The sequence below is a fragment of the Salinivibrio proteolyticus genome (assembly GCF_001996165.1).
Lineage (GTDB): Bacteria > Pseudomonadota > Gammaproteobacteria > Enterobacterales > Vibrionaceae > Salinivibrio > Salinivibrio proteolyticus.
Genome location: NZ_MUFP01000021.1, coordinates 1 through 56,967, shown reverse-complemented (window position 1 = coordinate 56,967; position 56,967 = coordinate 1). Strand labels below are relative to the sequence as shown.

General features: G+C 48.9%; 52 protein-coding genes. 33 read left to right on the top strand and 19 right to left on the bottom strand.

All coding sequences use genetic code 11. The features are described 5' to 3' along the window. Nucleotides 1-120 precede the first annotated feature (120 nt). Nucleotides 121-663 (top strand): LysR family transcriptional regulator substrate-binding protein, encoded by a 543-nt coding sequence (locus tag BZJ19_RS14525; RefSeq protein ID WP_157891206.1) that lies wholly within the window; start codon nt 121-123, stop codon nt 661-663. Nucleotides 664-734: 71 nt separating this feature from the next. Here BZJ19_RS14525 and BZJ19_RS14520 read toward each other — a convergent pair whose 3' ends face one another. Next, entirely contained in the window at nt 735-1,256 is a 522-nt protein-coding gene (locus BZJ19_RS14520; RefSeq protein ID WP_077676165.1) for an HPP family protein, read from the bottom strand. 102 nt (nt 1,257-1,358) lie between these two features. On the opposite strand from BZJ19_RS14520, the gene BZJ19_RS14515 reads away from it, so the two are divergent. Both BZJ19_RS14515 and BZJ19_RS14510 read left to right on the top strand, forming a co-directional pair. After that, complete coding sequence (locus tag BZJ19_RS14515; protein ID WP_077676164.1) at nt 1,359-1,886, top strand: TetR/AcrR family transcriptional regulator; 528 nt, start codon at nt 1,359-1,361, stop codon at nt 1,884-1,886. Nucleotides 1,887-2,031: 145 nt separating this feature from the next. Then, nucleotides 2,032-2,664: a substrate-binding periplasmic protein gene (locus BZJ19_RS14510; RefSeq protein WP_077676163.1), complete on the top strand. Its 633-nt coding sequence runs from the start codon at nt 2,032-2,034 to the stop codon at nt 2,662-2,664. Here the strand turns inward: BZJ19_RS14510 and clcA are convergent, their stop codons facing one another. Next, on the bottom strand, nt 2,665-4,110 hold the full coding sequence (gene clcA, locus BZJ19_RS14505) for a H(+)/Cl(-) exchange transporter ClcA (RefSeq protein WP_371440463.1): 1,446 nt from the start codon (nt 4,108-4,110) through the stop codon (nt 2,665-2,667). Between the two features lie 77 nt (nt 4,111-4,187). Between clcA and BZJ19_RS14500 the strand changes: the two genes are divergently transcribed. Beyond that, nucleotides 4,188-4,370, top strand: a complete 183-nt coding sequence (locus BZJ19_RS14500; protein ID WP_077676162.1) for a hypothetical protein — start codon at nt 4,188-4,190, stop codon at nt 4,368-4,370. A gap of 71 nt (nt 4,371-4,441) precedes the next feature. On the opposite strand, the gene BZJ19_RS14495 is transcribed toward BZJ19_RS14500, so the two are convergent. Beyond that, nucleotides 4,442-5,731 (bottom strand): alpha/beta fold hydrolase, encoded by a 1,290-nt coding sequence (locus tag BZJ19_RS14495; RefSeq protein ID WP_077676161.1) that lies wholly within the window; start codon nt 5,729-5,731, stop codon nt 4,442-4,444. Nucleotides 5,732-5,935: 204 nt separating this feature from the next. Here BZJ19_RS14495 and BZJ19_RS14490 point away from each other — a divergent pair, with 204 nt between their 5' ends. The 4 genes from BZJ19_RS14490 to BZJ19_RS14470 all read left to right on the top strand — a co-directional run bounded on the left by BZJ19_RS14490 (nt 5,936) and on the right by BZJ19_RS14470 (nt 10,405). After that, a complete protein-coding gene (locus BZJ19_RS14490; protein ID WP_077481274.1) occupies nt 5,936-6,397 on the top strand; it encodes a MarR family winged helix-turn-helix transcriptional regulator in 462 nt (153 codons plus the stop codon). A 33-nt stretch (nt 6,398-6,430) separates the two neighbouring features. Further along, a complete protein-coding gene (locus BZJ19_RS14485; RefSeq protein WP_077676160.1) occupies nt 6,431-7,489 on the top strand; it encodes an HlyD family secretion protein in 1,059 nt (352 codons plus the stop codon). Nucleotides 7,490-7,500: 11 nt separating this feature from the next. Then, nucleotides 7,501-8,538 carry a DUF2955 domain-containing protein gene (locus tag BZJ19_RS14480; protein ID WP_077676159.1) on the top strand — a complete coding sequence of 346 codons (1,038 nt, stop codon included), beginning with the start codon at nt 7,501-7,503 and terminating at the stop codon, nt 8,536-8,538. Between the two features lie 262 nt (nt 8,539-8,800). Then, the gene (locus tag BZJ19_RS14470) at nt 8,801-10,405 is read left to right on the top strand and encodes a methyl-accepting chemotaxis protein (RefSeq protein WP_077676157.1); all 1,605 of its coding nucleotides are present in this window, start codon (nt 8,801-8,803) and stop codon (nt 10,403-10,405) included. 76 nt (nt 10,406-10,481) lie between these two features. Here the strand turns inward: BZJ19_RS14470 and BZJ19_RS14465 are convergent, their stop codons facing one another. Further along, nucleotides 10,482-11,375, bottom strand: coding sequence for a LysR family transcriptional regulator (locus tag BZJ19_RS14465; RefSeq protein ID WP_077676156.1), 894 nt, complete (start codon nt 11,373-11,375; stop codon nt 10,482-10,484). Nucleotides 11,376-11,521: 146 nt separating this feature from the next. On the opposite strand from BZJ19_RS14465, the gene BZJ19_RS14460 reads away from it, so the two are divergent. The 11 genes from BZJ19_RS14460 (at nt 11,522) to BZJ19_RS14405 (ending at nt 23,970) form a co-directional block, all read left to right on the top strand. Beyond that, a complete protein-coding gene (locus tag BZJ19_RS14460) occupies nt 11,522-12,670 on the top strand; it encodes an S-(hydroxymethyl)glutathione dehydrogenase/class III alcohol dehydrogenase (RefSeq protein ID WP_077676155.1) in 1,149 nt (382 codons plus the stop codon). Nucleotides 12,671-12,708: 38 nt separating this feature from the next. Beyond that, on the top strand, nt 12,709-13,545 hold the full coding sequence (gene fghA, locus BZJ19_RS14455; protein ID WP_077676154.1) for an S-formylglutathione hydrolase: 837 nt from the start codon (nt 12,709-12,711) through the stop codon (nt 13,543-13,545). A 108-nt stretch (nt 13,546-13,653) separates the two neighbouring features. Next, on the top strand, nt 13,654-14,271 hold the full coding sequence (locus BZJ19_RS14450; RefSeq protein ID WP_077676153.1) for a DJ-1/PfpI family protein: 618 nt from the start codon (nt 13,654-13,656) through the stop codon (nt 14,269-14,271). A 556-nt stretch (nt 14,272-14,827) separates the two neighbouring features. Next, a complete protein-coding gene (locus BZJ19_RS14445) occupies nt 14,828-15,241 on the top strand; it encodes a hypothetical protein (protein WP_065546171.1) in 414 nt (137 codons plus the stop codon). Between the two features lie 139 nt (nt 15,242-15,380). Beyond that, entirely contained in the window at nt 15,381-16,229 is an 849-nt protein-coding gene (locus BZJ19_RS14440; RefSeq protein ID WP_077676152.1) for a DUF6602 domain-containing protein, read from the top strand. 139 nt (nt 16,230-16,368) lie between these two features. After that, on the top strand, nt 16,369-16,770 hold the full coding sequence (locus tag BZJ19_RS14430; RefSeq protein ID WP_017636213.1) for an HIT family protein: 402 nt from the start codon (nt 16,369-16,371) through the stop codon (nt 16,768-16,770). 144 nt (nt 16,771-16,914) lie between these two features. Beyond that, on the top strand, nt 16,915-21,444 hold the full coding sequence (locus BZJ19_RS14425) for an NACHT domain-containing protein (protein ID WP_077676150.1): 4,530 nt from the start codon (nt 16,915-16,917) through the stop codon (nt 21,442-21,444). Between the two features lie 122 nt (nt 21,445-21,566). Further along, nucleotides 21,567-22,154 carry a hypothetical protein gene (locus BZJ19_RS14420; protein WP_077676149.1) on the top strand — a complete coding sequence of 196 codons (588 nt, stop codon included), beginning with the start codon at nt 21,567-21,569 and terminating at the stop codon, nt 22,152-22,154. 324 nt (nt 22,155-22,478) lie between these two features. Next, entirely contained in the window at nt 22,479-23,012 is a 534-nt protein-coding gene (locus BZJ19_RS14415; RefSeq protein ID WP_077676169.1) for a DUF6817 domain-containing protein, read from the top strand. 144 nt (nt 23,013-23,156) lie between these two features. Beyond that, nucleotides 23,157-23,600 carry a nuclear transport factor 2 family protein gene (locus tag BZJ19_RS14410; RefSeq protein WP_235608248.1) on the top strand — a complete coding sequence of 148 codons (444 nt, stop codon included), beginning with the start codon at nt 23,157-23,159 and terminating at the stop codon, nt 23,598-23,600. Between the two features lie 154 nt (nt 23,601-23,754). Beyond that, nucleotides 23,755-23,970 carry a TIGR02450 family Trp-rich protein gene (locus BZJ19_RS14405; RefSeq protein ID WP_069587895.1) on the top strand — a complete coding sequence of 72 codons (216 nt, stop codon included), beginning with the start codon at nt 23,755-23,757 and terminating at the stop codon, nt 23,968-23,970. A 66-nt stretch (nt 23,971-24,036) separates the two neighbouring features. On the opposite strand, the gene BZJ19_RS14400 is transcribed toward BZJ19_RS14405, so the two are convergent. Continuing rightward, entirely contained in the window at nt 24,037-24,732 is a 696-nt protein-coding gene (locus BZJ19_RS14400) for a VC0807 family protein (RefSeq protein WP_077676148.1), read from the bottom strand. 344 nt (nt 24,733-25,076) lie between these two features. On the opposite strand from BZJ19_RS14400, the gene pnuC reads away from it, so the two are divergent. From pnuC to BZJ19_RS14380, 3 genes are all read left to right on the top strand, one after another. Further along, complete coding sequence (gene pnuC, locus BZJ19_RS14390; RefSeq protein ID WP_077676146.1) at nt 25,077-25,811, top strand: nicotinamide riboside transporter PnuC; 735 nt, start codon at nt 25,077-25,079, stop codon at nt 25,809-25,811. Nucleotides 25,812-25,822: 11 nt separating this feature from the next. Further along, nucleotides 25,823-26,554, top strand: coding sequence for a nucleoside phosphorylase (locus BZJ19_RS14385; RefSeq protein WP_077676145.1), 732 nt, complete (start codon nt 25,823-25,825; stop codon nt 26,552-26,554). A gap of 139 nt (nt 26,555-26,693) precedes the next feature. Then, on the top strand, nt 26,694-27,374 hold the full coding sequence (locus BZJ19_RS14380; protein WP_077676144.1) for a Crp/Fnr family transcriptional regulator: 681 nt from the start codon (nt 26,694-26,696) through the stop codon (nt 27,372-27,374). A gap of 70 nt (nt 27,375-27,444) precedes the next feature. Here BZJ19_RS14380 and BZJ19_RS14375 read toward each other — a convergent pair whose 3' ends face one another. The 5 genes from BZJ19_RS14375 to BZJ19_RS14355 form a co-directional block, all read right to left on the bottom strand. Further along, complete coding sequence (locus BZJ19_RS14375; protein WP_077676143.1) at nt 27,445-28,413, bottom strand: calcium/sodium antiporter; 969 nt, start codon at nt 28,411-28,413, stop codon at nt 27,445-27,447. A gap of 229 nt (nt 28,414-28,642) precedes the next feature. Then, nucleotides 28,643-30,607 (bottom strand): ATP-binding protein, encoded by a 1,965-nt coding sequence (locus BZJ19_RS14370; RefSeq protein ID WP_162274226.1) that lies wholly within the window; start codon nt 30,605-30,607, stop codon nt 28,643-28,645. A gap of 255 nt (nt 30,608-30,862) precedes the next feature. Then, on the bottom strand, nt 30,863-31,885 hold the full coding sequence (locus BZJ19_RS14365; protein WP_077676141.1) for an NADP-dependent oxidoreductase: 1,023 nt from the start codon (nt 31,883-31,885) through the stop codon (nt 30,863-30,865). A gap of 70 nt (nt 31,886-31,955) precedes the next feature. After that, nucleotides 31,956-33,113, bottom strand: coding sequence for an iron-containing alcohol dehydrogenase (locus BZJ19_RS14360; protein WP_077676140.1), 1,158 nt, complete (start codon nt 33,111-33,113; stop codon nt 31,956-31,958). 191 nt (nt 33,114-33,304) lie between these two features. Then, nucleotides 33,305-33,910, bottom strand: a complete 606-nt coding sequence (locus tag BZJ19_RS14355; RefSeq protein WP_077676139.1) for a TetR/AcrR family transcriptional regulator — start codon at nt 33,908-33,910, stop codon at nt 33,305-33,307. Nucleotides 33,911-35,019: 1,109 nt separating this feature from the next. On the opposite strand from BZJ19_RS14355, the gene BZJ19_RS14350 reads away from it, so the two are divergent. The 3 genes from BZJ19_RS14350 (at nt 35,020) to BZJ19_RS14340 (ending at nt 37,658) form a co-directional block, all read left to right on the top strand. After that, complete coding sequence (locus tag BZJ19_RS14350) at nt 35,020-35,319, top strand: DUF6916 family protein (RefSeq protein ID WP_069587868.1); 300 nt, start codon at nt 35,020-35,022, stop codon at nt 35,317-35,319. Between the two features lie 188 nt (nt 35,320-35,507). Beyond that, a complete protein-coding gene (locus BZJ19_RS14345; RefSeq protein ID WP_077480495.1) occupies nt 35,508-35,939 on the top strand; it encodes a hypothetical protein in 432 nt (143 codons plus the stop codon). Nucleotides 35,940-36,113: 174 nt separating this feature from the next. After that, the gene (locus BZJ19_RS14340) at nt 36,114-37,658 is read left to right on the top strand and encodes a BCCT family transporter (protein WP_077676138.1); all 1,545 of its coding nucleotides are present in this window, start codon (nt 36,114-36,116) and stop codon (nt 37,656-37,658) included. A gap of 74 nt (nt 37,659-37,732) precedes the next feature. Here BZJ19_RS14340 and BZJ19_RS14335 read toward each other — a convergent pair whose 3' ends face one another. The 7 genes from BZJ19_RS14335 to BZJ19_RS14305 form a co-directional block, all read right to left on the bottom strand. Beyond that, the gene (locus BZJ19_RS14335; protein WP_077676137.1) at nt 37,733-39,136 is read right to left on the bottom strand and encodes an aspartate aminotransferase family protein; all 1,404 of its coding nucleotides are present in this window, start codon (nt 39,134-39,136) and stop codon (nt 37,733-37,735) included. Nucleotides 39,137-39,168: 32 nt separating this feature from the next. Then, the gene (locus BZJ19_RS14330) at nt 39,169-40,728 is read right to left on the bottom strand and encodes an NAD-dependent succinate-semialdehyde dehydrogenase (RefSeq protein WP_077676136.1); all 1,560 of its coding nucleotides are present in this window, start codon (nt 40,726-40,728) and stop codon (nt 39,169-39,171) included. A gap of 255 nt (nt 40,729-40,983) precedes the next feature. After that, nucleotides 40,984-42,753 (bottom strand): PKD domain-containing protein, encoded by a 1,770-nt coding sequence (locus tag BZJ19_RS14325; protein ID WP_108744086.1) that lies wholly within the window; start codon nt 42,751-42,753, stop codon nt 40,984-40,986. Between the two features lie 191 nt (nt 42,754-42,944). Then, the gene (locus BZJ19_RS14320) at nt 42,945-43,436 is read right to left on the bottom strand and encodes an Lrp/AsnC family transcriptional regulator (RefSeq protein WP_069587859.1); all 492 of its coding nucleotides are present in this window, start codon (nt 43,434-43,436) and stop codon (nt 42,945-42,947) included. A 10-nt stretch (nt 43,437-43,446) separates the two neighbouring features. Continuing rightward, entirely contained in the window at nt 43,447-44,442 is a 996-nt protein-coding gene (doeB, locus tag BZJ19_RS14315; RefSeq protein ID WP_077676135.1) for a N(2)-acetyl-L-2,4-diaminobutanoate deacetylase DoeB, read from the bottom strand. A 158-nt stretch (nt 44,443-44,600) separates the two neighbouring features. Continuing rightward, entirely contained in the window at nt 44,601-45,788 is a 1,188-nt protein-coding gene (gene doeA, locus BZJ19_RS14310) for an ectoine hydrolase DoeA (protein WP_069587855.1), read from the bottom strand. 475 nt (nt 45,789-46,263) lie between these two features. Beyond that, nucleotides 46,264-46,794: a copper resistance protein NlpE gene (locus BZJ19_RS14305; protein ID WP_069587843.1), complete on the bottom strand. Its 531-nt coding sequence runs from the start codon at nt 46,792-46,794 to the stop codon at nt 46,264-46,266. A gap of 246 nt (nt 46,795-47,040) precedes the next feature. On the opposite strand from BZJ19_RS14305, the gene BZJ19_RS14300 reads away from it, so the two are divergent. The 6 genes from BZJ19_RS14300 (at nt 47,041) to BZJ19_RS14275 (ending at nt 52,347) form a co-directional block, all read left to right on the top strand. Then, nucleotides 47,041-47,727: a type 1 glutamine amidotransferase domain-containing protein gene (locus tag BZJ19_RS14300; RefSeq protein WP_077676134.1), complete on the top strand. Its 687-nt coding sequence runs from the start codon at nt 47,041-47,043 to the stop codon at nt 47,725-47,727. A 133-nt stretch (nt 47,728-47,860) separates the two neighbouring features. Further along, on the top strand, nt 47,861-48,535 hold the full coding sequence (locus BZJ19_RS14295) for a response regulator transcription factor (RefSeq protein ID WP_077676133.1): 675 nt from the start codon (nt 47,861-47,863) through the stop codon (nt 48,533-48,535). After that, nucleotides 48,532-49,821 (top strand): sensor histidine kinase, encoded by a 1,290-nt coding sequence (locus tag BZJ19_RS14290; protein WP_077676132.1) that lies wholly within the window; start codon nt 48,532-48,534, stop codon nt 49,819-49,821. The genes BZJ19_RS14295 and BZJ19_RS14290 overlap by 4 nt, the downstream gene beginning before the upstream one ends. A gap of 75 nt (nt 49,822-49,896) precedes the next feature. After that, nucleotides 49,897-50,655, top strand: coding sequence for a MipA/OmpV family protein (locus BZJ19_RS14285; RefSeq protein WP_077676131.1), 759 nt, complete (start codon nt 49,897-49,899; stop codon nt 50,653-50,655). A gap of 26 nt (nt 50,656-50,681) precedes the next feature. Continuing rightward, nucleotides 50,682-51,803, top strand: a complete 1,122-nt coding sequence (locus BZJ19_RS14280; protein WP_201249200.1) for an alpha/beta hydrolase family protein — start codon at nt 50,682-50,684, stop codon at nt 51,801-51,803. A gap of 64 nt (nt 51,804-51,867) precedes the next feature. After that, nucleotides 51,868-52,347 (top strand): YaiI/YqxD family protein, encoded by a 480-nt coding sequence (locus BZJ19_RS14275; protein ID WP_069587832.1) that lies wholly within the window; start codon nt 51,868-51,870, stop codon nt 52,345-52,347. A 42-nt stretch (nt 52,348-52,389) separates the two neighbouring features. Here BZJ19_RS14275 and BZJ19_RS14270 read toward each other — a convergent pair whose 3' ends face one another. Continuing rightward, nucleotides 52,390-53,292 (bottom strand): LysR family transcriptional regulator, encoded by a 903-nt coding sequence (locus tag BZJ19_RS14270; protein ID WP_077676129.1) that lies wholly within the window; start codon nt 53,290-53,292, stop codon nt 52,390-52,392. A 167-nt stretch (nt 53,293-53,459) separates the two neighbouring features. Between BZJ19_RS14270 and BZJ19_RS14265 the strand changes: the two genes are divergently transcribed. Both BZJ19_RS14265 and BZJ19_RS14260 read left to right on the top strand, forming a co-directional pair. Further along, nucleotides 53,460-54,329, top strand: a complete 870-nt coding sequence (locus BZJ19_RS14265) for an MBL fold metallo-hydrolase (protein ID WP_077676128.1) — start codon at nt 53,460-53,462, stop codon at nt 54,327-54,329. After that, a complete protein-coding gene (locus BZJ19_RS14260) occupies nt 54,323-54,949 on the top strand; it encodes a DsbA family protein (RefSeq protein ID WP_077676127.1) in 627 nt (208 codons plus the stop codon). Before BZJ19_RS14265 ends, BZJ19_RS14260 begins: the two co-directional genes overlap by 7 nt. Nucleotides 54,950-55,010: 61 nt before the next feature. On the opposite strand, the gene BZJ19_RS14255 is transcribed toward BZJ19_RS14260, so the two are convergent. Beyond that, the gene (locus tag BZJ19_RS14255) at nt 55,011-56,855 is read right to left on the bottom strand and encodes a ricin-type beta-trefoil lectin domain protein (RefSeq protein WP_077676126.1); all 1,845 of its coding nucleotides are present in this window, start codon (nt 56,853-56,855) and stop codon (nt 55,011-55,013) included. Nucleotides 56,856-56,967: the final 112 nt, after the last annotated feature.

Genomic DNA, 56,967 nt, shown 5'->3' with positions numbered 1-56,967 from the left:
ACACAAACAATCCTATAAAGTTCGAGTAACAGAGTGACTTAAGTCACGTTTGTGTTTTTATTACGACTGAGGAGGTTTGGACGGTGTCGTATCGAGGCGGTAAACAGGCTCGATCTCCAGGTGACGTATCCGACACTTACGATTAACTATCGCTTTGCGCCAAATGGCGATATTCACAATACCATCTTGAACAACACCATTGATATTTGCCTGACAACCGCATGTCCCGTTAATCCAAATATTCAGTCTGAACCCATCGGGGAAGAGCCGTTGTTGCTGGTGACACCGCGCCATGTTAAATCCCCGACTTGGGAAACACTTTGCCAGCTAGGATTCATTGATCATCCAGATGCGAGACATCACGCCGAGTTATTACTTGGAGCGAACTTCGAGCAATACCAAACGGCGCAGTTGCGCCCCATCAAGCAATCTGGCTTTTCTAATCAAATTGGTCTTATCTTACTACCCGTTGCACGCGGACTCGGCTTTACCGTGTTACCCGCCAATGCCGTCGCCGCTTTTGCTCAACAAGCGGCGACCAAAGCTCACCATTTACCGATACCGGTCAGTGAAACTTTATATCTCTGCGCTTTTGCCGGACGCCAGCTGCCCCAGCGCGCGATCAATATCTCAAACGTTATTAAAGAGCTGATCGGTCAGTAGTGATCATCGCTAATCGTCCGGCTGGTTCCTAAGTCTGTTTATCCCCAAACTTAGAAACCAGGCTCAGTTGATTAGCTACGCTTGATCCCATGCCAATACACAGGCCAATGATTCGGTTCACCGAGGTTATTGATCACCGCCGCAATGGTTACCAGTGCGACACTTCCTGCGAGCACGGGCGTAAACAAATAATCGATGCCTACCACTTGAGTCCCCGCTAGCATGATTACCAGTGGATTTGCTCCAGCTGGTGGATGGACGGCACGGCAGGCTTGCATCAGCATAATTGCAAGACCCACTGCTAGTGCGATCACCCAGCTTTCATTTCCCACGCCATACAGCATCGCCAACCCCACACTGGCGGTCAGTAAGTGACCCACAATCACATTTCTCGGTTGCGCGAGCGGCGACTGAGGCGCTGCAAATAAAATCACACAGGTTGCGCCAAAGGGAGCCATCAGCCATGGCACGCCAGTGGTTTGGTTCAGCACGGTTAAGGTAAGAATGCCAAAAAATCCACCCAGCAAGCCTTTTGTCAGTTGAATCCAAGTCGGTTTAGGCGGTAACGCACCGCCACCTTTTAGTCGTTTCATGGTCGTTCCTTCAATGGTTGAGTGAAGTGTACCGATCTGTACACGTTGTTTTAAAGAGTACAGATCGGTACACTTAATGGCAAGTCTTTTTTGGAGAGCATCATGAGTAAGCGCGATCACATCTTGGCGGTAGCCGAGTCGTTATTTAATCAGTTTGGTTACACCGCGGTGGGCGTCGACAAAATCCGTGATGAAGCCGCGGTCTCAAAGACATCGATGTACCGTCACTTTGGCGCTAAATCGGCCTTGATTGAGGCTGTGCTGCAAGCGCGTCATACAAGATTTGAGCAGGGACTGCAGCAGGCTATTGATGCGCATCAGGATAAAGATGCCCAATTGGCGGCATTCCTCGATTGGCATCTGGCGTGGTTTGAACAAGACGACTTTAAAGGTTGTATGTTTATGCACGCAATTGGCGAATTTAAGAGCAATACAGACAGCCAAATTGTAGAGATTGCTAAAGCGCACAAAGACAAAATTTACGGCTTAATTGAACAGATTGTTGGTTCAAAGGCGGTTGCTGATGCGGTGATGACGCTGTTGGAAGGGCTAATCGTAAGGGCTGAATTTGATGTACTCCCCGACCGTGAGTTATGTCTTGCCATGTTACGAAGCTTAATAAGACCCTAGGAGAGCATTAATAGTGACAACGTCACCAATAAGAGCATAGACGATATGCCGGAGCTCTTCTAATCTTTAACCGTGGCGGTTAGTCAGAGGTGACAATGTGAAACGAGGATGGATATTTGTCGTTTGTTGGTTACCGTTGTGTGTCATGGCAAATACACTAACGATTGCTTATCGTGATGCCAGTGACTCTGTTTCTTTGGCGACTAAAGCGATTGTAGAGCATGCATTCACTGCCATTGATGAGCGTATTGTACTGACATGGATGGAAATGCCACTAGCACGGTCCGAAAACGCCCTAGCCAAAGGGATTATCGATGCTGACTTTGGCCGGACACGACTTGTCTATCAAGATATTCCCGAAGCGCTGTATCCAGAAGAGCCACTCATGTCGATTAATTATTATCTATTTGGACACACACATGTTTTAAAGCCAGAAGATTACCAATATGTCGTGGGAATTATTGGTGATCAGGTTAATGTCGAAATCGCAAAACGCTATCAATGGCAGCTTATTCGCGCTAGAACAGAACGCGATGCACTGAATATGGTTAATAGTCAGCGAGTTCAAGCGATGATAGGCTACGGCGGCATTCGAAGTATTATCAAGAAAGAGCAATTTACTGATGTACGAATAGGAGAAAAACCGGTTGAGACTTTCGAGGTTTTTCTCGTCTTGCATCAACGTCATCAGCGACTAATCACACCACTTAATACGGTATTAAGAGACATGAGAGATAACGGCACGATCGCCGCTATCCTTGCCAAACATGGATTATGATTATGGCTGCTGCTCAACCTGCAACTTTTGCTGCCGTACTTTTCGGCGTAACAGCTCGGTATAAATCGGTTGGCCACCCAGCAGTTGCGCAAACAGTGTGGCACCCAGCGTGGTGATAATCAGCGGTAAGATTAGGTAGTAATTGTTGGTCATCTCAATCACCAACAAAATACCGGTAATCGGTGCGCGCACGGTCGCGGCGAACAGAGCGCCCATTCCCGCAATCGCAAACATGCCCGGTTCAATGCCCATGTCAGGGTAGAGATTTGCAATCATCAAACCGAAGACGGTTCCCAGCAAGGTGCCAAGGGCAAGCATGGGAGCGAAAATGCCGCCCGGTGCGCCGGAACCAAAGCAGATGACTGTCAGCAGCGTGCGTGCCATAAAAATAAACAGCAGTGCACTAATTGAATAGTTAAGCGTAACAAAATCAGGGACAAGGTTAATGCCGCCGTGCGTGAGTTCAGGCGCGTACACCAATAGTAAACCGAACACGCCCCCCAAGGTCGACCCCACAATCAACACGCGCTTTTGGCTGTTTTGATACAAGCGTTGAAAGTAATCTTGAAAGCGCATGATTAGGAAATTAAAAATCACCCCAAACACCCCAAAACAGCACCCCAACGCCAAGAAGAACCACAATGAAATCAGTGGCGGTGTCTCGTATTGAGGTAACACGATGACGGCATCTTGACCATTGATATAGCGAAACACAATGTCAGCAATGATTGCCGCAATGATCACCGCTTTAATGGAGATGAGGGTATAGCGAAACTGTGGCCGCATTTCTTCAACCACAAACATGATCGCTGCAAGCGGGGCATTAAACGCTGCGGCTAAGCCCGCTGCGGCACCTGATGCGAGTAGAGTTTGATTGGTGTTACGGTCGTGAATGCGGAAGGTGTCGGTCACCATTCGGCCGATATTGGCACCGATTTGGACACTCGGCCCTTCTCGGCCCAAAATCATCCCTGAGCCTAGCGCCCCCAAACCACCAAAAAATTTCACTGGGATTACCCGCCACCATCGTGTGGGACGAATACCTTCCATGGCACCTTCTACTTCAGGGATACCCGATCCCGCCGCTTCAGGCGCAAATCTGTGCACCAGCCAATAGCCAATTAAGGCAAGGCCCGCACTGATCAGAAAGGCGAGTAATCCCAATGGAATCATTGAGGTGATATTGCTATCGAGCCACTCGGTACGTGTTTGAGAAAGAGAGTGAATCGCGAGTTCAAAGAAGGTGACCACAATACCCGCGAGCAGGCCAATAACAACCGCTAACAATAAGACGGAAACGGGCGTTTTATCGCGTGACCACAGCTTATCGAAGAAAACGCTAGATTTATAAAATACTGCCCTTTTCTTGCTTGATTTACTTACAATTTTCATCAATGTGAACGCAAAGGTTAAGAAGAAAAAACGACGATGAAGTGAGGGTCTCATGCTCCTGAGCCTACACCGTGCTGGGATACGTCCTGTAACCCGAGGAAACGCAATAATACTACGCCAATTAACATAACATGCAAGCATCGTTAGCCAGTGTGCCTACTTGGCTAGTCTGGGCTGGTGGGGGCGTGGTCTACGCTGATCAGTCAGGCTGCCTTGAAGGCGAGCGGGCGATTTTTATCGCATTTTCCCGAGTTCAATCGGTACTGACAAAGAGCGTAACACGTGTTGAGCGTGGTTTTTTTGATTTGAATTAGATCACAGTTTGTAGTGGTGAAAAATTCCGCTGCGACAACACACTGTTGGGACGATGCGCAGCGGAGAGTCACTAGCCTTGGCGAGCGGCAAGGCTATCGCTGATGTCGATTAAGCGATCCAAAATACGTTCACCGTCAACGCCAATGCCATTGTGCTCGTACTCATTGGTCATCCACGCTTGGCTGTTGGCAATCTGCGCCAAAGTTTGACGGGAATAATCGAACTCAACAAACATGTCATCCACATAGGTGGCGCAGGCGAGCGGCACCGTATTGCGCTTGAGTACGTCGAGATCATAAAGCGCCGGCCAATCGCTCTTTTCCGCCAGTAACATGGCGGCGTCTTTAAGCGGTTTAAGGGTAGCCAGTTGATCAAACATCCACGGGTAAACCATTTCGCCGGTAAACCGGAACGGCTGATCGGGCTGATAGTGGAATTGCGGGAATTGATCGCGCACTCGATGGGCTGACCACTGTGACGCCTGCTGCTGGCAGTAAATCGACTCATGCAAAATAGCGTAAAACGGGTTGGTCAAATATCCTTGGTCAGCCTGCATCGCATTTAAGAACGGATAGCTTAAAGTACGCTCACCATTCACCTCGATAAAGGCTCGCTCCAGTAGGTAATACAGCGGTAGCCCGGCATGGCCGCGACCGAGATTCAGTCCCAGTGTTTGAAATTGCTCAACGGTAAACGGCTGACCGTTAGGCAGCGTCACCGTATTGTTTTGCAAATACTGGGCAATCTCGTGACAGCGGGCTTGTGCATCGGGGAATTGGGCAAAAAACTGCTGGTTCTTGTCTTCCACACGCTGATAGGTTTTTTGATACACCGCATCGGCGTGCCCCTCGAGCGGCGGGATACCGCCGGTGACAAACGCGCGTGATAGCGATTGTGGAAAGAACGACAAATAGGTGAGGGCACAGAACCCACCAAAGCTTTGTCCGAGGATCGCCCATTGCTTGATGTCTAACGCCTCGCGTAAACACTCGGCGTCTTTCACGATGCTGTCAGCCCGAAAATGACTCAGATACGCTGCTTGCTCGGCAGGCGTGAGGTGGGCAAGCGTTTGGTGATTTACCGGCGAGCTTAAGCCCGTGCCGCGTTGGTCAAGCAACAGTACGCGGTAATCGTTTAAGGCACGTTTTAGCCAGCCGCTTGCCCCATTCGGACGAGGAGACTCAAACCCAGGCCCACCTTGAAAATACACTAACCACGGTAAATCTTGTTCATTTTTGCGCGTATCAACCACTTCACGGGCGAAAACCGAAATCGATGGGCTGGTGGCGTCATGATGATCCAGCGGCACATCAATGCGATGGCTGCGATAACGAATATGGCGATCCCAGAGTTCTTGCATGGTAATTCCTTTACAAACAAAACGATGACGCGCGCTAGATTACCAGAGTTGACCAACGGCGGCGAGCGGCTATCGCGCCAGCAATCCGCCATCGTTATGTGACACAAATCACTTTTATATTTACTTAGCCTGCTAACTATTTTATAGTGGCTGCCACTTATTACTTAGCAGGCTAAGTAATTTCACGGTTGAGGGAAAAAGCGCATGACATCGTCACATCCTGAACATATGTCGATTGCTGAACATTTAGGACGCACGGCGCGATTGTGGCGCCGTGTTGCCGATTCTGAACTGGCGCCATTGGGGCTGAGTTATCCGCGCTGGAGTGCGCTGTGGATGCTGCGTCGGTTGGGAGACGGCATCAGTCAAAGTGAACTGGCGCAGGCGCTTGAAATTGAGCTGGGCTCGTTGATGCGGACCTTAAAGCACCTTGAAACGCAGGGGCTGATCACACGGCGCTGCTCGCCAGAAGACAAGCGCACCCGAACGGTACACGTCACTGACAGCGGGTGTGAATTGATGACCCGTATTGAAGCGCGGGTGTTGCGGGTACGTAAGCATCTGCTCGCAGGCATTGACGCCGAAGACTTTGACGCCTTAGAGCGGGTGTTGGTCACCATCAATCAAAATGCGATGGACTATACCGCCACCACAAAAGATGACTAAGGCATAGAACAATAACAGAGGTAAGAAGTACGAATGACACCAGATGAAAAATTTGCGCGTTGGGTAAAAGTAGCTGCTCTCAGTTTTGTGTTGCTCTTTGGCTATTTTTTGCTGGCAGATAACGTGATGCCACTAACGCCTCATGCCATGGTGACACGCACCGTGACCAAAGTCGCTCCACAGGTGAGCGGGCCGGTCAGTGCCTTGGCAGTAGAAAATAACCAAGGCGTGCATCAAGGGGATGTGTTGTTCCAAATTGATGATACCCCGTATCGGATTGCGGTCGACCAAGCCAAACTCGCCTTAGCTCAAGCCAGACAAACCAATACTCAGTTAGATGCGTCATTGATGGCGGCGCGGCAAGATGTTTCGGCCTTGGCGTCGGTAATGGCGCAAAAAGTGCGCGAAGCGAAACGCTTAACAGCTTTGTTTGCCAAAAATGGTGTATCACAGCAGCAGCGTGATGATGCAATCAGTGCGGCTAATACCGCCCGCGCGAAATGGGAAGCGGCCAAGGCACGCGTCAGTGCGCTTCAAATTCAACGGGGTGGTGACGGTGCCAGCAACATTGCCGAACAGGTGGCATTGAGCAAATTAAAGAAAGCACAATTGAATCAATCCTACACCACAGTAAAAGCCAGCCATGACGGCGTCGTTACCAACCTGCAATTGGACGTGGGAGCCTATGCCAGCGCTGGTCAGCCATTGATGGCCTTGGTGTCTGACCGCACCGATGTGATTGCCGATTTTCGTGAAAAAAGTGTCCGCGATGTGCACACCGGCACGCCGGTGAAGGTGGCGTTTGATAGTGAGCCGGGCAAGCTTTACGCGGGACACGTGAGTAGCGTGGATGCGGGCGTCAGTGCTGGACAGATCGATGCCAACGGACAACTGGCGTCACCGTCTAATTCCAACCGTTGGGTGCGTGATGCGCAGCGGATGCGTTTGCACATTCAACTCGATGAATGGCCCTCTCATGCGCTACCGACCGGTGCCCGTGCCACGGTGCAACTTATGCCAGACAGCTGGGTTGGAGAAGTATTCGCCAGTGCCCAAGTTGGCTTTTTAAGCCTGCTGCACTACATCTACTAAGGAGGTGAGCGATGGCTTTATGGCATCACCCCTTAAGTGATAACGATGTGCGCCAGTGTTTGCGGATTGCCACCGGCGCCACAGTAGGCTTTACGGTATGCAAGTTTTTTGATTGTAACTTTGGGGTGTTTTTTACCGTTACCCCCATGCTGCTGCTGGGCTTAGTCCCGGTGATGAACGGTCGCGCGGCGCGCCAATTGCTTGCCTCCGCGGTGATCAGTGGTTTAGAAGTGGGTGTGCTCGGAGGCTTATTGGGAGCACACCCGGGGCTGATGACGCCACTTGTCTTTGTGCTGTTCACCTACAAATTTGCGTGCATGTCTAAAGGGCGCTTTTTTTTGTTTGGTGCCAACAGTGTGTTGAGCCTGAGCATTATGTTGCACTTTGCCAGCTATCCAGACTTGCCGCTTAACACGCTCGTTTTTGGTAACTTAGGGGCCAATATCCTCTCGGTATTGATCGCCTACTTGGTGACGTGGCTGATCCCGGATGTGACTGAACGTCAGCCGCCTGCCATGCCCGCGGGAGGCAAGCAGACTCACCGTATGCGCCACGAGGCACTAATGGGAGCATCGTTAGCGACCATTTCCTTTGTGGTCTTTCAGCTGTTTGATTTGCGCGACTCCATTTCAGCGCAGGCCACCACTGTGTTATTGCTGTTTCCCATGCACTGGAACGGCACGTTAAGTTATGCGCGAAAACGCGCGGTAGGCACGGTGCTTGGCGTCGCGTATGGGGTAGCATGCCAAGTAATACTGTATGACTGGTTTGGGGTGTTGATTTTGGTCGCGCCGCTTTTGTGGATAGGGACGCTTTTATTCGCCAAAGCCCATGTGAAAGAAGCCAGTGGTTCAGGGGTCGGATTTGGCGCGATGGCCACCTTGGGGATCCTGTTTGGGCAATACTTAAGCCCTAGCCAAGACTTTATGTATGACGCGCTTTATCGCGTGAGCAGCAATATTGTGGCGATAGTGATCACCTTAATGCTGTGTTTTGCGCTCCACAAACTGCTTAATTACTTTCCTGCCACGCGATTTGGGACCGCCTAAAATGTCAGGAAAATTGGCAAATGGTATGGTCTTTCATCGTCAATATGAGCGATATGATTTTGTGCGTAACCGCGCATGATTATTTGACTTTTGCGAGGCGTAACTTGTTTATCAGTTACGCTGTCGCTATTATTTGCGCTGACATCMATGTACAGAGAGGAAGTCAGCCGTCTCTCGCCCCTTTTGGCCGAATTAGGCTACCGGCTTATTGCACGCCGACGTTGACGGTTTCCGCCCCTCCCATTGCCAGTAAGGTAGCGTAGTGAAAAAACTCATCTTAATCGTGGTGTGTGCCATGTTTGCGGTGGCGGCAATTGCCAGCATCACCGCCACAACTTTTATCTCACACGATGAAATCGACCACATCATTCTCAAGCGCTCGAAAGCGCAGGCAGAGCTGCTTGCGGATCGCGCCGAATACATTCTGTCGAACTCGTCAACGCCAACCGACGATTTACAGGAAATGGTCAGCGGTCTCAAAGTACGCAGTGACATCAGCTATGCCGTCGTCATTGATAAAAACGTCAAAGCCATTGCCCACAGTGATACGCAGAAACTGGGCAAAGTCTACACCGACAGCTACACAGTGGCGGGGGCCGGCCAAGGCCAACCGCAGCATTCGCGCTGGTACGCTGATGTGCAAGATGTATGGGTGTACGACATCATGATGCCAATCTACGTCGATGGCCGCCTGTGGGGCGCGTTTGATGTAGGGATCCCAATTACAGAAGTGGATAGCGCTGCCAATGGCATTGCGATTGCGCAGCTGACCGCGATTGGCTTGATTTTTATTGCCTGTACCCTTGTGCTGGTATGGCTATTGGGCCGACTGTTCGCGCCGCTTAAAGGCCTTGAGCACGCGCTGGCGGATATCTCGAAAGGGGACGGTGACCTGACTGTGCGCTTGCCTGTCACTGGCAACAACGAGATCACCCGTATTTCGGTGGCTTTTAACACCTTCGTTGAAAAAATCGACCAAATCATTGCGCATGTGGTGGAAACCGGTGAAGAGCTTGGCCGTTCAGCCGAGTCGCTGCGCGATAAAGCCGCGCAATCGCTAAAACGTGGTGAATCACAAAGCGAGCAAGCGCTGCTGGTCGTGACCTCGATGAATGAGATGATCGCTACCATTAATGAGATCTCACAAAGCGCTTCGAATGCGGCAGATTCAGCTTCGTCAGCCAACAGCGAAACCGAAGCCGGTAAGCAAACCTTGACCGAAGCGACCCAGACCATCAACCAACTCGACACCGAGATGGACAATATGTCGACTGTGATCACCTCGCTGGCTGATCGCACCCAGTCGATTGTCTCAATTTTGGACGTGATCCGTGGCATCTCAGAGCAAACGAACTTGCTTGCCTTGAACGCAGCCATTGAAGCAGCGCGCGCTGGCGAAGCGGGACGTGGTTTTGCGGTAGTGGCGGACGAAGTGCGCAGTCTGGCGACCAAAACGTCGCAATCAACCGAAGAAATTCAATCGACCATTGATCAGCTTCAGCAAGAAGCGAAAAACGCGGTTGAGGCAATGGACACCAGTAAAGCTCTCACCAGCGAAGGGAACCGCGCGACCGAGCAAGCACTGACGGCGCTAGAAAGCATCGCGATGCAAGTGAGCACCATCTTGGATATGAACACCCATGTGGCAACGGCGACCGAAGAGCAATCAAGCGTAGCCAATGAAATTAACGTCAACATGGATACGGTTAACCAAGCAGCGCAAGCCGGGCTAGATGATAGCCATAGCCTAGAAGCGAGTAGCCAAGATTTAGCAGGGCTCGCACGCACCCTCGATCACTATGTGGGCGCGTTTAAAGTCTCAGCGATTAACAAAGCGGACACGTCATTGCGCGCGTCGCGTGACTAATCGACCGTTTTTGAACACCGTGATCCGATCGCCAGCCTTGTGCTGGCGATTTTTTTAGCGGGTTCCAGAGTGGCGGTTAAAAATCAGGGGCGGGTTGCGTGGGCAAGTGTTGGGCTAAATACGCCAATAACGCCGCCACTTTGGGCTGAAGCTGACGTCCGCGTGGATAAAGCGCCCAAATACCTTCTTCTTCTATCCGATAATCTACCAATACTTCTTCTAATGTCCCCTCGGCTAATGCCTCTTGCACGTAATAATGCGGCAGCTGCGCGAGGCCAATACCTTGCTTGGCCGCCTCGAGTAACGCCACGCCAGAATTACAGCGCAACCGCCCCGAAACCGTGAGGGTGCGGACTTTATTGCCCGCTTGATAATGCCAGTGCTCGTTGGAGCCAACCAAACAAACATGGCGATTGAGATCGCTCGGCGTCTGCGGCCGGCCGTGTGCAGCCAAATACGCCGGGCTGGCACAAATGGTGAGCCGTCGTGAACCTAAGCGCTTCGCTTTCAAACTGGAATCCGCGAGATGACCAATACGGATCGCCACATCGGTGCCAGTTTCAATTAAATCAATTCGACGATTGGTCAGGTGCAAGTCCACCGACACATGAGGATATTGCCTCAAGAAGGGGGCCAGCAGGGGAGCGATATATTGTTCGCCAAAATTCACTGGCGCCGTCACCCGCAGTAATCCGGTGGGGAGTGCTTGCGATTGGGTAATGGTTTGCTCGGCCTCTTGCAAGGCGGCCATCAGCGGACGGCAGCGCTGATAATAGTGCTCTCCTTCATCCGTTAGTGTGACTTTACGGGTGGTACGATGAAAAAGCTTCACCCCCAAATGGGCTTCCAGCGCCGCAACTCGTCGGCTTACCGCCACCACATTGGTATCGAGCTTATAAGCCGCCTGAGTAAAACTGCCGTGCTCAGCCACCGCTAAAAATTCGTTTAATCCTTCCCAATGGGGCGCCATGACTGTCTATCCTGTCTATATTATCGGACAATGTATTATTACGTGAGTGAAATAATAATTTTCAAATTTGCTGGATTATAACGAAAAGCAACTTAGCTAGTATAGCGTGACAAAAATTATTCTCATGAACTCAAAAGGATTCTGCAATGGCACTAACCATCAAGCCGGGACAAACCCACATTAAATCCAAAGCCGCTGTCGCATGGGGGCCGGGCCAACCACTGAAAATGGAAGAGGTCGACGTTGAACTGCCTAAGCCGGGTGAGGTGTTGGTCAGAATCGTTGCCACCGGTGTGTGTCATACCGATGCGTTCACCTTATCGGGCGACGATCCTGAAGGCGTCTTCCCCTCGATTCTCGGCCACGAAGGCGGCGGGATCGTCGAAATGGTCGGCGAGGGCGTGACCAGCGTAGAAGTGGGCGACCATGTGATCCCGCTTTACACTGCCGAATGTGGTGAGTGTAAATTCTGCCGCTCGGGCAAAACCAACCTGTGTGGCGCAGTGCGTGAGACTCAAGGCAAAGGCTTGATGCCAGACGGCACTTCGCGTTTTTCGATTAATGGCGAGACCATTTTCCACTACATGGGCTGCTCGACCTTCTCGGAATACACGGTACTGCCCGAGATCTCATTGGCGAAAGTGAGCAAAGCCGCGCCGCTCGAAGAAGTTTGCTTGCTTGGGTGTGGCGTGACCACTGGCATGGGCGCGGTAATGAATACCGCCAAAGTAGAAAAAGGCGACACGGTGGCGATTTTCGGTTTAGGCGGTATTGGCCTATCCGCGGTGATTGGCGCGCGCATGGCTGGTGCGAGTCGCATCATCGGCATTGATATCAATGAGAGCAAATTCACCCTTGCCAAGCAGCTGGGCGCCACCGATGTGATTAACCCAAAAGACTACGATCAGCCAATCCAACAAGTGATTGTGGAGATGACCGACGGTGGCGTCGATTACTCGTTCGAATGCATCGGTAATGTTGATGTGATGCGCCAAGCGCTCGAGTGCTGCCACAAAGGCTGGGGCGAGTCAGTGATCATTGGGGTTGCCGGCGCAGGCCAAGAGATCTCGACCCGTCCGTTCCAGTTGGTGACAGGGCGCGTCTGGAAAGGCTCGGCGTTTGGTGGCGTTAAAGGCCGCTCAGAGCTGCCCGGTATTGTCGAGCGTTACCTCGATGGTGAGTTTGGTCTACAAGAATTTATCAGCTACACCATGGGCCTTGATGAAGTGAACCGTGCCTTTGAACTGATGCACGAAGGCAAAAGCATTCGCAGCGTGATCCACATGGATAAATAACAGGACGGCCGCCGTGGCAACGCGGCGGTAAAATAACCATGCAACTAGAAAAAATAAGCGAAAACAAAGTCGCAGGCGGTTGGCACCAACGTTGGCAGCATGACTCTAGCGCCACCAACGGCAAAATGACCTTTGCGATCTTTTTGCCCGAAAAAGCGAAAAAACAACCCGTGCCTGTGCTTTATTGGCTCTCGGGCCTAACCTGCACCGACGAAAACTTTATGCAAAAGGCCGGCGCGTTTAAACAAGCCGCCACCTTAGGCATGGCGATTGTGGCGCCAGACACCAGCCCACGCGGCGAGGGCGTAGCCGACGCCAATCAATACGATCTCGGCCAAGGGGCGGGGTTTTATGTTAATGCCACCCAAGCGCCATGGCAGTCGCACTACCAGATGTACGACTACGTTGCGCACGAACTGCCGGAGCTCATTGAATCGCATTTTGCGGTCAACAACCAGCGCGCAATTGCCGGACACAGCATGGGCGGCCACGGCGCGCTAGTGATTGGTTTGCGTAACCCATCACGCTACAGCAGCATTTCCGCGTTCAGCCCGATTTGTCATCCCACCGAGTGCCCGTGGGGCAAACAGGCCTTTAGCGCCTATTTAGGTGATGACGAACAAACATGGCAAGCCTATGATGCCACCGTGTTACTCGCCCAAGGCCCCACCGCCATGCCGATGCTGGTGGACCAAGGCGACAAAGACGGCTTTTTGGCCGAGCAGCTTAACCCGCAAGCCCTGAAACAAGCGGCCGAGAAACACAACTCTCCGCTCACCTTGCGCATGCAACCCGGCTACGACCACAGCTACTTTTTCATCAGTACGTTTATTGATGAACACCTCGCCTTCCACGCCACTCGCTTTGCGCGGTAAGGTAAATGCTCCTCACCACCGTATACATGTTATGCGGTGGTTTGCTCTCCTTTTATCGTAAATCATGATATCTTATTGAAATCACTGGCTATAATGTAAAAGGATATTATGTATACCGTTGCGATTGTGCTATTTGATGCGTTTACCGACATCGATTTCTTTCTCATGCGCGATATCTTTGGACGTCTCCCTCAACATTGGAATGTACGCGTACTTGGCACCAAATCCGAACACACATCGACGCTTGGGCTCTCGGTAACAACAGATGGGGAACTCAGTGAAGCAAGTGAAGCTGATGTTGTATTGATTACCAGTGGCTATAAAGGCGTACCTGCCGCATTAAACGACGATGCGTTTATGAAAGCTCTATCGCTTAATCCCAATCACCAACTTATCGGCTCGATTTGTGCAGGCTCCTTTATTTTGTATCGATTAGGGTTGTTAGGCGGGCGTCAACTGACCACGCATCCCGATGCTAAACCTGCGCTTGAAGCCATGGGCGCAGAAGTGCAAGACCAGCCGTTAGTGATTGATGGCAACATCGCCACGGCTGGTGGATGTTTATCGGCACTTTATCTAACCGGATGGGTGGCAGAACGCTTATTTGATACAAACGTGCGCCGAGAAATGCATCGTCAATTGCTCCCGGCTGGACAAGCAGCAACATATGAAGCACTGATTGAAGAAACAATTCAGTCAGCAAAAGTCACTCCTCTTCCTACCTAAAATCTCGTTCAATCAAAATAACTCGCAACGTTCAAACCCGAATCAGGCGATTACGACTCGCCTTTTTGGGACCAATCTAACAAAACAAGGCTTGGCTAACACTTTGGACAATGGCGCACGAAAAGCAACACAGCGCTTGATACACTAGTAGGCAAAATAGCCAATAAATGGCGTGTTAGGTGCCGACAACTGATCGGCGGTAGCGTGTGGCTAAACACTGGATACTTAACCAGCTTATCGGCTAGATACAGGCAAAAGCGTGCACGTTTATCTGTGACAGATTCACACTATCCCAGAATGGATGATTAAAAAAGCTTATTAGTCATATAGTTACAGATTTATGTTTGGGGATAATGTGAACGCCTTGGCCGGGATAGGCGGCATGCACACTTTCGCGGAAGAGCAGTATCCACTAGAGGTGAGAAATTCTAATAATAACAGTCTATTAGATAGAAAAGAGTGCGTATAACGGTTTTGGGAAATCGTGCGTGCGCACTAATACAATGTTAAACGTTTCTCGATTCACAGATCCTTAAAACGTAAAGGAGTACTTAAATTGAATAAGGTTGTTTTAGTAAAAAGTTATTTTGTTGCGCTAGGTAAAGAAGTCACTGTTAAAATTCCAACAGGGGAAACTAAGACTGGCTTATTTGGTGGGCAGAAAGAAGTTACTCGGAAAGAAAAACAATGGAAGCAAACAGGATGGTCTGATTGTGAAATTGATACAGATCGATTAGCTACAGATCTAGAGCAAGTTATTAATTCGCTAAATCGTGAAGGTTATAAAGTTCAATCTGTTACCCCGGTTATGTCGGGAGCCTATGATTTTAAGTACCAAGCTCAAGGTATTTCAAGTTCAGCTCGTATTATGGGCAATACAGAAGCGGTTTCAGGCGGTGCTAGCTTCGGTTATGGTTACGGATATTCGTATACCGATAGCTTAATTGTGATTGCTGAAAAAAACGTTTAACAAAGCATTTAAGACGGATTCCCAACGCTTGGTGTTTTCGTCTTACTTCGGTTTAAGTGTCTATGTCACAATGGTTTAGGTCGGGTGGTTAGCGTTGCTCACCACTTAATGCGGCGTTATACGATTCAGGAGGTTGTTTATGCCTTTACCGTTTATCGAAAAGGTTATTAAAAGCTTAAATAAAGAGGTGCTTGAAAAGCTTGAGCTGTCAAAATTAATAGAGCATCCAGCAGAAAGTGGTCGAGCGCGAGAGCAAATCATCACAGATTACTTTAGAGCAATTATTCCAAAGAGCGTGAAGATTGGTACAGGCTTTGTAATTGATGCTAGAGGTGGAGTAAGTAAACAGATAGATGTGTTGATCTTTCGAGATGATTATCATCCGGTAATTACTGTTGGGAATGTCAATTATTTTATGGCAGAGTCTGTAGTTGCTGTAATTGAAGTAAAAGCTTCGATAAATAGTAATAAAACACTAAATCAGGCTCTTGAAAATATAAAATCAGTCAAGTGCTTAGACCGAACCAATAATGGTTTTAATAGTATTATTAGTGGTGGGAGAAATGTCGGAAAAGTTCATCCTGACAGGTTTGAACATCAGATATTTGGTGCAATTCTAACAGAGAGTTCGTTGTCGACAGAGTCTTTAATGGAGGCTTTTCAGTATTTTTTTCAATCGAATCCTGATATGTCAGAGTGGCCAAATATGTATGTAGATGTGAGGGGGTCATCTTTCAGGTATATCGAGGAAAATTTTACGGTAACAGCAGTTCCCACTAAGGCATATGGTTTTATTATTTCGGATGCTAAAGCTGAAAATTACACCCCTCCATTGTTAGAAATTACTTTTGAACTTCTTAACTTTTTGCGCGTTGCTCCTTTAGTTGACTATAACCCTTGTGATTACTTTTATGGTTCAGTTGGGGAAAGCCTAGAGGCAAAAAAGTTTCCCATATCACTATTGGGGCAAAGTAGAAAAATCGTATAACAAATTGTTCAAGAGTGATTCGGCACGCTTGGCATTTTTACTATGCGTTGGTTTTAGTGGTTAAGGTGGTATGCGGTAGTATCGGTATTGCGTGCCTCACACCTTAACAAGGCGTTAGCATACTTTGATAGGCGTTCAGATGACTACGATAGTCGAACAAATTGTTAATCGTGAAATTGACTCGGTCATCGTTTACGAATCTGACCAAGTTATAGCTTTTGCGGACCACGACCCAATCAACTTTGGACACATTTTAATTTGTCCTAAGACTCAATACCGTACTTTCATTGACCTGCCTGAGTCTGTGTTTTTAGAGATCACCGACGTTGCAAGAGATTTATATAAACGTATAGAAGCTAAGTTCAATCCCGATGGTATAGGCTTTATGCAAAACAATGGAGAGGCCCCTCATTTCAACGAGCTCGACCACTACCATTTGCATATTTTCCCTAGATTCCATGGCGACCAGTACGGTTGGGTTAGTAGTGAACTTGGAATTCAAACTATGGATAAACTAAGAGAATCACTTAAAGAACTATGAGCATTGAAGAAGTATGCTAACAAAGCAATTCACGCGACAAGCGCGTGATTGCGGGCGTTATGCGTTGCAAGTCTACTGGGTAATTGAATAAGACCTGGGGTTATAACCAGTCAAAAAATATTTAGTAAATTTAAGAGTTTATATATGGAAATTAACTTCTCTCACATTAGAACACATGATGGTAGTAAAAACTCAGGCTTTGAAGAGTTGATTTGCCAAATTGCCCACCTTCAAAAACCAGATGATGGAAAGCGGTTTGTTAAGAAGGATGGCGCTGGAGGTGATGCCGGTGTTGAATGTTACTGGATTCTTGGAGATGACTCGGAGATATGTTGGCAAGCTAAATATTTTTTAGATGGAATGAATTCCTCCCGTTGGCAACAAATAGATGAATCTTTTACTACAGCCTTAGAAAAGCATCCCAAGTTAACACATTATATTGTCTGTTTACCTTTAGATAAAGCTGATAGCAGAAAGAAAGGAAAAGGTGGGAAACAAGTAGTTTCTGTTGAAGATGAGTGGCTAGATCATGTCAAAAAATGGAAAAACCAAGCACAAGTACTAGGTCGAGAAATAGATTTTTCATACTGGGGTAAGCATGAGATTACTAATTTTCTTACGATAGATGACCCCCTTTACTCTGGTAGATCGCTGTACTGGTTTAACGAACCATTTCTCGGGTTAGATGTATTCAAAAACATCGCAAAAAGGTCACAGGTTAGCTTGGGAGACAGGTACACACCTCAGTTTCACGTTGATCTTCCCATTGCAAGTAGTTTCGATGGTCTATGTTTAAACTCCTCATGGTGGGAGCTTCTAAGAGAAAGGAGAGCAGAGTTAAAAGATGCTAGTTTAGATGTAATTTCTTTCTTGAATGAAGAAAGCACCACTGAAGGCACATTATTAAATGGCGAAATAGTAAAAAGCTTGGATGAACAGCTTAATGATTTTTTGAATGAACTTGGTAAAGGAGTTGCGCACAAAGATTTCCACAATCGAATCTCAAGTATAAGCTCTTTACTAGAAGGGCTCTCTAAGCTATATGCCGATGTCTATAAAGATGCAATCGATAAAATTGATTGGTCTGAAAAAAAAGAAAACTCTAGAAGTAACCTATATAGATTAGATGGTGCAATAGATGATCTAGCATCTTTCATCAAACAAAAAAAAGCCATTTCATCCCATACGAAAGCTGCGCTTCTTTACGGGGAAGCTGGAATAGGTAAATCACACCTCCTATGTGACTTAAGTTTGCATAGAATTGACATGAATTTACCTACATTATTTTTGTTGGGTGCTCAATATCAAGGTGGGGACCCAAGTAGTTTTATAAAAGAATCATTGGACTTACAAAACTATAGAAATTCCCAAATCCTAGGAGCTATAGACGCAGCAGGGGAAGCATTTGGAGAGAGAGCACTCATTGTCATTGATGCTATCAATGAAGGAAATAACAGAGATGACTGGCATAACCAAATAACAGGGTTTTTATCGGATTTATCACGATTTCCAAATATTGCCGTTCTGTTTAGTTGCCGTAGCACTTACCTAAGTTACATTCTTCCCGATAGTGCAGGCGAAAGCTTGTTGCCTCGCATAGGACATTATGGGTTTAGAGGGCATGAGCATAGGGCTGCGGAGAAATTTCTTTCCCAGCAAGGCATATCAAAACCAAGCGCACCAATATTAGCGCCTGAATTTACAAATCCACTTTTCTTGAAAACATGCTGCCAAGCGCTTAAACAAAATAAGCTAACCTCATTTCCAAAAGGTCTGAACTCTGTTACCTCATTATTTGATTTTTATGTTGATAGCATTGAAAGGATTGTGGCGAGAAAGAAAAGATTCAATCCGCAAGAGAATATCGTTAAGTCCATACTTATTGATATAGCTTCAAAATTATTGCCAGATAATCTTGAAGGCCTTCCGAAGCAAGATGTTAGAAAACTGATTAATAATTACGATCCAAACCCAAATCATGGGGATAGCCTTTTCGACATATTGATCGATGAGGGCATTCTTTCTGAGGATGTGTCTTATAAAGCTGAACAGCGTGGAAATCTTATTGTCAGATTTACATATGAACGATTTAGTGATTATTTTATTGCTCAGGAATTAGTAAATCGGGTAAATAATATTGAAGCAGCATTTTTAGATGGGGGTTCTATAGGGCAATTACTCAAAGATAATGGTTACTACCGCTTTTCTGGGATATTCGAAGCTTTAGCCGTCATTATTGCAGAGCGTTTCAATATGGAATTAGAGGATTTGCTGCCTGATGATATTGAAGTTGGGAAGTGGCAGCTTGATGAGACTTTTCAGAATACTGTTTTATGGAGGAGTCCAAGCTCTTTTTCTGAAAGAACTCTGGAGCTTTTAAATAACTTAGAAGGTCATTCCTACAGTCACCCAGCATTGGATATTTTGTTGAAATTGTCAACGGAACCCAATCACCCATGGAATGCTGAGTTGCTTCATCGAAATCTTATGAATAAAGAGATTGCCGAAAGAGACCACTTTTGGTCTATACGCATAGCGTATGGTGATAGCTCTGAAGAAGATGATGAATATGAATCCATCATTAGAACAATTATTGAGTGGGCACATTCTGGTGAAATTGAGTCTGTCGAAGAAGAAAGAATTAGGCTCTGTGCTATTACCCTTATTTGGTTTTTGACTAGCCCGAATAGAAGAATAAGAGATCGATCTACAAAATCCCTGGTCAGAATTATTTCTTCTTACCCCCATCTCGTTGAAGACTTATTAAATGAGTTCTCGAATCTAGAGGATACGTACTTAAGCGAGAGGCTTTATGCCGTTGCATATGGTGTCATTTGCAATACCGACAAAGAAGATGTTATTAAGGGTATAGCGAGCACCACATTTGAATTGATATTTAAGGATGGTGAGCCAACGCCGCATATTCTGCTTAGAGATTATGCTCGCGGGATTTTAGAGTATGCCTTGCATATTGGAGTACTTTCGGTAGAAATTCCTCCTGAACAATTCAGGCCACCTTATAAGAGTAGCCAAAAACTGGATAATCCATCCAAAAAAGAGATAGAAGGCATAGCTGGAGATGAATTTTCATCAAGAATCAAAAGTTCTTTAATGGGTTTTCCGGGTGACTTTGGAAACTACACCATGGGCTGTGTTCATAATTGGTCTTCAACACCTATAGCCTTACCAAAAATAGAGAATGGTTATGAGATCAAGGAGCGATTTGCTCGCGAACTATTAACTGACGATGTGAAAAAAGAATATTTGGAAAAACTGGAACCAATACCAGTAAGTGACACTTCAGCTTCACCAGAAGAGTTATTAAAGGCTATTAGAAGAATTGAGTATGATTCTGAAGAGTATAAACGCAGCTTTGAAGATAGAAGGAAAGAACAAGAAGAGTTTGATAGCAGAGTAAATGCACAGCTCAATGAAGAGCAACAAGAGTATTATCGCTGGGTTTCTGGAGTAAGTAACGATAGACCTGCTGCCTTTAGTAGGAAATGGGCTCAAAGATGGGTTTGTAAACGAGCCCATGAGTTTGGATGGACTGAAGAGCTATTTGCTGATTTTGAAAGAATGTGCTCACACGGAAGGGGTGGTGGTCCCAGTGGTGGAGCAATGGAGCGTGTTGGGAAAAAATACCAATGGATGGCCTTCCATGAGTTTTTGGCCAGACTTTCTGATAACTACCATTGGACTAATCGAGGTTATAGCGATGTTCCCGATGATGATATTTATGAAGGGCCTTGGCAAATATACAAACGCGATATTGATCCTACTATCTGGGCAAGACAATCCGGAGAATTCAAAACCTATCACAACAAGCAGTGTACTTGGTGGCAACCTTATAACTTCCCATTCCCAAATGAAAATGACCTGGCAGCCAAGACTAACTTTTTGTGGGATGAAGATGTTTTGCCTGAATTCTCTGAGTTACTGCAAAGGACGATGCCTGCCGACAAGTCTAATTGGCTGGTTTTACGCGGCTTTTGGTCTGAAAATAGGAAATATTCAGATGATAATATCGAAAGTCCCTATCTTGATGGGTGGTTCAGAATTAATTCTATCTTCATCCGTAAAGGAGCTTTTGATTCTTTAGCTAAAGGAGTTGAGAGAAAAACACTTTGTGATCCCGATATAGTCAGCGCACCATCAACGCAACACGAGGGCTTTTTAGGCGAATATCCTTGGCATCCAATATATCGCCACCTTTCTGGATGGAGGGAACCAGAAGAGGTCTTTAGGGAACAGATTGCAGTCGAACACCTTATTCCATTTGCTAAATACGAATGGGAGGATGGCGGTAACGATTATTCTCTCAATAGTTCACTTTACTTCCATATGCCAGCAAAGGAGTTGATTGAGGAAATGGACTTGGCTAGACCTCCCGGTCAATGGGGGCGATGGGAGCACAAGGAGCAGTCTGTATTTTTTGATCCAAGCCTAGAAGAATACGGCCCTTCATATGCGTTAATGCGTACTGAGAAATTACAGAAATGGCTTGATGAAAATGATATGGAGATCGTCTGGTTAATAGGCGGAGAGAAGCAGATGTTTTCTTCTGGAGCAAGTCAATTTTTTGGTCGTTTGGTTTATAGCGGCTTGTTTAAGTATAAAGATGGCAAGCCTGTAGGCAGTATATGGTGCAACAGAGAAGAGCCAACAAATTGAGCAATCAAAGTGTCTTTCGGTAGTCGTCTAAAGAATCGCATAACAAGGCGCTGCACTCGGAAAAATTTACGCTTCGCTCCAATTTTCCGGTGAGCGCGGCGTTAGGTAAATGAGGTTAGACGTTGATTATTATAGAGCTGTTAGTCCTTATAGCTTCAAGCGTTCTGGTTGGAATGTGGGTAGCTAATCCAGATGGTAACTATGAAGCCATAATCGTTGGATTAGGTTTAGTGCTTGTTGCACTCGAAGTTTACAGAAGGAATAAGTCTTCTGACGTCAAAACACCACCCAATACCAGAGATGTTGAATTGTTTGAGTTATATAAAGACAAAATGTTTACTTCTGGCTTGATTGACATGCTTGAGCAACATGATTTCTTAGCCCCTCTACATATAACAACTTGGAACTCATTGTGCCAATTTGTGGAGAAAGGCAACGGAGTAGATTTTCAATTTTCAGATCAGGTGCTTAACCACTCGTATTTACATGCGCACGATACAGCATCTGAGTTTGCTGGCTTAATTTCAAAATATACTGTCCCCATGAACCCTCCAATGAGTGATAGTATTTCCATTTATGGTGTTGGCTATAAAGAGAAGCCAATTAAGCCGCATGAGAAAAAGCAAGCCATGGAAATAAATAAAGCAGGTAGAACATTCGTTGAGGCTCAAAAAGACTTTGTAGTTTTGGGTAATCGTACGCTTTACTAAATTTACCTAACACATATGAGCCCTTCTCCGGTCAATAGGCAATAGCATTTCTTGGCTGCGCAGCAGCCAATGCTCTCGAACAACAAAGTCGTCTACTTCGTTCTGTCCTTTCCGCCATTAAGTCATTGCTTACGGCAAACACATATAGAAGGTCTCTTACTGCGGTCTCACCGCTGCCTGCCAATCCTGTGACATATAGCTCGAAAGTGCATAGGTAGGCGCTGCGTCTGACACTTTTCTCGTTCCCACGCAGGAGCGAGGGAAAGGAAATAACGCTATGTGAAACAGACCGTCAACTATGGCTTAGTACAAGGGATTCGCTTTATGGACAAATTTAGGGCTCTTCAACAACTTGGTGCAGGAGACTTTCAACATCTCAATGGGTCTTTGGAATCGCATTTAAAAGGAACGGCGAGCCTTTTAGCCCGTTGGGGGAGCGGCGAGTTACTTCAAACAGCAGGCCTCTTTCATGCCGCGTATGGTACGGCGGGTTTCGATGAGAAAATGGTTTCACTGGAACAGCGCCAAGAAATCGCACAGGTGATTGGGCGGGAAGAAGAGGCGTTAGTCTATTTATATTGTTCATGTGATCGAGACTATGTTTTTCCTCAATTCGCTCAAAGGGCTGAGATAGAGTTTAAAGACAGGTTTAGTGGTTTATGTTTCAAACTTGAAAGCGAGATGACGAGGCTGTTTTGTGAGTTAACGGTCGCTAACGAACTAGAACTTGTATATAGCAGCAATGATTTCAAGCTTCAGCACGGCGCTGAACTGTGGGCGTTGTTTCAGAGCATGGATCGCTTTTTAAGCGATGAGGCTAGAAAAGCGTACAAGTCAGTGTTAGCTTGTGTTGAATAGCAGGTTACAGAGTTCGCTCAGAATTCGCGCCACGAATAGCTGTCTCGAAAGAGCTAGGTTCGCAGGGTGCGTGTGATTTTGGTGATAAAAGTCGCATAAAATATAGGTGTTTTTTTAGCTTAACGCCTAGATGCTGGATTATAAATGGATGTAGATGTAGAGATGAATAAAGAAAACTTAGTGCCGCGAGTTATTCAGTACTTCCAGAAAATAGATGCAGGAGACTCTAGCTATTTGGATTTATTTTCTGAGGATGTGGATTTCTATTTCCCTAAATTTGGCCAAGCGAAAGGGAAAAGCGCGCTGGTTGAGTTTGGCAATAGAATTGGTAGCTCGCTCTCAAGTATTTGGCACGATATTGAGGGTTTTGAAATCACAACGGCTGGTAACAAGGTTATTGTCGAAGGGCAAGAGGGCGGTGTGATGAGTGATGGCACCCCTTGGCCGGATAACAAGGTGTCTACGGGGCGCTTTTGTAGTGTATTTGAGTTTAATGAAGAGCTCATCAGTCGTATGTATGTGTATGTCGATCCTGACTTCCCGAGTCGGGATTTGGAAAGAGTTGCTGTGCTCGCAGAAGAACAGTAGCGCAACACCAAAAACTGACTTGAGACGCTTTACTCTCGTTCCTACGCTCCATCGTGGGAACGAGTTACTCCAACCCTAACCACTGAACCAAACCGAACCTCGTTCGTACTAGATATTGTTATGTTTAACCGATGCAGTATCTAACGGGGCAGTCGTGAACCAGATTAATCCAGCCAAGTTACGCAATAGTAAGTGGACGGCGGTCAAACCCATTAATCGCGAGAAGCACTTTGTCGTCTCTGACGTTGAGTATGATGAAGACGGTGTGGTGGTGCTATGCGTGCTCGAGTCGGTGCTGTCGAAAAAAGAATATCCGATTGACTGGCGTGAGCTCAAAAGTGACGAGAAGTGGCGTCAAGGGTGGAAGTGATAACGCAAGGGAGGAGGCTATCCTCCCTTTTTTTATCTGTTTTTGAAACGGCGCGCGTGGCGTTTGTTATTTCAGGTGGAAAATTTGCTCTGTTTCAAGCGATGTCATCGCGCGTATCTGACGCCAAATGTAGTAAAAGATGCCGAACATCATCAACATGCTAGGGATAGCAATCATCGGGTAGCTGTACAGCGTCATTTTGCCTAGCTCTTCATTAAACGCGGACGTGCCGGCAGGGCTGGTGACAATCCACGTGGCAAGGAAGTAGTTCATCGCCGATGAGAACACAAAGGTGCTGGCGAACAGGTAGTTTGACCACATCAAGCAGCGATCAAAGGCGTCGGATTGCCCTTTCTCTTTTAAGCGCTGATTGATCAACGAGAGGTTGAGCACGGTGTCATTCAGAATTAACTTCTGCATCAGTGGATAGCGGGTAAAGGTTGACCCTAATACCGCTAAGCCAATAAGGCCGGGGATCAGCGCCTCTTTTAAGGCTAGCCAACGGGTATCGAGCTCGAGTAGGCCAATTCCGCCTGTCAGTAATACGCTGACAAAGCCCAGTGCTGCGATAAAATTGAATTTCTGGTTACGGACCAGATCCATCCCGCCGTAAGCGAGAGGGAAGGCTAAAGCGACGACCAGTGCCATGGCTGTACCTAGGTATTCATCGCCGCTCAACTTCATCAGGATGATCGAGGGGATGAAAACGTTGAACAGGATTTCAAACAGGGGGCTCGGCTTTTTCGCGGTGGTATTGCTCATAATGTGTGACTAACTCTACGTGATATCGGTGTCATTATACTCTGCCAAGCAGTGTTCATCGACCCGCAATCGATGTAAAGCGCAAAAGCGCACCGTTGTGTAACTATGTGTGAAATCAATAGGTGTGAGGGATTGGATAGCGATGAGACTCGCGTTGCGCATTGCTTCTAGCGCTGCCGCGGTAGGCGTCTCATCAGACAAAGTGTCGTGCCCTTTTCTAGCAAAAATAATATATTCATCTGAACTATGATCGAGTTCAGCCAAGAGGGGACAAATGTCCTCCTTTTATCTGCTGTTCGCCCCTAAGATAAGCACAATCTCAACAAAATAATAAAGGCCTCACCATGAGTCTATTTGCTTTGCTCGACATTAATAACACCCTCGTCAATATTCCACTCGGAGACGGTTATGCGATGAGTTGGATTGAGGCGTTCGGAACCGTTTTTGGATTACTGTGTATCTGGTTTGCCAGCCAAGAGAAAACGATTAACTATCTGTTTGGTTTGCTTAATGTCACTCTGTTTGCGGTGATATTCTTTCAAATTCAGTTATATGGGTTACTGCTGCTTCAACTGTTTTTCTTTTGTGCCAACATTTATGGTTGGTACGCATGGACCCGTCCTAATGCGCGAGGCGAAACCCTAGAGGTGCGTTGGTTAAGTAAGCAGAAGCTCATTGCGACAGCGGCAGTCAGTGTGATTTCGATAACCTGGCTAACCATCTATATCGATACATTTTTCTTTTCGCTCGCAAGCTTCACTGTTGATGGTTTAAACCTTTTAGGCTCAAACCTGGCTTCTCCCGTGCTTGAGCCGGATGCGTTCCCATTCTGGGATGCCACGATGACGGTGCTGTCTGTTGTTGCTCAAGTGCTGATGACGCGCAAATACGTGGAAAATTGGATTCTGTGGGTTGTTATTAACGTTATTAGTGTGGGCATTTACGCGACACAAGGTGTTTATGCAATGTCTGCGCAGTATGCAATCTTAATGTTCATTGCTGCCAATGGCACACGGGAATGGGCTCGTAGCGCAAAACGGAATGACGATAAAACATTAACTCAAGCTGCGGCAGCGTGAGGAGCGTATTTATGGTCAAACAACCTCATATTGGTGTTGATGAAACACAAATTGCGCCTCGCGTGATTGTGTGTGGCGAGCCCGATCGTGCCAATCGTATTGCCGCATTATTGGATAATGCAGAAATGATGTCTGAAAATCGCGAATATCGCGTTTTTACAGGCAATTACAAGGGGAAATCGGTTTCTATATGTAGTACGGGGATCGGTGCGCCATCCATGCTCATTGCGGTTGAAGAGTTAAAGCAATGCGGTGCTCGCCATGTAATACGCGTTGGCTCTGCAGGCTCGATGCAAGCCGGAATTAAGCTTGGAGAGCTGATTGTCGCGGAGGGGGCAGTAAGGGATGAGGGCGGTTCTAAGGCCTATGTGGATGCAGCTTACCCAGCCTATGCAAGCCTTCAACTATTGAAGGAAATCGAGCGCTATCTCTCTACGCAAGCCACCCGATATCATTTCGGCGTAGTTCGCTCTCATGACAGTTTTTATACTGATAATGAAGAAGCGATATGCCAATTCTGGAACCAGAAAGGCGTGTTAGGTGCTGATATGGAAACCTCTGCCCTGTTGGCGGTGGGTCGGTTACGAGGCCTCCATGTCGCGTCGATCTTAAATAATGTCGTGCTCTATCAACAAGATGTGAAAGAAGGCATTGGGCAGTATGTGGATGAGACTCGAGTGATGATGGAAGGTGAAAGGCTTGCGGCAACCACGGCGTTAGAAGCGCTTATTGCTCAGAGCTAGTCATGTTATAGCCTCAGTTACTTTTTCGTCATCAATCAATGTGTATAAAAGCGGCAGGTCAATGTCGCTTTTTTATTGGTTGTGACGGGGTACAATCAAAATGACATCGTTGTCATTAGGTTTTCTGAGAGAGCAGAGAATGAAAATCGGGCCTTATCCAACCGGTCGCTTCAAAACATACCTTGAGAAAAATAATGCCGCTTTTCGTGATTTGATTTATCAGTGTCAAATCAGTACGCGTTACTTTGATGTAGGTGAAGCGATTCTTCGCCAAGGTGAGGAACTTCAGCATTTATACGTTGTGCCGGTGGGCCGAGTCTCGATGAGTATATTGGCGGCGAATGGGCGACGTTTTCAACTCGGTGAGGCAAACTGCGATTACCATATTTATGGTGAAATGGAGTACTTCACTCAATCGCCTTGCCAATGGAGTGTGATAGCAGACGAGCATATGCAGGTTGATGTCATCTGTATTCAAACGCTAACGGAAAAGCTGCAACAGCAGCCTGAAATGATGGTGTTTTTTGCGTCAGCGTTAGCTGAAGATTATCAAGACTCTATGGCTATCTACACCAACCGATTGTTGCATCCCATTACTTACAACATCGCTTATGACCTTTTAATCAGGAGCCAAACCAATACCTTGTTGGGCGGGTTTGACAGAGTCAACCAAGAGGCTGAGCGGTTTGGCACTTCAGGCCGCGTCTACCGACGAGCAGTGAAAGAACTGATTGAAAGGGGACTTATTACCAAAACAGAAAATGGCTTAGAGATCACTGACGAGCGGGCGCTAAAAGCATTTATTGATGCGAATGAATGAGAGACCACACCAATGTCTGCGCACAATGTATTTATGCGCAGACATGTTCTTCGCCGAGGGTGGTAACCTCCTACCGCACCGCATAAATCAGCAAGCAGGTGTAGCTGACGTAGCATATAAACAGTAATCCCCCTTCGGCGCGGTTGATTTCTCGCGTTTTGCCAAACCGCATTGAGACTAGCAGCAAGAGTACGGTCATGGCGAGCATCACCATCCAATCTCGCCAGAACACTTCTTCTGCGATGTCACGAATTGGCTCGATGGCGCCGGCAATACCAATCACGGCGAGGGAGTTAAAAATGTTGGAGCCTACCACGTTGCCCACGGCAATATCGTGCTCTCCTTTGCGGGCGGCAATGATCGAGGCAGCTAACTCGGGCAGGGAGGTCCCTAATGCGACTATGGTTAAGCCAATAATTAGATCGCTAACGCCCAGTTGGTGGGCGATCTCAACGGCACCCCACACCAAAATGCGTGAGCTAACAACTAATAGTGCGAGCCCGATCACTAGCCACATTATTGCCTTTTTCAGCGAGAGAGTTTGCTGAGTGAGCTTGGCATCCATCTCGGTGGCGAGGGTATCTTCTTTGGTTCGCATCCCACGCCACACCGACCAGCCGGTCAGCAGCAAGAAACCGGCGATGAGTAGTAAAGACTCGTAGAAGCTAATCGTGAAGTTCCATAGCATTGCCCCGATAACGAGGGTAATGGCTAAAAGAATGGGTAGCTCTGTGCGGACGATGGTGGAATGGACCGCAATGGGCGCAATCAGGGCCGTTACCCCGAGAATTAGGGTAATATTGACAATGTTGGAGCCCAGCGCATTGCCGAGCGCTAATGCAGAGTTGCCATCGAATGCGGCCATGGTTGACACTAAAATCTCTGGCATGGATGTACCAAAGCCCACGACCAGCATGCCAATCAATAAAGGCGGCATCCCCGCATAATGGGCACTCACCGCCGCGCCTTCCACAAACCTTTCTGCACTCCATATCAGAAGCGCAAACCCAGCAATAATCGCCAACGTTGCAAGCAGCATATTGTCACCTTAGTTGAAAAGAAAAGTTGTTAAATTGCCTATGTGCTAGCGCCTAGGCCGAATGGATGAAGCAACTAAGATTCATTGCGTTAATGCTAGTCGGTGAGTTTTCTACCGCCAACTTACTGTCGCGTTGAGACCCGTATTAATGACACAGATTTTTGGCTTTGCAACATAAAAATACGCGATGACGGAACATGTTCTTTTCACGGTTCTATACGGTGTTTTGTCACGATACATCCTCATGCTCAGGGGCAGTGCTTGGGATAGTGATCGTAAAACGGCTTCCTTTGTTCGGTTCACTTTTCACCTCAATACGGCCGCCAAGCACGCTGGTGACAAGATTAAAGGTGATATGTAGGCCAAGGCCCGAGCCGCCTTGGCCGAGGCGGGTGGTGAAGAAAGGATCAAAGATGCGTTTTCTCACGTCATAGCTCATGCCTGCCCCATTATCACGGACGGTGATGTGCACTAAATCGGTTGATGATTGTGTGGCATAGATTTGAATACGACCTTGTTCTTTCGATGCAAAGGCGTGAATGAGTGCGTTGTTGATCAAGTTGATCAATATTTGCGAGAGAGCCCCCGGATAGCTATTAAGCTGCATGTTGTCAGGAATATCGACATCAATCTGGTGTGGTAAACGTTGGAGCGTAGGACGTAACGACAATAGGACCTCATTGACCAGATGGTGTAAGTCGAATTCTCGTCGCAGATCGCTGGTTTGATCAACCGCAAGTTGTTTAAACGCACGAATGAGCTCGGACGCGCGCGCCATATTGCGCTCAACAATGCGCGTACCTTCGTCAACGTGAGTGAGAAATTGGTTAAGGTCATCGCGGGTAATCGGCTTTTCGAGCTTGTGCACAAATTCTTGTTTTACTCCCAGAATGGAGGTCGCCGACATCAGTGCGTTGCCGATGGGGGTGTTCAGTTCATGGGCAACCCCAGCCACGAGCGACCCTAAGGACGATAGTTTCTCGTTTTGCACTAATTCATCTTGAATCGCTTCGAGGCGAGTTAATAGTGACTTGAGTTTATCACCATAGGCATTCACCGCTTGGCGCAGCTCACCGACTTCGTTCATGTTGTCGACAGTCAATTCTTGGGTGGTTTCCCCTTCTATCAACTCCCAAATCTGCGTGGTGGTTTGCTGAATTTTACCCAGCAGATTTCGGGCTGTAATGGCGGCGATAATCCCTACAACAAGCAGCAGTCCGCCAATGGCGAACATCAGGAACAGTCCCATGCTATCGGCAGCCGCTGTCATTTTGCTTTTGGGCACGACGAGACCAATCACCCAATCGACTTGAGGATATTTAATAATATGAACGTAGGCAGCTTCGTTTAGCACGCCGTCGCTCTCTATTGTAATCAGTCGACTATCTTGGAGGGATTCACTTGCTTGCAGCGCTTCTTGCAGCCAAGGGAGTTGCAGCTCTAACTCGGTAGCCGTTAGCAGGGTATTGCGATATGGGTTAAATGTTACCGCCGATTCGGGGTAGCTAATCGCTTTGTTATTAGCATCTAGGGCAAACACATAGCCGTCGTTTTCTTTACCATAACGAGACAGAATGTCGGCAATACCATCCAGCCTCATGTCGACCGTTGCCACCCCAACAAAGCGCTCATTTTCTTTCATGGGTACGGTACAGGTAATCATCGGCTCTTTGGTAAAAGGGTCAATATAAGCGTTCGACCAACTGCAGCGATCGTTAGGCGCCTGTTTTCCTACTAGGTACCAGCTTTCATTGTGGTAGCCCTTGCCATCAGGATCGTTGTAATCATCATAGTATTCCATCTCGGGTCCTGTGCGGCCCCAAAAAAAGCTACGCCGCTCTACGCCGGGAGTGAAGGTGTTGGGCTCCGGCCAGATCCCGCCACCGGCAATGGTAGGATCGCCATGATTGTTAAAGAGTGGAGGGAAGAGGCTGCGGAATAGCACCTCGTCTTTGGGAAGGTTGGTACCCTTTAAAGCGATCGTACTGGTTAAAAGCTCGATCTGTCCAAGCTTGGCATCGAGTAAGTCAATTAATGCATATTGGTTGAGGCTGATCCGCTCTTGTCGCTGCTCAATCAGATCGGGTTTTACTTTCCATTCCAGCACCGCAAAAATAGTCAGTAGCGCCAACACCAGAACCACTGCAAATCCGAGGTTAATCTGATGACGGATCATGAGAGCGGTTTTGGCCATTGTCGATACATCCTCTTTTCTCAGCTGACGCAGATAAAAACCAAGCACCTGCGACCAGCCCTGCCAAATCATGCTGACGATAGTCGAGTCGTCCCTTTAGTGTAGTTGGCTGCTTAGGCTTTGTGATGATGGCATTTGTAATGCCAAAGAATTACGCGGGGTCAGCACTGTACTCGGGTATAAAAAACCCCCTTAGCTATCCATCGCTAAGGGGGAGGCAGGGTTTTCGGTATGACGAAATAAAGCGCGGATACTTTATTTAATATTGACGACCATCTTGCCGAAGTTTCGGCCTTCGAGTACATCAATGAGTGCTTGAGGCGCTTGCTCAAAGCCATCCACCGCGTGTTCACGGTAATGGATTTGACCTTCGCCGACCCATTTGGCCATGTCGTGAGCGAACTCAGGATAACGGTGTGCGTAGTCATCAAAAATGATGAAACCTTTCACGGTTAGGCGCTTAACCAAGATGGTTCCCATCAGCTGAGAAAGGCGGTCTGGGCCTTCTGGCAGGGCGGTGTTGTTGTATTGTGATACCAAGCCGCACACGGGAATGCGTGCGCCGGTGTTAAGCAGTGGCATCACCGCATCAAATACCTTGCCGCCGACGTTTTCAAAGTACACATCAATGCCTTGTGGGCAGGCTTTGGCAAGCTGCTCGGCAAAGTTATCGGCTTTGTGATCGATACAGGCATCAACACTGAGGTGTTCACGGGCGTATTGGCATTTGTCTTCACCACCGGCAATCGCTACCACGCGGCAGCCTTTCAGCTTACCTATTTGTGCGACGGTCGCACCAACGGGGCCGGTTGCGGCAGCCACCACCAAGGTATCGCCCTCTTTGGGCTGGCCGATATCTAATAAGCCCATGTAGGCGGTGAAGCCGGGCATCCCCAAGATCCCAAGCGCGTATGAAACCGGCGCGAGATCGGGGTTAAGTTTAAGCAGGGTATCGCCATCGACCACGGAATGGGTTTCCCAACCTTTGTAAGCCAGTACCCAATCGCCGGCTTGGTAATCGGCGTGGTTAGATTCCAACACTTTACCCACGGTGGCACCGACCATCAGGCCATCAATCGCTACCGGCTCTGCGTACGATTTGGCATCACTCATTCGACCGCGCATGTAAGGGTCAATTGATAGGTGATGGTTTTCAATCAGTACATCCTTGTTGCCCAGTGCGGGAATGGCGACTTCTTCTAAGCGAAAGTTCTCGGCTGTGGGTGCGCCAACTGGGCGCGATGCGAGAACAAAACGTTGATTTGTTAATGCTGACATGGATTCCTCCCTTGGAGATGGGAAAAGAGGCGGCTGGCTTAGCACGCCTCATCATGAAATAAAACGGCGATTACAGCGCGGCTTGAAGCACGCGGCGGCAAACGTCCGGCGTCACATCGCCATGTTCACCGAGCTGGGTCATGCCGTGTTGAGTCAGGCTTTCAATCAAGGGCTCAATCGCGGCTTCATCCAGATCGTAATCGCTCATGCGCGTTTTCACGTTCATGCGCTCGAAAAAGTCGCGTGTTTTCTCAATCGCTTGTTGCGCTTTTTCGGCTTCGCTGCCTTGGTTAATATGCCAAACACGTTCAGCAAATTGTGCGAGCTTGGCTTGTTTTTGCTCAAACTTCTCATTGAGCATTGCAGGCAGCACCACGGCAAGGGTTTGTGCGTGATCCAAACCATGCAGGGCGGTCAGTTCGTGACCCAGCATATGGGTTGACCAATCTTGCGGTACACCCACGCCAATCAAGCCGTTAAGCGCTAAGGTGGCTGTCCACATCAAGCTCGCACGTACGTTGTAGTCTTCTGGTGTTTCCAGCGCTTGTGGGCCCAAATCAACCAAGGTTTGTAGTAGGCCTTCGGCGAATCGGTCTTGTACCGGCGCATTGGCTGGGTAGGTCAGGTATTGTTCCACCACGTGAACAAACGCATCGACCACGCCGTTACCGACTTGGCGAATCGGTAAAGTATAGGTTTTCACCGGATCCAATACCGAGAACTGCGGGAACACCAGCTCGCTCATAAACGGCAGTTTCGCTTGCATTGACTCGCGAGTCACTACCGAGCCTTTGTTCATCTCTGAGCCGGTTGCCGGCAAGGTGAGCACGGTGCCAAATGGCAGTGCCGCTTCTACTTTGCCGCCCATGCTGGTGAGAATGTCCCACGCGTCGCCGTCATATTTCGCGGCTGCGGCAACGAACTTGGTGCCATCGATCACTGAGCCTCCGCCCACGGCGAGAAGGTAGTCATAGCCTTCAGCGCTCACTTTCTCGACCGCCTTCATCAAGGTTTCATAGCGTGGGTTGGGTTCAATACCACCAAACAGGCCAAACTGACGCTGACCCAATGCTTGTTCCACTTCATCCAAGGTGCCTGTTTTCCGTGCACTTTGGCCACCGAATAACACGAGTACTTTGGCATCGGCCGGGATGAGCCGATCCAGCTCGGCAATCTTACCTTCGCCAAAAACGATACGTGTGGGATTGTAGAACTCAAAGTTGTTCATTGCTCATCCTTCCTTTTATTGTGCTTGATGGTATCAAGCGTTTATTTAAATTAGACCGGTCGTCTAGTTAATGCCGGTTAAAAACCCGCCTTGGCGGGTTTCGGGATGATGGTGGGGTAGCAACCTGTGTTACCGCCACGCATCAACTGCTATTTATTGGTTACTGTCATGCTGGATAGAGCACAACAGGATTAATCGATCAGTCCGAGCTTTTCTTCAGTGATGGTCATCGCTTGCGCGAGATGACTGTCGTTACGATGCAGCTTGGTCAGTAAGCTTGCGCCGAGCCACAGTTGATATAAGGTTGTCGCGGTGGTCAGCGCCGTTTGGTTATTAAACTGACCGCTGGCTTGGGCGAGCGTAGTCGCCAAGCAACCAATCAATTGATCTGTGCCATCACGCAGTGCCAGCCGCATTGGCTCGGATAAGTCCGCAACTTCTGCACTCAGCTTGACGACCAAACACGTTTGCACCGGATCCAAACTGCAGTATTGTGCTTGCCAGCGACTAAAGTAGCTGTGCACACGTGCAATGGGAGAGAGCGAGCTATCTGTCAGTAAGCGATTCACATCCGCAATGTAGCAAGCAAAATAGTGGTCTAACACGGCTTGGCCGAATTGTTCTTTCGACGCAAAGTAGTGATAAAAAGACCCTTTGGGTACGCCCGCTTGTTTGAGGATGGCGCTTAGGCCAACGCCGCTAAAACCAAATTGTGCCATCACGCTCACGCCCGTCTCCAACAGGTGCTGGTGGGTCGCGTTATGACTGGTCGTTTCATGAGTGCTGCTCGATTTCATGTCGACTAGCATAATCAAGATTAGACCGGTCGTCTAGTGGTGAGAGAACATTTTTATTTTTGGTGTCGAACGGTGGCATAAATTGGGCCGGTATGCTGTGCGAAATCGCAGTTTATGTCGGATTTATTACAGTGTTCACAGTTTAAACGCCATGCAGTGGCGCGGGGGAAAAACTGTGCTTTACTGAAATTGTCAGCCTAGCTGACACACAATTTGGTAAATGATCAGCGCGCAGTGACGCGCCAAAAAGAGTTAAGCCCCCGTTGATGTCAGGAACCCATGAAGACACCTTGTTTGCCGCCAGCCAGGCATTTGAACACAAGACCATGCGGTTAGGACGCTCAACATAGTGAGCAAGCGGGGCAGTGCAACAACAAGTTTCATTGACCAACGACCAACAAAGGAATCCATCCGCGAAGCCGCTCAATTGAGCGGCTTTTTATTGTTGTGGGTTGCCGAAAGGCAACCCACTCTGTCGCAAGCACTCTCCCTCCCCTGACAAGCTTCCCGCAACGTCTCAGCGGGTTATCCGTTGAGTACACGTGAACAAGGTTGCTTTCTGCAAGTATTTGTAATAAGAATAGAGATAACGTGATTTTCAACACTTTACGTTTATGACTGAGGGGGTGGCGGTGTGTCCATTCCCCCAGTAAGTAGACGTGCAATGCCCTGCAAAGGTGTTCGGGCTGACAGTTGAATCATCGCGCTTCAGCGCTCATCTCGAGTGCTTATTAAGTTCCGCACTGTTCGTGCTATTGCTGAACGAGTGCAATAACCATAGCGATAAATATCGTTCATTAATCTGATAGGAGAGGTGTTCGATGCACAATAAAAGTAGACGTTTGTGGTATTACTACAAATCTAAAACGGATAAAGCACGTAGCGTTAAAACGCGCAGTTAATTTGTCCAACCGTAAGCAACAAGGCAACCATGGGGTTGCCTTTTGTGTTTTTGGGACGGGGTAATGTCTTGAACAGAGGCTTTGCTCGATAAATGTGCAGAAAATTTGCTAAGCTGTTGTGCATTGACGAATTTTTATTCTAACCTTATTTACAGGTAGATAGATAAAGAGACTCACGAACCCTGTCTAGGGTCGCAGGGAGGTGTTATGAATGTACTATCTTGTCAGCACGTTAAAGCGCTTATCGATCAAACCATTACCTTGATTGATGGCACAGACACGGAATATGCGATGACCCTAATCCGCATCGATGAGCATGAGGGCAACGGTGAAACCATTGATGATCAATTGGTGGAAAACTTTAGCTTAGTGTTGAAAGGCCCAGAGGATACCCGCTTTCCACAAGGTAATTACTTGCTCTCGCACCCCGATTTGGGCGAGCAAATCTTGCATATGCTTCCGGCGGCAGAGGATACCTACACGATCACCATTAACACCCGCGCGTAGTGAATCGTTCATTCAACACGAGGAGTCCCTCGCGTCCTCTTTTCCCGACTATTCAATCGTCTATTACTCACTGCGCCTCGCAAAATTGATTAAATAACGACCAATCAAGGGGTTATTTGCACCTTCCCGTAGCTTAGTAGCACGAAATAAGTAGAATAGAGCCGTTAAGCTAGCAGTATGGAGGTAGCATGTTTGCCTGGCTGAGTGGCTTATTCGAAAAAGAACAACTGCAGTCAGTTGTCTGGGTTCGGGACATCATGGCCAGTAACCGCAAAGGCAGTTACGCCAAGTACAAGAACTATTACGACCGCCACGTTAATCGCATTTTAAAAAATTATCACAAGGATTTTCTCCGCTTTGAAAAGTTTGCGGCACGCAATTATAAGTACAGTGACCAATCTGTGTTTATGGCGATTAAAACCGCAAGTTATGCCTTTCAACTTGGACAGCTCAAGGTTGCAGCCTGTCTTACTGCAGCCGTGATATCAAAGTGTAATCGCGCAAAGCAAACTGATACGCAGGTTCACCCCAAGTTGTATCGTGCTGCGGTGACATTGCATAAGAAGATCTTGGAAACCGGCAAGTCATCGCGCAAGGCGTCAGACAAAGAACCGGCTTAACGGGTCGAATTTTGCTCAGTTAATAAAAATGTCATAAACCTATTCAGCCCGCACCACGGCTGAATAGGTGATGTCTGTCACGTTTTTATCGTTAGTGTTCGATGCAATTTATGCTGGTCATTCGTTCGCCACACTGATAGAGTGCCGCCCCTCACACACCTTGTGAGCGAACTAATGCTTAAATCTACACAAAATAACGATCGACTTGTTGCCGTCTTTACTATCGGCTTTGTCGCTCTCTTCCTTGCCTTTGCCCTGTTTGACCTCGAACATTTTTCCACTGTGATTCAGTCGCTGTTTGCTGAATCTGCCAACCTTTTTGGTTACTGGTGGCAGTGGCTGATGGTGATCAATTTCGTGCTGGCGCTAGCCATTGGCGGCAGTAAATTTGGTAAGTTGAAACTGGGTGCCACCGATACAGTCTCAATGAGCCGTTTCCGCTGGGTTGCTATGATCATGTGTACCCTGCTTGCGGGCGGCGGTGTTTTTTGGTCAGCGGCTGAACCCATCTACCACTTTATGACGCCTCCTCCGGCGTTAGGTGAGATGGAAGCCGGCGCGATGCAAACGGTCGCCCCTGCGTTAAGCCAAAGCTTCTTCCACTGGGGCTTTTTAGCTTGGGCGGTGTTGGGCACCTTGGCGACCATCGTGCTGATGTATGCCCACCACCAAGCAGGCGTGCGTCTGCGTCCTCGTGCGCTGTTATATCCGCTGCTCGGTGACAAGCTAGAAAATCACTGGTTAGGCTCTGTGATTGATGCGTGTTCTATCATTGCCGTTGCGGCGGGCACGATTGGTCCGATTGGCTTCCTTGCCACCCAGTTGGGTTACAGCTTGGAAAGCTTTGTCGGTATCGAGAACACCATGTCGATGCAAATGCTGATCTTGGCCGCGGTAGTGGCGATTTACTCTATTTCCGCCTTTACGGGAATGGATAAAGGTCTGCAATGGTTAAGCCGGATGAATGTGATTGGTGCGGCCGTGCTGCTTGCTGTTGTGATCGTACTGGGTCCAACGGGCTTTATCTTTGAGCAGTTTGGTGCTGGCTTTAGCTATTACCTTAACAACATGCACACGCTGGCACTCAACACCGATAACGGCAGCTGGAATGCATGGTGGACCTGGTTCTTCTGGGGCTGGTTCATTGGTTTTGCACCCATGATGGCCATCTTTATTGCACGCATCTCGAAAGGCCGTTCTATTCGTGAACTGATCTTTGCCGTTGCGATTTGTGCACCGATTGCGACTAACTTCTGGTTCTCAGTACTGGGTGGTACGGGTATTTTCTATGAGTTGCAGTCTCCGGGCAGCATTTCCGGTCCAATGGCGGACGCGGGTTTGCCGGCGATCTTGATTGCGTCGCTATCACAATTGCCGTACAGCGTGGTATTGATCCCAGCCTTTATGCTGTTGACCACCACCTTTGTGGCGACCACAGGTGACTCCATGGCGTATTCCATTGCGATGGCTGTCTCTGGTGACAATCAACCGACACGCGCGCATCGCCTATTCTGGGCGATTATCATGGGCGTGGTAGCCGGAGTGCTCTTGCTGGCCGGTGAAGGCGGCTTGAATGCGTTGCAGTCGTTCATTGTGATCACAGCTGTGCCTGTCTCTTTCTTGATTGCGTTTACTTTCATTACTGGCCCAATAGCGGTGATGCGAATGCAAAAAGAGAAAGAAGCGAATCTTGCGCTAGAGCCTGCGACAGCAAGCTAAGCGTGGTATACGCCATCGATAAAAAAAGCGCCGATTATCGGCGCTTTTTTACGTTTAGCGGTGGTGATGCTCTGTTACTTCGGTTGCCATTGTCCGCTAGTGACCAGTTTATCCATCACCTTGTCGACTGCCACTTTTGCTTTGGCGACAATTTCATCGACTTCGTTGGGTGTCACCACTAAAGGTGGCGCAAAGCCGAGAATATCGCCGTGTGGCATCGCACGGGCAATTAAGCCTTGCTCCAAGCACGCGGCAGCAACTTGTGGTCCCACTTTCAGGTTGGGATCAAAGTGGCTACGATTGGCGCGATCGGGAGAGAACTCGAGCGCATGGAGCAAACCAATTCCGCGGCTATCGCCAATCAATGGGTGATCCGCAAAAGCGGCTTGCATCTTCATTTGCAGGTACTCACCCGTGGTTGCAGCATTTTGGGTAAGGTTTTCGCGTTCGATGATGTCTAAGTTACATAGCGCGGCGGCCGCGCCCAGTGGGTGGCCTGAATAGGTGTACCCGTGACCAATGGCTCCCCATGCATCGGTACCGTCTTCCAGCACATCCCACACCTTGTGACCGATCATCACCCCAGATAGGGGTTGATAAGCGGACGTTAAGCCTTTGGCAACGGTGATCAGATCAGGCTTCATATCATAGTAAATCGAGCCAAAGTCACTGCCAATACGGCCAAAGCCGCATACCACTTCATCGGCGATCAGCAGAACGTCGTATTTATCCAACACTTTGCGAATTGCGGTCCAGTAACCTTCTGGTGGCGGTACGATGCCTCCGGTGCCAAGCACGGGTTCGGCAATCATCGCGGCGACGGTATCAGGGCCTTCCGCAAGGATCATTTTCTCGAGTTCATCGGCACAATGTTGTGCAAACTCAGGCTCTGTCATGCCGCTGTCTTCACGACGATAATAGTAGGGTGCCATGGTGTGCTTGATACGCTCTATGGGCAGATCAAAATGCGCATGGAACAAGGGAAGCCCTGTTAACGACCCGGATGCGATACTGGAGCCGTGATAGCCGCGATCGCGAGAAATGATTTTCTTTTTCTCGGGTTTGCCGCGAGCGTTGTTGTAGTACCACACCAGCTTGATTTGTGATTCATTGGCGTCACTGCCTGACATCCCGTAATACACCTTGCTCATGCCCGGCGCCATCTTGATGAGTCGCTCAGACAAGGTCACCAGTGCTTCGTTGGTGTGGCCCACATAGGTGTGATAGTAAGCGAGCTTTTTGGCTTGCTCATAAATGGCATCGGCCATTTCTTCGCGGCCGTAACCAATGTTCACGCAATACAAGCCCGCAAACCCATCAATCAGCTCAATACCTTCTGAGTCGGTGATACGAATCCCTTTACCTGTCTCAATCACTCGGCCAGGCATTTCGCCGTGGGCGTACTGCTTCAAGTGTGTTGATGCGTGGAAGACGGTATTTCTGTCTTTTTCCAACAAAGCTTTCGTTTCTGGACGCATGATCAGTCTCCTTATCCTTACGCAAACCTTAATTAGCTGCCGCTCACGGTGGGCAGGCCACCCAAACAGTAGTATTTAATTTCACTAAACTCGTCGATACCGTAACGGCTCCCTTCACGGCCTAAGCCTGATTGTTTGACACCGCCAAAGGGAATAGGATGTCCGGTCATCTTTACTGAATTAACGCTGACCATGCCGACTTCAAGACCGCGCAGACAGCGCCAAATATCACGAATATCATTACCGTAGACATAGGCGGCTAAGCCGTATTCAGTGTCATTGCCCATGGCAATGGCCTGGTCGAGATCATCATAGGCAATGATCACGGCCACAGGGCAAAAGGTTTCTTCTTGATACACCAACATATCGGGTGTCACTTTGGTGACCAGGGTGGGTGCAAAGAAGTTTTCGCCGAGATTTGGGTTAAGCTTGCCGCCAACCACGGTGGCGCCTTTGGCGATGGCGTCATCCACTAAGGCTTGCGCTTTATCCACCGCGCGAGAGGAAATCAATGGACCAATATCCGTGCTGGGTAACAAGCCGTTACCCACTTCAAGTTCGTCCATTAATGCCGCAAAGGCATCCGCAAAGGCTTGGTACTTGTCACTTGGCACCAAGATTTTGTTCGCGGCGAGGCAGTCTTGTCCTGAGGTTTGAAATTTCGCATCGATGGCGGCACGTGCCGCTTGCTGAATATCCATGTCTGGCAGGACGATAAAGGGCGCATTACCGCCAAGCTCCATGGCGCATTTTTTCACAGTGTGAGCACTTTGCTCGAGCAGCAGACGGCCGACACGGGTTGAGCCGGTAAAGCTCATCGCTTTGACTTTGTCGCTTTGACATAGCTGAGTTGAAACCATGGGGGCATCACCCATGATCACGTTAAATACACCGGCTGGGATCCCTGCGCGTTCCGCAAGCTCGGCCAATGCGAGGGCGGAGAAGGGCGTTTCTTCCGCAGGTTTAACGATCACGCTGCAGCCAATAGCGAGTGCCGCTGCCGCTTTGCGCGTGATCATTGCGCTGGGAAAATTCCACGGGGTGATCAAAGCGGCAACGCCAATGGGTTCACGTAAGGTCGCAAGGTGAGCGTTGGGAATATGGCTAGGCATAGTGTCGCCGTAGGCACGTTTCGCTTCTTCAGCAAACCAACGTATAAAAGACGCACCATAGGCAATTTCGCCTTCGGCTTCGCGAAGTGTTTTGCCTTGCTCGAGCACCATCAAATGCGCGAGATCGTGTTGGTTGTCCATCACTAAGTCATGCCATTGCATTAAGCGTTCCGCGCGGGTTTCGGCCGACTCCGCACGCCACAGATGAAATGCCGCTTGCGCATCGTCGATGGTTTGATTGACTTGTGCAGCGCTCAGTGAGGCGGTATAGCCCAGAATTTCTCCCGTGGCTGGATTCAACACGGGCGTATCGGCGTTGCCATTCATCCACTTGCCATTGCAGTAGGCGAGCTGTCGAAATAAACGCTGATCGTCGAGATACGCGAGTACATCTGAACTTGCTTTACCGGCCACGTCGTGACGCAGAGCATTCGCGGCGGTACCTGTGTAGTTAAGATCGCGTGATTGGAATACGGTCATACACACTCCTCATCGTAAAGCAGCGACGCTGCCTATCAGCGCTTGCCTACATTCACTGTATGCAAAGTGCACGCGACAGGTTTTCTGTTAGAACTGGCGATCGGCAAAATTTTTTCTGAAACGAGGGAAAGGCAGAAGAAAATTTTCTGGTGATAACAAAAATACCGATTGAGCGCGATAAATGGCGATATATAAGGTGTCGTTATTTGCAAAATTAGGCGCACCAACCGCAGGGTGCGCCTAAGGAAGGAGTGATTACTGGTTTACATCGAGGGTGACGCCACTAAAGGGCCGATATCCCCGAATGCCCATAAATACCTCATCGCCCGCGTTGACATCAAGGCTGCAGGTTTCATTATTACCACTGGTGTAAGGGCGACAGCTAAACTGGTTGAGATCTGGCTTGGTGCCCTTTTCAACGTATAAATCCGCATCACCGGTTCCGCCATATATACGAATGGTGGCAGTGCCCGCTTGCGGTGCAGTGTATAAGAAGTATTGCCAACTGCTGCGATCGCCACTCAGATCAGTTTTAGGGTAGTCATTGTCACTACCCACCGTGAAGTTTTTACTCGCAGAGCTGGTGAGGCCTTGATCGTCGGTCACGGTGAGAGTGACGGAATAGGTGCCCGCGGCGCCGTACTGATGCGACGCTGTCATACCGCTGCCTTGGTAACCATCACCGAAATCCCATTGATAGCTCACGATTTGCCCGTCTGTGTCGCTCGCGCCACTGGCATCAAACTCACAGCCAAGTGCGGTACATTGACCGTTGAAAACCGCCACAGGCGCGCCACCGGCTTGATGATCCCCTTGTGGCGGGACATTATTAAACTCACCGGCGACTTGTGGCCAGATTTTATCAATCCGTACCCCTTGGTTCTCACAGCCACCGAAGTGGTGGAGGGCTATCACGTTGCGGCTGCTGCTTGCCAGCACCGGAGAACCTGATGAACCGCCTGTGGTGTCACAGAAGTAACCCGCATCTGTATTTGTGCCTCGGCCATTGGTCGCTGCGACATCAATCTGGCAAATCCCACCATTGTTTTGGTCACTTTCAATAGCAAGTTCTTTCGGGTTTCCGGCGCCGTGCTGAGGAATAAAGATGGTTTCGCCAACTTGTGGCATGCGTACATCAAGGCCCATATAACCAAACTGAGCAATTCGTGCGAAGTCATTGACGCTGAACAGGGTGTAGTCAAGGGTATAATCGGTTTTGAGTAGCTGATCCCCTGTGACTTTAACGATGTCATTGATGGTGCCGCTGCCACAACTTGGACGCTGATAATTAAACCATATTTCCGTGCTCGTCAGCTCAGACTGGCTTTCAACACAGTGATTGTTGGTGAACATGTGATTATCTGGCCCTACGCGCCAGCCAGTACACAGGCCACTACCATTCATAAGCAAGCGTGCGACAGGGCGACTGCGCTCATACTCCTCTGGATGGCTATCTTGCCAACATGCCACATCTTTACGCTCGTTGATTCCGCACGTCGATAGCGTTCCTACGTCTTGAGCTGCCGCCATCAGATTTTCCGGATCACCCGCTTGGTAACGATCGACACTCAGCGCATGCTGAGGTTGCCATTGGGTACCTGTGGGAAGGACGAGCGTCACGATTGCTGTGTCGCCGTGGACGGACATGGCCGAAAACTGCGCCACGCCATCGTCACCCTGAGTGGGATTAAATGTGCGTTTGCCATTGGCTTGATTGCTATAGCGGTAGCTTTCAGTCCCATCGGCGCTGGTCACATCAACATAAGCGTCATCAGGCAGTGAGAACTGTGCGAAGTGTACCTTGACGAAGGCGGCGTCTGCTTGATGTATTTTTATGCTGTTTTGATACGTTTCACCGAGTGCTGTAGCACGAAATGTTTTCGGAGGCGCTAAATCGGCTTGGAGACTGTACTGGCTTGCGATGTTAATGGGAGCGGGAATTGGAAGTGTGTCTGCCGCTGATGTGGGAAGCGCCATGCCGCTAAGAAGCGCAACGCTGACGGATAGCATAACTGACTTATTCATTATTATCCTCTATCTACAGTGAGTGAGTAAGACATTAATGTCTTCCCGATAGAGGCTAGTTAAGCCAGCGTGAGTCGTGTAATCGCCATGTCTAGAATGATAGACTTATCAAGCAATCATGAAACAGTTGCTTTTATGTTGCTGAAAAGTTAAATGTTAGTCCGGAAAAATCCCAATAAATTATACATTTATCAATAGTTGTTGGCGGCGATATCGGGTGTTTCGAGTGGTAATGTCAATGCAGGGCGTTTGACTTGCTTGGTGACGATATAGGTGTAGTACTGTTTTATGCCTAAGTTGTCAGTCAACCAGTTGTCGATAAGCCGTTGGTAGTAGTCAATATCGGTCACGCCAAGCCGAACGATGTAGTCTATCCCCCCGCCTGTGGCCCAGCACTCTTTCACATCTTCACAGGCTTGCATGGCGCGCTCAAAGCGTTGAAAGCTGTCGACATCGTGCTGACCAAGCGTGATTTCGACTAACACGGTATTTAACTTAACCACCGCATCAGGGTTAATTCGTGCGCCATAACCTTCAATGATCCCTGCTTGCTCGAGGCGTTTGACGCGTTCCCAACAAGGGCTGACCGATAAATTAATCGCTTGGGCAAGGTTAGACTTGGTGATCCTTCCATCTTGCTGGAGGATTTGAAGGATTTTTATATCAAATTTGTCCAACTTCATGGCGCCTCCGCTAAACAGGCTCAGCAATAACGGCAAAGGTATCGCCCATGTAAATACGACCGAGGTGGCGCTTGGCCAGCAAAATGCCATCACGCTCGGCATAGTAAGGAACGGGCTCTGTTCCTGTCCGTTCGATGTTATGTACTTTACCGATCAAATCGCCACGTTTGATGGGATCGCCGAGGTGTACACAGAATTCAATGATGCCGGCATGTTCACTTTGGACGTAACAATGCTTGTCAGGCAACTCCAGTGCGATGGGAGGCACAGGGGGATGGCGATAGTCGTCTTGCAACACGCCAGAAAAGACCAAGAAATTATGAATACCACGCTGGGTGATTGCGATTGATTCCGGTGTACTGGTGCCACCGCCGCCTAACTCGGTGGTGACGAAAATCTTGCCTTGTTGCTCTACTGCGGTGTCGTACATGCTAGTGGCATCCATTTCGGTGGTCTGTACTTGATAAGGTGCACCGAACAAGCGCGCGCCCTCTGCACAGGCTTCCGCTTGTTGCAGATTTTCTAAACGGTGAGACGCGGCATAGGGAATAAGATCTAAGGTTTTTCCACCCGAATGAATATCAAGTGCTGTATCACACTGTGGGATCAAATAGCGAGTGAAGTAATCCGCGATCTGCTCGGTGACGCTGCCAGTGGGGGAGCCGGGAAACGCGCGATTCATATTGCCTTGATCCCAAGGTGACGTGCGTGTGCCTGCCATCACGGCCGGCGCGTTCATCATGGGTAAGATAATCACCCTCCCTTTAATATCACTTGGCATCAGTTGATGGCAGGTATTGAGCAGCGCGGTGATCCCTTCATATTCATCCCCATGATTACCGCCAGTCAGCAGTACTGTTTTTCCCTCGCCGTTTTTGATCACGGTAATGGGGATGGTGACACAGCCCCAAGCAGATTGGTCGTGCGAGTGAGGCAGTTTAAGAAAGCCGTGTTGCACGCCATCGGCATGGAAATCGACGGTGGCTTCAATCGCGGTAGGCTCCATAACCTCTCCTTGTGATGTGTCTTGGCATGTTATACGGCTGATCACGGTAAAGTTTGATGTTAAATCATTACGTTATCAGTGTAGCCAAAAATACCCACTTGGCTGAATAGAAAAGGACACAATGGCTGTGCCCATACTGAATTGATTGAGAGGTGCCGCTAGTGCTTGATAAAAAGCTGACGGGGCAAATCACATAGTGTTTGCGCACCATCTCGGGTGATCACAATGCTTTCTGTGGTTTCCATCCCCCAATCTTTCATCCACAGTCCCGGCATGAAGTGGAACGTCATTCCCTCACGCAAAATGGTTTGATCGCTGGGGCGTAAGCTCATGGTGCGCTCTCCCCAGTCGGGTGGGTAGCTCAGCCCAATCGGGTATCCACACCGTGCGCCTTCTCGGTCAAACCCATAGCGCAACAACGCATCATTGAGCGCGTTGGCAATGTCGCCACAGGTGTTACCGGGCTTGGCGACGGCGAGTCCAGCTTCAATACCGGCTTGCAAGGCTTCATCTGCACGTAGGAACTCATAGCCAGGTTCGCCCAAGAAAATGGTGCGAGAGAGCGGACAATGATAACGCCGATGCACCCCGGCAATTTCAAAAAAGGTGCCTTCTCCCCGTTTAAACGGACGATCATCCCACGTGAGATGAGGGGCGGCGGCATCACCGCCAGAGGGTAGCATGGGGACGATGGCTGAGTAGTCACCGAAGTGACCGTCATGACCGACTACCGCATGCTTATTAATCTCGGCCACCAGTAGGTGTTTGGGTAAACCGGGTTCAATCATTTCAAAGGCCACACGATGCATGTTTTCTACAATGCGGGCGGCGGTGTGCATATAGGTCAGTTCTTGATCGGATTTCACCGCACGACACCAGTTGACCAACCCAGTCGCATCGACCAAGGTTGCCATCGGGAGATTTTCTTTTAATGATTCAAACGCGGTGGCACTGAAATAATAGTTGTCTTTCTCAACACCGATCCGCCCCCGATCCCAGTAACGCTCAGCGAGTACATAGTTAGACAAGTACTCCATGGGGTGGAGCGGGGGATTCATTACGTAGTGGTCAGGGTAATAGGTGATGCATTCTGCACTCATGTAGACAGTGCGTAATGCACCATTGGCGTCTTGAATGCGACCAAACCAAAGAGGGTCGCCTGTCGCGCCGATCACGACACATTGGGGCACATAAAACGACCAACCGTCATAGCCTGTTAACCATGCCATGTTTGAAGGATCATGGACCAACAAGGTATCAATCTCATGCTCTTCCATCGCATAGCGAACCTTCGCTAAACGGGCGCTGTATTCTTCGTATGAAAACTTCAATACAACGTCGCTCATACGCATGACTCCTGTCCAATACCACGACTGTGGCGCTACTAAAACGTACTACTGACCGGTAATCGAACTTGGATCAAAGGCGATTACCGGTACAGAAAGGTGCCGTTTTTCGGTCTTGTTATCGAACAAACGGAGGAGGCTCGCTTGTGTGAACAGCTGTACATCTCTGATTTTCATTGTCTAATTTGTCGACAATGGCGCACTGCTTTCCACAACAGGATAAGGTTTTGTTTCGCCTCTAGTTAAGGGTTACACCATAGAGTGAAATATCGTCAAGTTTTGTTAGAAACAATTTTGTCACTAATGTGACAACTGTTATTAACAGCACAAAACCGGGCGAGGAGAAAATAACGAAAGGCGGATATGGTCATAGGGTGAAAGCTGGCACAGCGCTCTTACAAAGCACTGAACCAGTCTTAGGCAGCAGATTGCACTAATAGCACCCAACCTGCTGATTGGGTGCTTAAAACGGTGCTTATTGTTTTTTCAGCACATACATGTCGGCTAAATCACCGTCGATACGCTCACCGTTCATATCGAGCATGATGATTTGGTTCTCTGCAACAAAGAACTGATTAGGCGTGTCGGTTAGGCCTTGGAGGGTGACGATGGTACCCATGTCGCCCCAAGTAAAGGTCCCTTCCTCTTTTAATGCCTCACCTTCTTTACCAAGATAAGTTTTGGTTAATACATAGGTGTTATCTTCGTTTAGTGTCAGGCTGGTTTCGATACCTTCGCAGTCAGCACAAGGGACGACACCTTGATACGTACCATTCCAATCTAGTGATAGTTTTGCATTGTGGTGATCAACCATTTCGTTGACAGCATCGCCTGCTGCATCAACCGCATTCTCGGCGCTATCCATTGCTTGTTCTGCGCCAGCTTGAACATTTTCTACTGCGTTTTCAACTTGCGTCTCGGTTGCAGGTTTGTCATTGGCCTGTTGCTCACAGCCCACTAAAACAGCGACAAGAGCGAGTGGTGCTAGTACAAATGCCTTTTTCATGATGACCTCTTTTGCATGTTCGATACATGATTACTTTAAACGTGATGAGGGCGTTGCCCTCAATGGATGTACTCATTGTAGCGGCAGACAGGAGGGTGGTGTCATTGTTAAGCTAGGCTTAAGTCAATGTTATTCGATGAAAGTAAAGAAACCGTCAACTGATCAAAACTGGGATTTACTTCGTTAGTAACAAGGTTGCCGAATAGCAAAGCGGTCAATGAACGCGTCAAACAACAAGGAGCGATGATGCAACAACACAAAATTTTGATGGTGCTGACATCTCACGATGCCATGGGCGAGACGGGGCACAAGACAGGCTTTTGGCTTGAAGAGTTCACCACCCCTTACTACGCGTTTAAAGATGCAGGGGCAACCGTTGTGGTCGCGAGCCCTAAAGGCGGAACGGCGCCGATTGACCCAAACAGCGAGGCGGAAGATGCGCAATCGGAATCCACACGCCGGTTTGATGGCGATGCGGAGTTGCAAGATATGGTTAATAACACCGTCACGCTGAGCGATGTGAATGCGTATGAGTATGATGCGATTTTCTATCCCGGTGGACACGGTCCATTGTGGGACTTGGCGGAAGACCCGACATCTCGTCAGTTGATTGAGACCTTCTACTATCAGGGCAAACCCGTTGGTGCGGTATGCCACGGCCCTGCTGTGTTCCGTCATACGCGTTCAGATCGTGACGAGCCACTGGTGAAAGGCAAACGGGTTACTGGTTTCACCAATAGCGAAGAAGCTGCCGTTGGCTTAACCGAGGTAGTACCATTTTTAGTCGAAGACATGCTCAAAGAAAACGGCGGTCTTTATGAGAAAGCGGATGACTTTACCTCGTATGTGGTTACTGATGGCAACTTAGTGACAGGGCAAAATCCAGTGTCATCTGAAGCCTGCGTCAATGCGGTGTTGGCATTGCTAAAGTAAGTCATATGATAGTCTCTCGATGAAAGCGCCTGCGGGCGCTTTTTTTGTATCGGACGAGATCAATAGAGTGGGGTGTATTTTATCCAATGGATTCGTGTAGATTAAAAACGACACGGATAGAAGAGCACGCCGCATGAAAATACTCATCATTGAAGATGACCACGATCTCAGCTTAGCGATGTCAGAATATTTAGAGCTGCATAATATCGACTGTGATTTTGCCTATAACGGCGAAACGGGGATCCAGCTTGCCAGCCAGCAGACGTTTGATTGTGTGATACTCGACAATATGCTGCCCAACGTTCAGGGTATGGCGGTTTGTCGTGAGTTGCGTGAGCAGGGGATTGATACTCCGGTGTTAATGCTGACCGCGTGCGGTGCGGACACCGACCAGCTTGAGGGCTTTCGCGCCGGTGTAGATGATTATGTGGTCAAACCTTGCACCATGCCGTTGTTGCTCGCACGTTTACAGGCCTTGCATCGACGTCATCAACCGGTACGAGAGTGTATCACCATTGCTGATCTGACGATTTACCCCAAAGAGCATATCGCGTCGCGCGGTGATACGCCGCTTAAGCTGACCCCTATCGGTTGGAACATTCTGTTGCTACTCGCTCGCCGCTCACCCACTGTGGTGTCCAAAAGCGATATTGAGGAGGCGATTTGGGCCAGCGATGATGTGAGCCAAGGAACCATTAACGTGCACCTTCACCATTTGCGTAAAGTGGTTGATAAACCCTTTGCTAAAACGCTGATCCACACCCATGTCGGTATTGGTTTGTCCCTTTCTGAGGCCGCGCCGGTATGAGCCAAAGCCCTGTTCGAAGCCTCGCGGCACAATCGCGTCGCCAGCTTGTGTTCATGGCGGTGGCGATCTTTATCGGGTTGTTGGCACTTGTCACCGTGTTTAGCTTTTATCAAATCAGTCAGGCAGGCAAAAACTACATGCGGCTCGATGCTATCAAGCTAGAGCAGAAGCTGGCCGCCGATCCTAACTACCCATTACCCCAAAGTGACACTGTCAGTGCGTATCGAGATTGGCAGGCTATCCCGACATCGGTGCGTGATTTGTTTTCCTCAGAGCCGATACAGCCCGATGATCCAATTGAAATTCAGCGCATCAATGACAGTGGCGCGCGAGAGTATGGTTATTTGTTGTACTCCGATCAGCACCTATCCCAAGGCCTGTACTTGATCGAGTTTGAAGCGGCAGAAAAAATCGAGGCATTAGCCGCCATGATTGTCGAGCGCTCGTTGGCCGATGCCAGCGTGTTAATTACCGCTTTTATGCTGGTGCTTGTCACCGTGATTGGGCTGTTGTTTAACAATGCATTGAAGCCACTCAAAGAGTTGGTGGCATGGTCGGCGCGGGTAAAAACACACCCTGATCAAGCCATCGATGTGCGCTTTTCGGTACGTGAAGTTAACCAAATCGCCGACCACTTGATGGCCTCGCTGCAACAGGTGCGTGAGCATAATCAACGGGAGCAGCAGTTCTTAAAGCATGCCAGCCATGAACTGCGTACGCCGTTGGCGATTATACAAGCATCCTTGGATACTTTGTCACTGCGTATCGATGACAAGGATGCCAGTTATCCGGCCTTGCAGCGCGCCTCGCGTGCCAACGCCAATATGATGGCACTGTCTGAATCACTGCTTTGGTTGGCACGGCAACATCCAGATAAGATTCGCCAATCAAAGGTCGACCTAGGATCGCTCTGCGCAACCCTCATGGATGAGCTGGCGTATCTTGCAGCGCATAAGCCAGTGACTGTCCATATCGATAATCACAGTGATCCTATTTCTATTGAGAGGGAATTGTTTCGTATTGCGGGTACCAACCTGATTCGCAATGCGCTCACCTACAGTGCGCCCGGCGCGATTGAGATTAAGATCACCAACGGGCAGTTTTCGATTGCCAACCCTATTGATTCAGACGTGGATGAGAATCAGATCGGATTTGGTCTAGGCCTACAGCTTGTTGAGCGCATTGCCGGACAGCTCAACTGGCATTTTGAATTTCAATGTGACGTTCAGATGGCGAAGGCGGTTATCAATTGGGAAGCCGCGCACAAAATGACGGGRGAGTCTTAAGGTTTTCTTAATACCGGTTGTTTCAAGATAAGGGCGAACTCTCAGTTACTATTTCGCCATTATGGAGAATCGCCAGTGAATCCATTTGTCACACTTATCTGTTTCGTTTTGACCTTGGTGCCCTTGGCCGGGCATGCGCAAACCGACAGTATGTCCGCGGATAATTATCTGACCGTTGGTCTGGTCGGCTATACGGAGCCGTCGATATATCTCGGTGGTGAAAATGACCAAGACATTGAGCTGGTGGTTGAGGCGCAATGGGAGGGGATTTTTTATCGCAACGATACCCTAGGTGTGTATCTCGCCGAGAGCGACAGCTGGTATGTGTCGGCGGGCGTGGGCGACGATGTGTTTGGCGATCACGCCCGCGGTGACAGCAAAACCCTCAAAGATATGAAAAGTCTCGATAAGGTGTATACCGCTAATCTAACCACTGGCTGGATAACGTCGGTGGGCTATTTTGAGCTCGGCTACCATCATGATATCTCGGATAATCATAACAGTGGCGCGGTGGTGGGCCGCTATGGCGCGCCGATGGAACAAGGCCCGTGGGTGCTTGACCCTCAAGTGTCACTGACTTGTGTGGGTCGCGCGGTGAGTCGTTATTATGTCGGTGTGTCAGCCCAAGACGCCAAAGCTGGCCGACCCACTTATCAACCTGATCAAACCTGCATGCTTCAATCCGACCTCAATCTCTATTACAGGTTTGGCCGCGCGCATCATCTTTTGTTGGGGGTGAGCTATCGCCACTATGGCGATGAAGTATCAGACAGCCCTATTGTTGATAGAGACGATTTGTGGTCGTTCAATACCGGCTATTTATATACCTTTTAGCGGTAATGGGTGGAAGGAGAAAGGGGATGAAGTGGCTAAAGCGAGGTTTGATAGCGCTGGTGCTGATAGGCACGTTTGTGGTCATAGTCATGGATGACCCAAACGCGGGGCTGACGCTTCAAGCCATTCACTTTAACGCCGGCGATAATCAGCTCACGGGTGAGTTAATTTTACCTTTAGGTACTGAGACGCCGAATCAGTGTGTGGTGTTTGTGCATGGCTCTGGTGACGTGCCGACCGATGCGTTTGGTTATTACCTCCCACTTTGGCGAGTGTTAGCGGCGAATGGGTGGTGTGCGTTGTCTTGGGATAAGCCGGGAGTGGGAGAGTCGAGCGGGGATTGGCGGTCGCAATCGATGCAAGATCGGGCCGATGAAGTCGCGGCGGCGATTCGCTATTTGCGCCAAACCTTGGGGCTAAAGAATGGCAAACTGGGGTTGATGGGCTTTAGCCAAGCCGGTTGGGTGATCCCGAAGGTGGCGCACCAAGTCGAAAACATCGACTTTTTGATCAGTGTCGGTGGGGCAGTCAACTGGATGGCGCAATCCGAGTATTCTGGACATCAACGGCGATTAGCCGCCGGATACAGTGAATCAGCTATTGCGGAAGAGCAAGCTGCCGAGGCGACAGTGGATGCCTTGATCCAGTCCGGCGCGTCGTATCAACAGTACCTCAACCACGTAAAACAGGATGAGAAAGCGCCCATGAGTGAGGCCTTTTGGCAATTTGTACAACGTAATTGGGCCTCGGATGTGACTGCTGATTTAATCGATCTCGACGTGCCCACGTTAGCGTTGTTTGGTGCGCGGGATGCTTATGTCGACTCAGATAAAACCGCTTCTACGTATCACCAACTGCTCGCTAATGCACCGCTGTCTTTTTATCACGTGCGTGTGTTTGAAAATGCCGATCACAGTCTACTGCGCACCGACAACATCGCCAACGCGCACAGTGAGCGTCACCGTTGGTTAACGCTGGCACGGATTTGGTGGCAGGGAGAGGCGGCGTTCGCGGATGATGTGATGCCATGCTTAACGTCTTGGTTAGCGCAGTTTGAGAGCGGGCGGCCAACACAGCCTATTATCTGCGCGTCTGAGCAGCTAAGCGATGTAAAGCCATTACTAAACGCGGATACGACGCAGGGGTAACGTTTCAATTTGCGGTGAATTGGGGTTTAATGCAGGCATTGACGCTAACGCTAAGAGAACCAGCATGCAAATATGGGTAGATGCGGACGCTTGTCCGGTCGCGATGCGCGAGATGATAGTACGCGCGGCACACCGAACGCACATTCAAGCCACCTTTATTGCCAACCAGTTTATCCGTTTACCGCCGTCGCCTTACGCCAGTTCACGTCAGGTAGAAAAGGGCTTTGATGTGGCGGACAACCAAATTGTTGCCGAAGCAGAGGCGGGTGATTTGGTGATCACCCAAGACATTCCGCTCGCGGATGAAGTGATTGAAAAGGGCGTGACGGTGATTAACACCCGCGGCGAATTGCTGACCAAAGAAAACATCCGCGCCCGGCTTAATATCCGTGATTTTATGGAAACCATGCGCAGTAGCGGTGTGCACACAGGTGGGCCTGCTCCGCTTGGTCCGCAGCAAAAACAAGCCTTTGCCAATCAGCTTGATAAATGGCTGGTTAAAGCCCAGCGTTATCATGCTGCGCGAGCAAAATCGTCTGATTAAGCCTGCGAGCTTATCCTCTCATCACTCAATTTTTTCTGCTGACTAAATAGCAACCGGTGCCCACTCGCGATTGGCGAAGTGGGCAATCAGCGCATCCAGCAGCGCACGCACCGCCGGTGGCTGGTTGCGACGCGACGGATACAAGGCGTAGATATCCATTGCCTTGGGTTGCCAATCGGGGAGCACGACCTCCAACTGACCTCGCGCAATGGCACTATGAGCCRGGTACACCGGCTGCATGCTTATGCCCATGCCCTGAATGGCAGCACTGAGTAAGGTGGTCGCCTCGTTAGCTGAGAGCTTACCTTGCACTTCAACCGCGGCGTGTTCCTCGCCTTTGTCTAAATGCCAAATCGGTCGATCAAACTGCTTGTAACTGAGACAGCTATGCGCGGTGAGATCTTCCGGTGAGCGGATCGGTGCATGGGCCGCCAAATAATCCGGTGCCGCTACCAAAACGGAATCACACGCGGCGATCGGACGACCAATTAGGGAAGGATCCGGGTTGGATGCAATGCGGATGGCTATATCAATCCGTTCCGCAATCAAATCGACGGCCTTGTCTTGCACTTCAATATCTACATCGACCCCGGGGTGAGCGGCCATAAAGGGCTTTACCGCGGGGATCAGTTGCGCAAAACCAAACGACATACTGGTGGCCACCCGCACTTTTCCGGTCAAGCCCGCGTCTTGTTGCCATTGCTGTGTCAGGGCATTGGCTTGTTCAACCCATTGTTCCAGTTGTGGCAAGCTTTGCTCGCCAGCGGAGGTTAACGATACTTTGCGCGTGGTGCGCTGCAATAAGCGCACGCCTAACCAGTCTTCCAGCGCTTCGACATGACGAGTCACCATGGGGCGCGACATCTCGAGACGCTCGGCAGTGGCGGTAAAACTTTGCGTAAGGGCGACATCAATCAATACGCGGGCTGCAGTCAGTGTGTCCATGTCAATCTCATCTATGCTTAAGAGCCAGCCGTTCGTAAGGCGGTACGACCCGTTTACATGCTCGAATTGTGAAATAATGATGTAAATTATTAGCTATATATTCGAACAAGTCGAGCCCGTAAACTGCACAGCATCTCAACACCGAATGCAAACAACGGAGCACGACGATGAAATTGATAAAAACCCTAGCCGCCTCTTTATTACTGACTGGCAGCGCAATGGCAGCAAATAATGCTGAACCCTTGAACTTGGACGTATATAACGCGGATGGTAATAGCTTCCACGTAAACTCAACCTTGGTGTATGGCGAAACCGAAGCCATGGTGGTTGACACGGGCTTTACTAAAGCAGACGCGCTGCGTATTGCCGCTAAAGTGCTGGACTCTGGGAAAGAGCTGACCACTATCTTTATTAGCCAAGCAGACCCAGATTATTATTTTGGCGCGGAAGTGCTGCACGGCATGTTCCCTGACGCAAAAGTGATCACCACACCGGCAGTGCGCGCCACCATTGCAGAAAAACTGGATGGAAAAATGGCATTTTGGGCTCCAAAAATGGGTGATAATGCACCGCAAAACCCTGTAGTGCCTGCTGCTTATACCCGTTCATCATTGACACTGGACGGTCGTAAAATTGAAATTCGCGGCGCGAAAGGCGAGTTGGCACATCGTCCGTATCTTTGGATCCCAGCCAACAAGGCGATCCTAGGTAACGTCGCTGTGTATGGCAATGTTCACCTTTGGATGGCAGACGCACAATCTGACCAAGCGCGTGAAGGTTGGGCCGCACAACTAGAAGAAATGGCAGCACTGAAGCCTAAAGTCGTGATCCCAGGACACATGACCGCGGGCACGGCACTGAACGCTGACACCATTACTTTTGCCCAGCAGTATTTGCAAGACTTTGCCGAGGCGAAAGCAAACAGCAAAGACAGTGCTGAGCTGATTAAAACCATGCAAGCGAAATATCCGAAAGCGGGTTTGCCGATGGCTTTGGAAATTGGTGCCAAAGTACATATGGGAGAGATGGAATGGTAAACGTCCACTATATTTTTGACCCAATGTGTGGCTGGTGCTTTGGCGCCGCCACCTTGATTGAAAGCTTGAGCAACACCCCTGAGATTAACTTGCAGCTTCATCCAGGTGGTATGCGAGAGCGTGCGCCGATTGAAGACAGCTTTCGTCAACACATCTTGGCGGCAGATCAGACCATTGCCGATCAAACCGGACAGACATTTGGTCAAGCCTATCTAGACCGCGTGGCAAGCGACCAGCCGGTAATTTTGGACTCCTTTATGACCGCGCAAGCCATCCTCGCTGCCCAGCAGCTTGATGGTCAGGGGGCAGAGATGCTGAAACGCATCCAGCGTGGCCATTATCAGCAAGGTCGCTCCGTCTATGACGCTGACACGCTCGCAGAGCTTGCCAGTGAGATGGGGATAGAGGCAGGGGCTTGGCAACAGGCGATGAATCGCGCCGAAAATGATGTGATGCCTGCGGTGAATCAAACCCGTCAATTGATGGCAGCGCATGGCTTACGCGGTTTTCCATCCATGCTGGTGGAGCAAAACGGTCAATGGCAAGCCATCACAGTGAGCCAATACTATCGCCGCCCAGATGCATGGCAGGCGCTCTGGCAAACACTGACTCAGGCATAAAGCAAACAAAAACGGCGAGCATGAAGCTCGCCGTTTGTGATTTAACGAAGATTGTAAGAGGTTAGCGCCATTCCCACTGACTGCCCTTGATGTCAGCCTCAACGCGCCATGTATTTGCATTCCATTTCAACGCATTATCTAACGCATTTTTCATTTGCCCACCCTCAAATCGCCATGTTTGGCTCGGGGTGTCAGCGCACGATTCCATGCTGATTTGTACACCTTTCTGATCCAAGCATAAATCTGGTGCCACTTTACTCATGAGTTTTCCTTCAGGGGTTAATTGCCACTGCTGGTTACTACCACCATGACATTGCCAGCCAAATACGTTTGCGCCGGGATGGTTGCTGCTCGACTCAACGTCGAGGCAATGGTTGTCTTGGGTCACCAGCTGTTGCCACGATATAGCGGGCGTTTGTGCGCCTGCCGATGCATCGAAGAGCGTTGAAACAACAGCGGTCATAGGCTGTGAGTAACGTGATGCGTGAGGTGCCTGACGCTGCCAGCTCGTGGGGACGGGCTGATCAATACGCCATGAACCTTGTCCATCATAGTAAGATTTAGCAATGGCATTGGGAGTCGGTGTCCACAAGAAATCAGGATGACGGTTCTGGTACCACTCGCCGCCAATGATATCGCCTTGTTTATCCAACTCTAAGTCGTAGTAGTAAGTGACTCGAGAGACGCCATCGAATGTTGGAATATCTTTGTCACGGTGAGTAGGGTTGGTTTCAACCATATAGTCGACCACCATTTGCACACCGACGATCGACTGCGTACTTCTCGAACGGTATTTCGCGAACTTATCTTTACTATATTGGGCCAGTGGGATCTTGACCTTGTTGGGATCATCCGAAGAGCGGTGAGTTTGTGGGTTAAAGTAGGTAAGTTTGTACCCGAGAATCGGCTGGTTCCAAACTTGATAGTCATAGGTCGCGTCCATGATCATACTGCGCCCTGTGATGCCGATTTGATTTAACACCGCTAAGTGCCAACTGCCTGGGTTGTTGTCGACACAATCGGGCTCAATAATTCGGCCATTTTCATCTTTTTGTGGATTTTTGATATTACAGCGACCACCGATAAATTTGGTGTCAAAAGGCGCTTCCGCCCACAGTAAGGTTCCTAATGCCTTAATATCTGAGGGATAGAACTTTAACATCTCGCCATTCGCGTCCGGTACAGAAACAGATTTTTTGGGGCGAGGCAGCATGTACGCGGCTGCAGCCCAGCCATGACACAGTCCCATCCACTTTTCTACATGGCCTTGTGACTCGAAGTAACCTTTTCCTGAATCCCACGACTTCTTGGTTAATGTGTAGTTCGAGTCACCCACTAATAAATCATACTTTTCTGCGGGGGAAAGCAAATCACGTTGGTGAGCAGGATAAGTATTAACAGGCTTTATAGTATGAGAGAAGTCATAATAACTTTGCCAATTAGAGGCGGAAAGCTCTCGGTCTGCATAGCGCCATGCCGCGGCACCTGAATATAATGGCCAATAGGTATCTGACCATGGCTGTGTTGTCAGTTTTTTGCTAATCGGTGCTTGCTGGCTTAATACTGATAAATTACGGATTAAATTATTTCCTGCGTCAACTAAGCGAGCGGGGTTATCATTATACAAGCGTATGTTTGATAAGGGCTCGACAATACGATCATTAAGGTCTAATGGTGGCGGTGTGCCAGCTGCGCGCGCCATAATGTCATCACGTATCCTTGCTCGAAAGCGCTCTACAACATTAGCTTCAGGGGTTTGGTAGTCGTCACCACCTTTCGGGGGAAGTGCGTTCATGACCTTTTGGGGGTCTTGATGGAACTCCGTCATAAAGGTATTTATTTGTGTATCATCCGCGGAAGCGGACAATGGTATAGCGATAGCCAACAATGTGATCATTCTTTTCATTATAATTACTCTACGTTGTTTGTTTTTATGTTTTGTTTGCCGAGTGGAATAATTTTTTAACGGCGAGCGGACACTAGTTTTAGTGATTAATGAAATCAATGTATTATTATTT

What these genes read in the sequence shown, in the direction of transcription:
- BZJ19_RS14520 (WP_077676165.1), bottom strand. Translation starts at nt 1,256, where the DNA reads ATGAAACGACTAAAAGGTGGCGGTGCGTTACCGCCTAAACCGACTTGG.
- BZJ19_RS14515 (WP_077676164.1), top strand. Translation starts at nt 1,359, where the DNA reads ATGAGTAAGCGCGATCACATCTTGGCGGTAGCCGAGTCGTTATTTAAT.
- BZJ19_RS14510 (WP_077676163.1), top strand. Translation starts at nt 2,032, where the DNA reads ATGGCAAATACACTAACGATTGCTTATCGTGATGCCAGTGACTCTGTT.
- clcA (WP_371440463.1), bottom strand. Translation starts at nt 4,110, where the DNA reads ATGAGACCCTCACTTCATCGTCGTTTTTTCTTCTTAACCTTTGCGTTC.
- BZJ19_RS14500 (WP_077676162.1), top strand. Translation starts at nt 4,188, where the DNA reads ATGCAAGCATCGTTAGCCAGTGTGCCTACTTGGCTAGTCTGGGCTGGT.
- BZJ19_RS14495 (WP_077676161.1), bottom strand. Translation starts at nt 5,731, where the DNA reads ATGCAAGAACTCTGGGATCGCCATATTCGTTATCGCAGCCATCGCATT.
- BZJ19_RS14490 (WP_077481274.1), top strand. Translation starts at nt 5,936, where the DNA reads ATGACATCGTCACATCCTGAACATATGTCGATTGCTGAACATTTAGGA.
- BZJ19_RS14485 (WP_077676160.1), top strand. Translation starts at nt 6,431, where the DNA reads ATGACACCAGATGAAAAATTTGCGCGTTGGGTAAAAGTAGCTGCTCTC.
- BZJ19_RS14480 (WP_077676159.1), top strand. Translation starts at nt 7,501, where the DNA reads ATGGCTTTATGGCATCACCCCTTAAGTGATAACGATGTGCGCCAGTGT.
- BZJ19_RS14465 (WP_077676156.1), bottom strand. Translation starts at nt 11,375, where the DNA reads ATGGCGCCCCATTGGGAAGGATTAAACGAATTTTTAGCGGTGGCTGAG.
- BZJ19_RS14460 (WP_077676155.1), top strand. Translation starts at nt 11,522, where the DNA reads ATGGCACTAACCATCAAGCCGGGACAAACCCACATTAAATCCAAAGCC.
- fghA (WP_077676154.1), top strand. Translation starts at nt 12,709, where the DNA reads ATGCAACTAGAAAAAATAAGCGAAAACAAAGTCGCAGGCGGTTGGCAC.
- BZJ19_RS14450 (WP_077676153.1), top strand. Translation starts at nt 13,654, where the DNA reads ATGTATACCGTTGCGATTGTGCTATTTGATGCGTTTACCGACATCGAT.
- BZJ19_RS14440 (WP_077676152.1), top strand. Translation starts at nt 15,381, where the DNA reads ATGCCTTTACCGTTTATCGAAAAGGTTATTAAAAGCTTAAATAAAGAG.
- BZJ19_RS14430 (WP_017636213.1), top strand. Translation starts at nt 16,369, where the DNA reads ATGACTACGATAGTCGAACAAATTGTTAATCGTGAAATTGACTCGGTC.
- BZJ19_RS14425 (WP_077676150.1), top strand. Translation starts at nt 16,915, where the DNA reads ATGGAAATTAACTTCTCTCACATTAGAACACATGATGGTAGTAAAAAC.
- BZJ19_RS14415 (WP_077676169.1), top strand. Translation starts at nt 22,479, where the DNA reads ATGGACAAATTTAGGGCTCTTCAACAACTTGGTGCAGGAGACTTTCAA.
- BZJ19_RS14410 (WP_235608248.1), top strand. Translation starts at nt 23,157, where the DNA reads ATGGATGTAGATGTAGAGATGAATAAAGAAAACTTAGTGCCGCGAGTT.
- BZJ19_RS14400 (WP_077676148.1), bottom strand. Translation starts at nt 24,732, where the DNA reads ATGAGCAATACCACCGCGAAAAAGCCGAGCCCCCTGTTTGAAATCCTG.
- pnuC (WP_077676146.1), top strand. Translation starts at nt 25,077, where the DNA reads ATGAGTCTATTTGCTTTGCTCGACATTAATAACACCCTCGTCAATATT.
- BZJ19_RS14385 (WP_077676145.1), top strand. Translation starts at nt 25,823, where the DNA reads ATGGTCAAACAACCTCATATTGGTGTTGATGAAACACAAATTGCGCCT.
- BZJ19_RS14380 (WP_077676144.1), top strand. Translation starts at nt 26,694, where the DNA reads ATGAAAATCGGGCCTTATCCAACCGGTCGCTTCAAAACATACCTTGAG.
- BZJ19_RS14375 (WP_077676143.1), bottom strand. Translation starts at nt 28,413, where the DNA reads ATGCTGCTTGCAACGTTGGCGATTATTGCTGGGTTTGCGCTTCTGATA.
- BZJ19_RS14370 (WP_162274226.1), bottom strand. Translation starts at nt 30,607, where the DNA reads ATGGCCAAAACCGCTCTCATGATCCGTCATCAGATTAACCTCGGATTT.
- BZJ19_RS14365 (WP_077676141.1), bottom strand. Translation starts at nt 31,885, where the DNA reads ATGTCAGCATTAACAAATCAACGTTTTGTTCTCGCATCGCGCCCAGTT.
- BZJ19_RS14360 (WP_077676140.1), bottom strand. Translation starts at nt 33,113, where the DNA reads ATGAACAACTTTGAGTTCTACAATCCCACACGTATCGTTTTTGGCGAA.
- BZJ19_RS14355 (WP_077676139.1), bottom strand. Translation starts at nt 33,910, where the DNA reads ATGAAATCGAGCAGCACTCATGAAACGACCAGTCATAACGCGACCCAC.
- BZJ19_RS14350 (WP_069587868.1), top strand. Translation starts at nt 35,020, where the DNA reads ATGAATGTACTATCTTGTCAGCACGTTAAAGCGCTTATCGATCAAACC.
- BZJ19_RS14345 (WP_077480495.1), top strand. Translation starts at nt 35,508, where the DNA reads ATGTTTGCCTGGCTGAGTGGCTTATTCGAAAAAGAACAACTGCAGTCA.
- BZJ19_RS14340 (WP_077676138.1), top strand. Translation starts at nt 36,114, where the DNA reads ATGCTTAAATCTACACAAAATAACGATCGACTTGTTGCCGTCTTTACT.
- BZJ19_RS14335 (WP_077676137.1), bottom strand. Translation starts at nt 39,136, where the DNA reads ATGCGTCCAGAAACGAAAGCTTTGTTGGAAAAAGACAGAAATACCGTC.
- BZJ19_RS14330 (WP_077676136.1), bottom strand. Translation starts at nt 40,728, where the DNA reads ATGACCGTATTCCAATCACGCGATCTTAACTACACAGGTACCGCCGCG.
- BZJ19_RS14325 (WP_108744086.1), bottom strand. Translation starts at nt 42,753, where the DNA reads ATGAATAAGTCAGTTATGCTATCCGTCAGCGTTGCGCTTCTTAGCGGC.
- BZJ19_RS14320 (WP_069587859.1), bottom strand. Translation starts at nt 43,436, where the DNA reads ATGAAGTTGGACAAATTTGATATAAAAATCCTTCAAATCCTCCAGCAA.
- doeB (WP_077676135.1), bottom strand. Translation starts at nt 44,442, where the DNA reads ATGGAGCCTACCGCGATTGAAGCCACCGTCGATTTCCATGCCGATGGC.
- doeA (WP_069587855.1), bottom strand. Translation starts at nt 45,788, where the DNA reads ATGAGCGACGTTGTATTGAAGTTTTCATACGAAGAATACAGCGCCCGT.
- BZJ19_RS14305 (WP_069587843.1), bottom strand. Translation starts at nt 46,794, where the DNA reads ATGAAAAAGGCATTTGTACTAGCACCACTCGCTCTTGTCGCTGTTTTA.
- BZJ19_RS14300 (WP_077676134.1), top strand. Translation starts at nt 47,041, where the DNA reads ATGCAACAACACAAAATTTTGATGGTGCTGACATCTCACGATGCCATG.
- BZJ19_RS14295 (WP_077676133.1), top strand. Translation starts at nt 47,861, where the DNA reads ATGAAAATACTCATCATTGAAGATGACCACGATCTCAGCTTAGCGATG.
- BZJ19_RS14280 (WP_201249200.1), top strand. Translation starts at nt 50,682, where the DNA reads ATGAAGTGGCTAAAGCGAGGTTTGATAGCGCTGGTGCTGATAGGCACG.
- BZJ19_RS14275 (WP_069587832.1), top strand. Translation starts at nt 51,868, where the DNA reads ATGCAAATATGGGTAGATGCGGACGCTTGTCCGGTCGCGATGCGCGAG.
- BZJ19_RS14265 (WP_077676128.1), top strand. Translation starts at nt 53,460, where the DNA reads ATGAAATTGATAAAAACCCTAGCCGCCTCTTTATTACTGACTGGCAGC.
- BZJ19_RS14260 (WP_077676127.1), top strand. Translation starts at nt 54,323, where the DNA reads ATGGTAAACGTCCACTATATTTTTGACCCAATGTGTGGCTGGTGCTTT.
- BZJ19_RS14255 (WP_077676126.1), bottom strand. Translation starts at nt 56,855, where the DNA reads ATGAAAAGAATGATCACATTGTTGGCTATCGCTATACCATTGTCCGCT.